Source organism: Thiohalorhabdus denitrificans (assembly GCF_001399755.1).
Classification (GTDB): Bacteria; Pseudomonadota; Gammaproteobacteria; order Thiohalorhabdales; family Thiohalorhabdaceae; genus Thiohalorhabdus; species Thiohalorhabdus denitrificans.
On record NZ_LJCP01000005.1, the window covers coordinates 1 to 56,224 of the forward strand.

The window sequence follows — 56,224 nt, forward strand, 5'->3', positions numbered from 1 at the left end:
TTTCCCCTGTCCCCAAGGGAACAGGACGTATGCGGTATTAGCCCGGGTTTCCCCGGGTTATCCCCCGCCAAAGGGCAGGTCATCCACGCGTTACTCACCCGTCCGCCACGCTAGTCACACCCGAAGGCGCTTTCACGTACGACTTGCATGTGTTAAGCCTGCCGCCAGCGTTCAATCTGAGCCAGGATCAAACTCTCCAGTTCAAAACTCACCATCGGCTACCCAAAAGGCAGCCAACAGCGCGAACCTTCGAAGCTCCCGACTCCATAGACCCCACAAACCACAGAGCCTACAACGCTTCCTCATCCCAGATTGTTAAAGAGCAAAAAACGAAATTGGTAGCGGGGACAGGATTTGAACCTGTGACCTTCGGGTTATGAGCCCGACGAGCTACCAGACTGCTCCACCCCGCAATCGATTCGGTTTTCGGTCCTCACCGCGCGGCGTTCCGCGTCGTGAGAAGAACAACTTTAGACAACCTGAAAGGCCCCGTCAACCGTCTTTTGGAACTTCTTTTTCGGGGCTGCCGGCTGTCCGGGCTGTCGCCGAAAGGGAGGCGTAATTTAACGATCTCGACCGGGACCGTCAACACCTTTTCGGGCGGCTTCCGTCTCTTCAGGCGGCGCTCGGAGCACGCCGGGTTGTGGACGCCGGTAGGCCTCAACCGTTTGGCGGCCACAAAGGAGTTATACTGCCTTGGGAGGGGCGGCTTTTCAACCCCTGTTGGCCTTGGCAAAGAACCGATAGGACCACCCCTTATGGGGCTTGGTTCCCCAACGGTACGGCTGGACTCTCCGCCCCTACCCCCTTGCCCTTCCGGGGCTGCGCCCCAAGGTTTTTTCGGGTGGGCTCGGATAGGTGCAGCGGACCCCGCAGAATCCAGGGCTTCGGCCCCAGGCGGGCGGTGATAAATGGCTGATGGGTCTCGTGGTGCCCCGGTACCTAGCCTTCTGCACGGCCTCCCCCTGGCCTTGCGCCTTTCCCCAGTATCGCGGTCAGGTTATCCTTGACCCATGCATTCGATCCAGGAGCACCGCCGAATGGAGCCGTTCGATAAAGCGCATGCCAAGGACTGGGGTTACCTCCTGAACCTGGTTGGCCGTCACGCGGAATACGGCGGTGAGCCCTACACCGTCCTCGATGTGCTACCGGAGGGTCCCCAGCTTGTCCTCCAGCACGCCCGGGAACAGAGCATCCAGTCGGACCTGCAGGGTCGCCCCTACCGCCGGGTGCCGCGGACGGTGTGCATCCACACCCGGGATACCGACGGCAACCCCAGCGACCTGCTCGATCTCCTCTATCTCGAGGACCCCTCCCAATAAAAGAGCCCTCCCCGAGGGGGAGGGCTCCGCTTCCCGAAGCATGGCGGGCTCAGGAGGCGCGGTTGATATCCGCCTCGATAATGCTCCGCGCCTCGGAGGCCCCCTTCCAGTCCTTGACCTTGACCCACTTGCCGGGCTCGAGGTCCTTGTAATGCTCGAAGAAGTGCTTGATGGAGTTGCGTAGGGACTCCGGGATATCGTTCACGTCCTGGATATCCACGTAGCCGTTGTCCACCTTCTCGTGCGGGACCGCAAGGATCTTGGCGTCCACCCCCGACTCGTCCTCCATCTCCAGGATGCCCACGGGCCGAGCGCGCAGGATGGAGCCGGGATAGACGGCCTCCCGGGAGACCACCAGCACGTCGGTGGGATCGTCGTCCTCGGAGAGGGTATTGGGGACGAAACCGTAGTTCAGCGGGTAGTACATGGGGGTGAAAAGGAACCGGTCCACCTCCACCATGCCGGAATCCTTGTCGATCTCGTACTTGACCGCGGACCCCTGCGGGATCTCGATCACCACGTTGATGTCCGCCGGCGGCTCCTTGCCCGCCTTCACCTTGCTCAGGTCCATCGAGCCTTCTCCTCGTTGACGTTCGTTTATTGATGCGAGCCGGATTCGGTTCGGGCCAGACGGCGCTCCGCCTCGGCCAGGTCCTCGGGGGTGTCCACCCCCAGGCCGGGGGGATGGACGCACTCGATCACCCGCAGGGGCACGCCGTTTTCCAGGAGGCGCAGCTGTTCGAGGGCCTCGTGCTGCTCGAGGGCGGTGGGGGGCCAGCCCGCAAAGGTGCGAAGGAACCCGGCGCGGTAGGCATAGATACCGATATGCAGTCGGAAGCCCTCGGGCGGGCCCGCCCCGTCCGGCCCCTCGCTCCCCGGCCATTCCCCGCCCAGCACCTCCCGTGGCCAGGGCACCGGCGCCCGGGAAAAGTACAGGGCATCGCCCCGGGCATCGGTCACCACCTTGACGCAGTTGGGGTCCAGCACCCGCCGCCAGTCCCGCAGGGGATGCGCGGCGGTGGCCATGTCCCGCACGGGCTCGGCCTCCAGGGCAGCCGCCGTTTCCCGGATCAGGTCCGGCGGCATGAAGGGCTCGTCCCCCTGCACGTTTACCACCGGCTCCCCGTCCGCCAGCTCCAGGGCCCGGGCGGCCTCCGCCAACCGGTCCGTCCCGCTGGCGCAATGCGGCGAGGTCAGCACAGCCTCCCCACCCGACTCCCGCACGGTTTTCGCCACACGCTCATCGTCCGTGGCCACCGCCACGCGGCGGGCTCCGCTCTCCCAGGCCCGCTCCAGCACCCGGCACACCAGCGGCACCCCGCCCACTTTCCGGAGGGGCTTCCCGGGGAGTCGGCTGGCCTGGTAGCGGGCCGGGATCAGGACCGTGAAGTCGGTCAATCCTTCTCCTCGGCACCGGCCTCCAGAGAGCGGGCCTCATCGGGAAGCATGACGGGGATATCGTCCTGGATGGGGTATTCGAGCTTGCACTTGTGGCAGACCAGGCCGCTCTTCTCCCTGTTCAGCTCCACCTCCGCCTTGCAGACGGGGCAGACCAGAATGTCCAGCAACTTACGGTCCAGCATGGGCTCCTCCTCCGGGGGTTGCCGGTGCGTTATGGGCGTGGTTCAGGATACACCGCTCGCTCCCTACCACGGCAAATCCGCCAGCCAGGGACCGGGCTCTGGTTCCAGGCGCGCACTAACCCGTAGCGCCCAGCCGCCGATCCCCAGCTCGGCGAGCTTCACGGCGTCCTTCTCGGTGGTGACCAGCGTTTCCCCGGCCCCCATGGCCACCTCCCCGGGGCGGTAGCCATGGTGGTCCGGGAAGGGGTGCGGGACCACCTCGGCGCCCAAGGTGCGCAGGGTAGCGAAGAAACGCTCCGGATCGCCGATGCCGGCCATGGCGTGTATCCGCCGCCCCCGCAGCCACTCCAGGGATTCCCGGGCTCCGGGCTCCCGCACGCCACGCAGTCCCTCGGGGGACAAGGTCATGCGCAGATCCCCCCGCAGACCGGCCCCGCCACCCTCGCCATGGAGGACCACAGCGTCAGCGTCGGCCAGGGCCGAAATCGGCTCCCGCAGCGGGCCGGCGGGGAGACAGCGCCCGTTGCCCAGGCCGCAATGGGCGTCCACCACCACGAAGGATCGATGCCGGGGCAGGGAGAGTCGCTGGAAGCCGTCATCGGCCACCACGCAGTCGCCCCCCAGGCGGGCGGCGGCGCGCACCGCCTCGGAACGGTCCGCTCCCACCACCACCGGCACCGGAAGCCGGTCGGCCATCAGGGCCGGCTCGTCCCCGCAGCGGTCCACGGGGAGGCGGCGTCCCTGCCCGTCGGACACAACGCGGACCGTGGCCTCCCGGCGTCCGTAGCCCCGGCTTACCACCGCCGGGCGGCGGCCTTGGGCCAGGAGGTGCTCCACCAGGGCGATCGCCAAAGGCGTCTTGCCCGTGCCGCCCACGGTGAGGTTGCCGACTACCACCACCGGCACCGGCAAGGGATCCGGCCGACGCCAGCCGCGGCGGTACAGGCCCCGGCGGAGCCGCATGGTGGTCCCATACAGGGCGCCCAGGGGACGCAGCAGGTCGCTGAGGAGGCCTCCCTCGTACCACTGCCGGGTCAGGGCCCTCACCAGCGGTCCACCCAGCCGTCGAGGATGGCCATGGCCTGCTCCGCGCGCCGCCGGGCCTCCCAGAAGGTGCGCCGCGTGCGCGCCTGCTGGTCCCGCCAGGCGAAGGCCTCCTCGGCCCAGTGGGCCCACTGGCGCTCGGCGGCCGCCCAATCCCCGGCGACCACCGCGCCAGCGTCCGGGTCCACGCCCAGATCCCGCAGGGTAGCGGCGGCCTCCGGCCCCACCACCAGGGGCAGCCCACTGGCCAGGGCCTGCCAGAGATCCGTGCGGCGGCCCTGCCACAGGCAGCCTGCGAAGGCCGAGGCGCTCACCGCGGGGAGCCAGCGATCCTCGTCCATCCACACCACCGTGCCCGGTTCCACCGGATCGCGCTCCCGGTCCCACTCGGAGAGGCGGACCGCCGCCCTTCCGGGGACCTCCTCCCCACCGGATCCGGTAACCACCAGGGTCCGGCCACCCGATCCCCACGCATCCAGCAGCGCCTCCCGCTGCCCCGGATCCGCGGGAAGGGCGTCCGTCCACAGCAGGCGTCGCCCTTCCCCGGGGACCAGCAGGGAGCGGAAGGTGGGCTCCACGTCCGTGCGCGCCAGCAGCACCTCCAGGTCCACCGGCGCCTCGGGCTCTACCCCCGTCGCCCGCCAGCGCTCCGCCTGGGCCTGGCCCACCGGCAGGACATGCTCGACCACAAGACCGCGTGGTAGCCGCCGGGGCGGCTCGCAGCCCACCGCCGTGACCGGTATCCCGGCGGAAGCCAAACCCTTCAGGACGTGGCGCGGGGGCAGCCGGCGCACGGCCAGCAGGCCGTTGGGCTGGAGACGGGAGGCTGCTCGCCGCGCGGCACGCTGGTGGTCCGCCACCATCGGGGCCGCGGCCGTCCCCGGGTACTCGCGGAACAGGGGCCGCAGGGTCTCCGCGCAGCCGTCGGCGGCCATCACCACGGCCCGCACGTCCACCCGCACCGAGCGGATCCCCCGCACCATCTCCGCCCCCACTCGGGCCCCGTCGCAATCCGGGGCGTAGACCCAAAGGAGCGGCCCCGTGCCGCCCGGGGCCCGGAACCAGCCCCAGCGCCCCAGGGGCCCCTCGGGGCGCCGGCGGAGCCGGTCGCGGAGGTCCCGGGCCCAGTACAGCGGCGTGCGGGGGTTGGGTGCCTGGAACCTCAAGCGCGGCGCCCCACCCGCAGATCGGCGTGGCGGGTCAGCTCCTGCATGGACCGCTCGAGGCCGGCGCGGGCCGCCTCCATATCCGCCTCCTCTGCCACCCAATGCGGCTCCCCCCAGCAGAACACCCCGCTGGTAAAAGGCCGGGGCAGCAGAAACCGGTCCCAGCTGGAAAACTCCTTGCCGCGCCGGGCGCTGAAGGTAACCGGCAGGATGGGGTAGCCGGTCCGCCGGGCGAGATCGATCACCCCCGACTGGACCTCCCCGACCGGACCCCGGGGACCGTCGGGGGTGAAGGCGAAGTCCGTGCCCTCGCGGACCTTGCGCAGCAGGTCGCGCATGGCCTTGAGGGCCCCGCGGCGGCTGGAGCCGCGCACGGAGCCGAAGCCAAAGTGGGCGATGGTGCGGCTGATGAGCTCTCCGTCGCCGTGCTCGCTGATCAGCACGTGCACGTTCCGCCGCCCGGCGCGCAGATAGGCGATGGGGATCATCAGCAGGCGGCCGTGCCAGAAAGCCAGGATCACCGGGCGGTCGGAGCGCAGGACGCGTTCCGTCGCCTCGGGGACCTCGGTGCGCCAGCGCACGGTCCGGCCCAGGAAGCGCACCAGCCAGGAGGCCAACCGAGCGGCCCACCGCTGTTGCCGGGGGCCGAGCTTCACCGGGTGCAGGCGGGGCGTGCCGCCCCTCCTCCCTGGTGGGCCGCCCGGCGGACCCATCCCCTGCTCATGTCCGGATCAACTCCGGGCATCAGCGGTGGCCCGGAAGGCCCGGGCGAAGGAAAGGGGGGTTGGGCCCTGCCGAGGGCTGTGTCCAGCGCATCTTCGATCCAGTCCATTGGGTAAGGAGCTTCCTCGGCCGCCGGCGGGGAAGCGATTGTAAACACGGGGACCCCCATTGGCCAGGCCGCCCCGCACCGGGAACGGACGCTCCCTCAGCCGGTCTCCGCGGACTGCTCGGCGGGGGTGGCGAACTGGGTCTCCCAGAGGTAGGCGTAGATCCCCCCCCTGGCCAGCAGCTCGGCGTGGCTCCCCTGCTCCACCACACGCCCCGAGTCCATCACGGCGATGGCGTCGGCGCGCTGGATGGTGGCGAGGCGATGGGCGATCACCAGGGTGGTGCGGTCCTGCATGAGCTGCTCGAGGCCCCGCTGCACCAGCTTCTCCGACTGGGGATCCAGGCTGGAGGTGGCCTCGTCCAGGATCAGGATGGGGGCATCGCCGAGCAGGGCCCGGGCGATGGCCAGGCGCTGGCGCTGGCCGCCGGACAGGCGCGCGCCGCCCTCGCCCACCACGTGGTCGAGGCCGCCCTCGAGCCGGTCCACATACTCCATGACCCCCGCAGCGCGGGCCGCCTCCTCCACCTCCTCGCGGGTGGCATCGGGCCGACCGTAGGCGATGTTGGCGGCCAGGGTGTCGTTGAACAGGACCACCTCCTGGCTGACGATGGCCACCTGATCCCGCAGGAAGTGCAGGTCCAGGTCCCCCAGGTCCACGCCGTCCAGGTAGATATGCCCCCGGTCCGGGCGGTAGAAGCGCGGCACCAGGTTCACCATGGTGGACTTCCCCGCCCCGGAGAGCCCCACCAGGGCCACCACGTGCCCGGCCGGAACCTCCAGATCGATCCCCTGGAGCACCGGCGCGCCCGGCTCGTACTCGAACCAGACGTCCTCGAAGGCCAGCTCCCCCCGGACCCTGTCCAGGGTCCGGGACCCCTCGTTCCCCTCGGGATGGAAATCGAGCATCTGGAAGATGCGCTCGCCGGCGGCCAGCCCCTGCTGGATGACGGGGTTGATCTTGGTCAAACGCTTCAAGGGGTCGTACATCATCAGCAGGGCCGCCAAAAACGAGAAGAAGGTGCCCGGCGTGGTCTCGTCCCCGCCGAACATCACCCGATAGCCCCCGTAGTAGATGACCAGCGCGATGCAGATGGCCGCCGCGATCTCCATCACCGGCACGGAGAGGGCGGTGGCCTGGGCCTTGCGCATGTTCTGTTTGCGGTGGGTCTCGGATTCCTTGTGGAACCGGGCGTGCTCGTAGTCCTCGCCGTTGAAGGCCTTGATCACCCGGTTGCCCACCACCCCCTCCTCGATCACCCGGGTCATGGAGGCCCGGGCGAGCTGGGAGGAGCGGCTGCTCTTGCGCAGCTTGCGGGTGAGCCTGGCCAGGGGGCCGATGACCAATGGCAGGCCGATGAGGGAAACCAGGGCCAGCTGCCAGTCGTGATAGAAGACCAGCCCCAGGAGGAACACGGCGGTCAGGGTGTCCTTGATGAGAGTGCTCAGGCCCCGGGTGATGGAGCGCTCCACCTGATCCACGTCGTAGGTGAGCCGGGAAATGAGGGTGCCGGCGGCGTGCTCGCTGAAGAACCCGAGGGGCATGTGCAGCAGGCGGGCGAACAGGTCGTCGCGCAGCTGGCGCATGGCCCGCTGCCCGATCCAGCTCAGCAGGTAGGTCTCCAGGTAGTTGGCCACCCCCTTCACCAGATACATACCGATGATTCCCAGCGGCAGGAGCAGGAGGAGGGTCTCGTCCTCCTCGATGAAGATCTGGTCGATCACCGGCTTGAGCAGGTAGGCCACGCCGGTGGTGGCCCCCGCTACCACGATCATGGCCACCAGGGAGACCGCGAGTCGCGGCCAGTGGGGCCAGACGTAGGCGAGCAGCCGGCCGTAGAGGCCCACGCTGGACTGAACGGGCTGATCGCTGCCGGGGGTCATTGCGCCTCCGCGGGGTCCGTCTCCCCCCGGGACAGGGCGGAAACGGCCACCCGACCGAGGCCAGCCTCGGCGCCGGCGTCCATGGCCTCCACCACCGCCCCGTGGCGGGCGTTGCGGTCGGCCCGGATCACCAGCAGGGGGGCCTCCCCGCCCTTCCCGTCCTCCGCATGCCGGCCCAGGGCGGCGGCGAGGTCGGTGCCCTCCTCCAGTTCGTCGCCGTCCACCAGGAAGTCCCCCTCCTCGGTGACCATGACCTCCACCCGCTCGACCTCGGGATTGGCCTGGGCGCTGTCCGCCTCGGGGACCTGCACCTGCAGGCCCGTGCGGGACACGAAGGTGGTGGAGATCATGAGGAAGATCAGCAGCAGGAACACCACGTCGATCAGGGGGGTAAGCTCGATGGTGGGGGAGCCGGCGCTGCGGGGACGGAACCTCACGGGCGATCCCCCTGGAGGATCTCCGCCATGCGCAGGGCGTGCTGCTCCATGTCCACCACCAGGCGGTCCAGCTTGGCGTTGAAGTACCGGTGCATGGCCAGGGCCGGGATGGCGATGCTCATGCCGAAAGCGGTGGTCAGCAGGGCCTGGGAGATGCCCCCGGCAAGGACACTGGGATCCCCCACCCCCTGGCTGGTGATCACCGAGAACACGTTAATCATGCCGAGCACCGTGCCCAGCAGCCCCAGCAAGGGGGAGATGGCGGCGATGGTGCCGAGCAGGGTCAGGTAGCGGGACAAGTCCGCCACCACGTGACGGCCGGTCTCCTCGATGGACTCCTTGATGACCTCCCGCCGGAGGCCGGAATTGCGCAGACCGCTGGCGAGGACGGCGGCGAGCGGGCTGGGATCGCTCTCCGCCCGCTCCCGGGCCTGGCCCAGGTCGCCCCGATCGAGGTCCGCCTCCAGCGCGGTGACCAGATCCGGTGGCAGGATGCGGGCGGTGCGCAGGCTGTACAGGCGCTCCGCGATAATGGCCACGGCCAGCAGCGACAGGATAAGCAGCGGCAGCATGATCCATCCGCCGCGGATCAGGAGATCGAGCAAGGGTGGCTTCCTCCGCCTGGGTACCCCGAATTGCAAAGGCTCACAGTATACAAGGCCGGCAACCGCGCCCAAACCCGGCCCCTCTGGGCAGGGTTTCGCGGCCTGCTAGAAGAGGCCCGCCAGGGATGGCAGAGGCGGGGGCGGCGCCCCGGCGTGCCAGTAGCGATCGGCGCGCTGCCGGTACCCCCGCACCCGGGGCTCGGGGCCGAGCCGGATCTCCACCGCCCCCTCGCTGGCAGTATTCAGGGCACGGGCGCCCACCCGGCGGTACCGGCCCTCCACCTCCGGGGTGGGCAGACCCCAACGGTTGCCGTGACCCGTGGAATACACCACCCAGTCCGGACGGGCGGCGCGCACGAAGGCGGGGGATGAGGAGGTGGTGCTGCCGTGGTGGGGCGCCACCACCACCGTCTGCTCCGGCAGCCCTTCCGAAGAGAGGATCCTCTGCTCCCCGGCGGCCTCCAGGTCGCCGGGGAGCAGCACCCGCTGCCCGCCCGCGGCCACCTCCACCACCCGCGAGGAGGCGTTCCCCGCCCCCGGACCGTCCTCCGGCGGGTGGAGGATCCGGAAGCGCACGCCGTCCCAGGCCCAGCCATCCCCGGCGTAGAGAGCGCGGCCTTTCGCCGCGGGTGATCCCACGACCTCCCGCACGGCGACCTCGTTCTGGAGCCCGGCGCAGCCGCCAAGGTGGTCGTCGTCGCCGTGGCTGACCACCAGCCGGTCCACCGCGTCCCAGCCCCGGGCCTGCAGGAAGGGGGCCACCACCGCCTCCCCGGCGTTGAAGCTGGCGCTGAAGCGGGGGCCGCAGTCCACCACGGCCACGTGGCTGGCTGTCTCCACCACCGCCGCGCTGCCCTGCCCCACTTCAAGCACCCAGACCCGCGCCTGGCCGTGGGAAAGCTCCGGGGGACCAACCCAGGCCAGGGGCAGGACGGCCACCAACCCCCCGAGCCAGCGCCACCGCCCGGGGGCCTTCAACAGCAGGCCCAGGCCGGCCAGCATGGCGGCCACCGCCGGGACATCGGGGCGCGGACCGCTCCACGCCGCCCAGGACCAACCCGCCAGCCCCTCCAGGAGGCCCATGGCCCACTCCAGGAGCCAGCCGGCGGCCACCATGAACGCCTCCGCAAGCTCCGGCAGACCAATCAGGGCCGCCACCGCGCCGACCAGGGCGAGAGGCACGATGACGAGACTGAACAGGGGAATGGCCACCGCGTTGGCCACCGGGGCCACCAGGGAGACCTGCCCGAACCAGTAGGCCAGCCATGGGCTGACCGCGACCACCACCGCCAGCTGCACGGCGGCTGCCCGCCGCCGGCGGCCCCAGGTCCCGGCGGTGCCACCGAGCAGTAGCCCGATGGCCGCCACCGCCGTGAAGCTCAGCCAGAATCCGGGCGCGAGGAGGCTGTCGGGGGACCAGAGGAGAACCACCAGGGCCGCCGCGGCCAGGGCCCGCCCGAAATGGAAGGGCCGGCCCAGCAGCCAGGCCCCGAGCCCCACCGCCACCATGATGAGCGCCCGCTGGGTGGGCAGGCTCAGCCCCGCCAGCAGGGCGTAGCCCCCCGCCGTGGCCAGGGCGGCCACCGCCGCGAAGCGGGGAGCCGCCATCAGCAGCGGGGCCAGCGGCACCCGGCGCCACAGGAAGCGCGCCACCGCGAAGGCCAGGAAGGCCACCCACCCCACATGGAGACCGCTGATGGCCACCAGATGGGCCGTGCCGGTGACCTGCAGGGTCTCCCAGGCCTCCGGGGTCAACTGGTCGCGCTTGCCTACGGTCAGGGCCCGTACCAGGGGCCCGGCCGGGCCGGCCGCGGCCGCCGCCTCCTGCACCCGACGGCGCGCGGCCTCCACCGCGACCCGCCAATCCGCCCCGGACTCCCCCAGGCGCCGGGCGGGCGGTTCCGCGCGGACATAACCGGTGGCGGACAGCCCCCGGGTACGCAGGAAGCGGGCGTAATCGAAGCCACCGGGATTGCGGAAGCCCCTGGGCCGTTTGACCCGCACCGCCAGGCGCCAGCCCTGCCCATAGGCCAGGTCTTCCGGGGCGGTGCGGTACCAGGACAGGCGCAGGGTGCCGCGGTACTCCCGCCAGTCCCCCTCCGGCGACCGCAGGCGCTCCACCCGGAAGCGAAAGCGTCGGCGCTCGCCCTTGTCCTCCACCGCACCGGCGACGGTTCCTTCCACCTGCACCGTTCGCCGCTCCAGGGCGGCGGGAAACGGGTAGGCCTGCTGGCCAATGGCCGCCAGGCCCTGCCAGAAGAAGCCGGCCACAAGGGCCACCGCCAGGACCGGGGCGGGCCCTGGACGGAGGTAGAGGACCCCGAGGGCGATCAGGAGGGGAAGGGTCAGGACCCAGGGGGGGAGCAGAAAGGGAAGGCCATGGAAGGCCAGGATGCCCAGGGCGAAGGCGGCCACGGCCATCCAGAGGAAGGGCGTGCCGACGGCCGCCCGAAGCTGTCCGTTGTCGCTCACGGCCGCCCGTCCCCTCCCGAGTGGCCTCCGCCCGTGGCTGCCCCGCTCAGCCGGCCTCCAAGTGGCCCTCCAACAGCCGGAACTGTTGCCCCATCAGCCCCGCCAGCCCCGCATCGTGGGTGACCACCACCAGGGCCGTGCCCAGCTCCCGGTTGAGGGAGAGCAGGAGGTCGTGGATGCGCTCCGCGGTGCGGTCATCCAGGTTGCCTGTGGGCTCGTCGGCCAGGATCAGGGAGGGCCGGGTGACCAAGGCGCGGGCAATGGCCGTGCGCTGGCGCTCGCCGCCGGACAGCTCACTGGGCTTGTGGCGCAGGCGCTCCGCGAGGCCCACCCGGGCAAGCATCTCTTCGGCTGCCTCCTGCGCCTCCGCCCGGCCCTGCCTGCGGATGAGCAGGGGCATCATGACGTTCTCCAGGGCGTCGAACTCCGGCATCAGGTGATGGAACTGGTAGACGAAGCCCAGCTCCCAGTTGCGCAGGGTCCCCCGCTCCGCCTCGCCCAGGGCAAAGAGGTCCTGACCGCCCACGCGCACCGTCCCCGCGCTGGGGCGGTCGAGGCCGCCGAGCAGGTGGAGCAGCGTGCTCTTGCCCGAGCCGGAGGAGCCGGTCACGGCCAGGGTCTCGCCGATCCCCACCCGGAAGGAGACGTCCTCCAGGACCAGGATCTCCCGGTCCCCGTCCCAGAAGCGCCGGGTCAGGGACTCCGCCTCCAACACCGGGTCACTCATAGCGCAGGGCCTCCACCGGGTCGGTTCGCGCCGCACTGCGGGCGGGGTAGATGGTGGCGAGGAAGCTCATCACCAGCCCCGCCCCGGTGATCCAGGCCACATCGGCCCAGTACAGCTCGGAAGGCAGCCGGCTCACCGAATAGACATCGCCGGGCAGGAACTGGGTCTGGAAGAGTTGCTCCAGGCCGGCCACCAGCCCCTCCACGTTGAGGGCCAGGGCCACCCCGCTGGCGCCGCCCAGCAGTACGCCGAAGAGCCCGATGATGGTGCCCTGGATCATGAAGATGGCGGTCACATTGCCCGGCGAGGCGCCGAGGGTGCGCAGGATGGCGATATCGCCCCGCTTCTCGTTCACCAGCATCACCAGGCTGGAGACGATGTTGAAGGCGGCCACCATGACGATCAGAAACAGGATCACGAACATGACCACCTTCTCCGTGTGCAGGGCCTGGAAGAAGTTGCGGTTGCGCTGGGTCCAGTCGCGCACGAAGTAAGAGCCGCCCAGATCCTCCCGCAGCCGCTCGGCGACCTGCGGGGCGTCCATGGGCTCCGCCAAGCGCAGCCGGATGCCCGAGAAGCGCCCGTCCAGGCGGTAGAGCTTCTGGACATCCTCCACGTGGGCGTAGACCAGCCCGGAGTTGTACTCGTACATCCCCGCGTCGAACACCCCCACCACCGTGAACCGCTTCAGCCGGGGCAGCATGCCGGCCGGGGTGGACTGCCCGGAGGGGGCCACCAGGGTGATGGGATCACCGATGTCCAGCCCCATGTTCCGGGCCACGGTCTTGCCCACGATGACCCCGTAGGCGCCGGGCTGCAGGTCCTCCAGGCTGCCCCGCTGCATGTTGCCGGCCAGGTCGCTAACCCCCTCCTCCCAATCGGGCAGGATGCCGCGCACCAGGACCCCGCTCACCGCGCTGCCCCGGGTGAGCATGCCCTGCTCACGGACGTAGGGGGCGCCGGCCTCCACCCCGGGCACCCGAGCGGCGGTGTCCACCACCTGGCGCCAGGTGTCTCCGCCCTCCAGGTCCTGGTAGCTGCTGACCACGACGTGGCTGGTCACGCCGAGGATGCGGTCCCGCAGCTCGCTCTGGAAGCCGTTCATCACGGAGATCACCGTGATCAGGGCGGCCACCCCTAGGGCGATCCCCAGCGCCGAGATCACCGTGATCAGGCTGAGGAAGCCGTTGCGGCGCTTGGTGCGCAGGTAGCGCAGGCTGATGAAGAGCTCGAAGGGGCGCAAGGGCGGCCTCGGACGGAGGGTTTATTGGTCCCGTTCGGCGGGGCGCATGTGGGGAAACAGGATCACCTCGCGGATGGAGTCCTGGTCGGCAAAGACCATGGCCATGCGGTCGATGCCCAGGCCGGCCCCCGCGGTGGGCGGCAAGCCGTACTCCAGGGCGCGGATGTAGTCGGCGTCGTAGTGCATGGCCTCGGCGTCGCCACCGGCCTTCTTCTCCGCCTGGGCCTTGAAGCGGGCCGCCTGGTCCTCGGGGTCGTTGAGCTCGGAGAAGCCGTTGCCCACCTCCCGGCCGCCGAAGAACAGCTCGAAGCGGTCCACCACCTCCGGGTCGGCGTCATTGCGCCGCGCCAGGGGGCTCACCTCGGTGGGGTAATGGGTGATGAAGGTGGGCTCGATGAGCCGGTCTTCCACGGTCTGCTCGAAGATCTCCACCAGCAGCCCCCCCCAGCCTAGTTCCTCGTCCGGCTCCACGCCGAGCCCCACCAGGAACTGCCGGAGCGCCTCCGGGTCACGCACCTCCCCCGCGGACAGCCCTTCGTTGTGCTCCAGCACCGCCTCCTCGATGGTCAGGCGCCGATAGGGCCGGCCCAGGTCGAAGTGCTGGCCCTGGTAGGTGAGCACCGGCGTCCCCAGCACCTGGACAGCCGCTTCCCGGGTCATCTCCTCGATCAGATCCATGAGGTCCCGGAAGTCGGCGTAGGCCTGGTAGAACTCCAGCATGGTGAATTCGGGGTTGTGGCGGGTGGACACGCCCTCGTTGCGGAAGTTGCGGTTGATCTCGAAGACCCGCTCGAAGCCCCCCACCACCAGGCGCTTCAGGTAGAGCTCCGGGGCCACCCGCAGGTAGAGGTCCATGTCCAGGGCGTTGTGGTGGGTAACGAACGGTCGCGCGGTGGCGCCCCCCGGGATGGGCTGCATCATGGGGGTCTCCACCTCGAGGTAGTCGCGGTCGAGGAGGAATCGGCGGATGGCGCTGATCATGGCGGAGCGGGTGCGGAAGGTCTCGCGGGTCTCCTGGTTCACGATCAGGTCCACGTAGCGCTGCCGCAGCCGCGCCTCGTCGTCGGTGAGGCCGTGCCACTTCTCCGGCAGCGGGCGCAGGGACTTGGTAAGCAGCTGCACCTCGTCCACGGCCACCGTCAGCTCACCGGTCTTGGTGCGGAACAGGGTGCCCCCGGCGCCGACGATGTCGCCCACGTCCCACTTCTTGAAGCCGGCGTTGTACTCGCCCTCGGCCAGCGCGTCGCGGGTGACGAAGAGCTGGATCTGTGCGTCGGAGCCGTCGCCCAGGTGGGCGAAGCTGGCCTTGCCCATGACCCGTTTGGCCACCATGCGCCCGGCCACCCGTACCCGCTGCGGCTCGGCCTCCAGCGTCTCCGCATCCAGCTCGCCGAAGCGCTCATGGATCTCCGCGGCCCAGTGGGTGCGCCGGAAGGTGTTGGGGAAGGCTTCCCCCTGCTCGCGCCAGGCGGCCAGCTTGCTCCGGCGCTGTTGGATCTGCTCGTTCTCCTCGTTGCTCAACGGCCCGACTCCGGTCACGGGTAAGGGTTGGATGGACACAAAACGACCGCGGACGGACACCTGTCCGTCCCCGGCTGCGGGCTCAAGGCCGGGGCATCAGATCTCGGCCCCGGCGCCCACCCCCTGCTTGAGGGCGGCTTCGATGAAGGGGTCCAGGTCGCCGTCCAGCACGGCCTGAGTATTGCCCACCTCCACGCCGGTGCGCAGGTCCTTGATGCGGCTCTGGTCCAGGACGTAGGAGCGGATCTGGTTCCCCCAGCCGATCTCGCCCTTCTCGGCGGACTCGGCGGCCTGCTTCTCGCGCTGCTTCTGCAGCTCCAGCTCGTAGAGCCGGGCGCGCAGGACCCGCCAGGCCTCCGCGCGGTTGGAATGCTGGCTCCGCGAGCTCTGGCACTGTACCACGATGCCCGTGGGCTCATGGGTTAGGCGCACGGCGGAGTCCGTCTTGTTCACGTGCTGCCCGCCGGCGCCGGCGGCCCGGTAGGTGTCCGTGCGCACGTCCTCGGGATTGACCTCCACCTCGATGGACTCGTCCACCTCCGGGTACACGTAGACCGAGGCGAAGGAGGTGTGGCGCCGCCCGCCCGAGTCGAATGGGGACTTGCGCACCAGGCGGTGCACCCCCGACTCCACCCTGAGGTGGCCGTAGGCGTACTCGCCGCCCACCTTGACGATGGCGCTCTTGATGCCCGCCTCGTCGCCGGGGCTGACCTCCATCAGCTCCGTAGCGAACCCTCGGGACTCGCACCAGCGCAGGTACATGCGCAGGAGCATCTCCGCCCAGTCCTGGGCCTCCGTGCCGCCGGCGCCGGCCTGGATCTCCAGGAAGGCGTTGCTTTCGTCCATCTCCCCGGAGAACATGCGCCGGAACTCCAGATGCTGGACCCTGCGCTCCATGTCCGCTAGGTCGGCGCGGACCTCTTCCAGGGTTTCCTGGTCTTCCTCGGCTTCGGCCAGCTCCAGCAGCTCGTCGGTGCTCTCCACCTGCTGGGCCAGCTCCTCCAGGGGCCCCACCTGCTCCTTGAGCCGATGGAACTCCTGACTCAGCTGCTGGGCGTGGTCGGGATCGTTCCAGAGATCGGGGGCGGCGAGCTCATGCTCCAGCTCGTCGAGGCGCTCCTTCAGGCGAGGGACGTCAAAGATACCTCCGTAGGCCGTCCACACGGCCACGCAGATCCTCGATCCACTCCCGGGGCTTGCGCTGTTCTTCGGTCAAAACGGCCTCCTGCATGTGTTCGTCGCCGGCTCCCAAGAAACGCCACATTCTGCCACAACCCCGCCCGCAACTCACACGGCCTCGCCCTCCCCCCGGCCGGGCCGTCCAGGCCGGGGGGACACGGTTTCCCTCGCCCGGCAAGTGCGGTATCCTTTGCCCTTCGGGCGGCGGGGGTAGTTCAACGGCAGAACCTCAGCCTTCCAAGCTGATGATGCGGGTTCGATTCCCGTCCCCCGCTCCAATCCGACCGCCTCGGAGCCTCCGGATATCCGGGGCGGGCCCAGGGCGGGCGTAGCTCAGTTGGTAGAGCACCACCTTGCCAAGGTGGATGTCGCCGGTTCGAGTCCGGTCGCCCGCTCCAGAAGATCGCGGGCGGGGCCCGGGTTTGCCGCCGCGGCCCCTGCGAACCGCCCATGTGGGACGGTGGCGGAACTGGTAGACGCGCTGGATTTAGGATCCAGTACCTACGGTGTGCGGGTTCGAGTCCCGCCCGTCCCACCAGTGTGCCGGTCCGTGCAAAACCGAGCCGGCCCGTGCGGGCCGACGCCTCGCCGGAGGGGTGGCCGAGTGGACGAAGGCGCCTGACTCGAAATCAGGTGACGGTTCTGCCGTCCGGGGGTTCGAATCCCTCCCCCTCCGCCATATTCCTGACCCGAACAAGGCCCTGGTTCCCCCAGGGCCTTGTTTTCTTTTACTTCCCCACAGGTCCCTGCAAGGGCGGCCCGCGCCTGGCCGGAGGGGCCGACCCTGGATAGGGTTAGAGAGGGGAAGGAAGCTGCAAGGAGGGAGCCGCCATGGCCGCGGATCGCCCGGAAATCGACGTGGAAACCCTGGCCCGGCTGCGTGGGGCGGACTCGCCCCCGGTGGTGCTGGATGTTCGTGAGCCTCGCGAACTGGCCGTGTGCGCCCTGGAGGATGCCCTCCACATTCCCATGGGGGAGGTTCCGGCGCGCCTGGGCGAGCTGCCGGCGGACCGCGAGATCGTGGTGATGTGTCACCACGGTGTACGCAGCTGGCAAGTCACCCAATTCCTGCGGCACCAGGGGTTCGACAATGTCCGCAACCTGGCCGGCGGCATTGACGCCTGGGCGGCCCGGGTCGACCCCTCCCTGCCCCGATACTGACCTCCCCGCCGACCGATTCCCCCCTCAGGCCTCCTGCCACTCCCGAAGACGTTCGAGCAGGGCCTCGCAACGGGCCCGGCGATCCGGATCCGGGTCCTCCATGCAGGCCACCGCGGCGATCCCCTCCAGGTACTCCCAGGAGGCGCCCAGGTAGCGCGCGCCGTGCCAGATGATGTCCCGGTACCAGCGGTAGGGCGGGAGGTCCGGATCGATGAAGTCGCCCTCGCCGAGGTAGACGAAGGCGGAATAGGTGCGCCCCGCCACCGTCACCTCCATGCGCTCGTCCCGATAGCCTTCCCCCTCCACCGCGTCCAGGTCGGGCTTCTCCCGGGCGTCGATCTCGAACAGGGCCCCGAGCGCCCGGTCCCCCGGATCCCCCGTGTACACCAGGTTCCCCTTGCCGGAGCCGTCCTGTCCCCGTTTGTGAAAGGCCAGCCGGTAGCCTTCAAGGTCCAATCGGCCTACCAAACGGGCCGAGGGGACGCGTTCGCCGAGACGGAGCGGGTGCAGGTTGGAGCCGAAGGCCAGGTAATGGAGCGTGGACACGTTGCCTCCCTGATTTGGCGGTAACGGCGGGCGAATGGGGAAAGGGCCACCCCTCCCGGGTCGGGGGCAGGCCGTTGGACGATCCGGGCAGAGCCCCCGTTCCGGGCGTAGGGTAACAAAAGCGGTCGGGAATTGCCGGCGGGGCGGGAAGCGGGCAAACTTGCGGCTTTTCCGCATCGGGAGAGCCGTCGTGTCGGAGCTGCTACGGGCATACAAGCGCATCCCCGTCCACGAGCGCACGCAGATGGTGCTCAGCGCCGACCTCGACCCGGTCTGGCGACCCTGCATCCTGGAGGACCAGGACGCCCAGGTGAAGGCCTACTTCGCCCGCCGCCTGGACCTCACCGGAACGGAGGTGGGCTCCCTGCTGGCCGACCCCAACCAGACCGTGCGGCTGAACTGCGCACGCCGCAGCGACCTCTCCGCCGAGCAGGTGGAGCGCTGCGTGCGCGACCGGGACCCCAATCTGCGCTACTTCATCGCCCGGAGCCCCCAGCTGACGGAGGAGCAGCGGGCCCGCCTGCTGGCGGACGAAGACGAGCTGGTGCGGCGGGCCGCGGCCAAGGGGCCCAAGGCCCGCGGCACCCGCCAGCGCCCCGGCCAGGCCCCGCTGATCCGCTAGGCAGCCGAGCAGGCGACATGGGCCCCCCCGGGATCTGGTGCCCTTCGCGGTGTTTCCCCCGGCCCGCTTTCGATACCCGGTTCCTGGGGATGGATCACCCACCGAACCTTCCCCCCCTGTAAGCATGGATTTATGGTAAAGGGGCCACCGGAACAACTCCACATCTTGGGAGGGAGAGGCCATGGACAACCCCGATGTCGAGGCCCACTACAGCCGGGGGAACCTGGCAAGCATCCTTTTCCGTGCCCTGGAAGAAACGGGGCTGGACCCCAACAACCTGCATCCCGATGACCTCGCGCCCGTTGATGAATTCCATATCCGGGGGCAAGAGGCCACCCGGGAGCTGATAGAGCTCGCCGGATTCGGGCCGGAGGACCACGTCCTGGACGCGGGCTGCGGCATAGGCGGACCGGCACGCCATCTCGCCCAACAGTGCGGCTGCCGGGTGACGGGACTCGAGCTGACCCGGGAGTATTGCCACCTGGCCAGCGACCTCACCGCGAAGGTTGGCCTGGACCAGCGGGTGGAATTCCAGGAGGGGGATGCCACCGCCATGCCCTTCGGGGACCAAGCATTCGACGGCATCTGGACCCTGCACATGTCCATGAACGTGGCCAATAAGGACAGGCTATACGCTGAAATGCGGCGGGTCCTGCGCCCGGGTGGGCGACTGGCCATGTACGAGATCGTGGCCGGACCGGGGGGAGCCGTGCACTTTCCCGTTCCCTGGGCCCGGAGCCCGGCCATCAGTCACCTGGCCTCCGCCGAGGACCTGCGCTCCGGACTGGAAGCCCGGGGATTTCGCGAGCGCTATTGGGGCGACGTCACCGAGCCGGCCACGAGCTTCTTCACCGCAATGCTTGAGCGAGCGCGGCAGGAGGAGCCGCCGCCACTAGGCCTGCACCTGGTGCTGGGCCCGGACATGGGGGAGATGGCGAACAACATGCTGCGCAACCTGGAGGAGGACCGCATCCGGGTGGTGCAGCTCGTCATGGAGGGCTGAATCAGGAGGGATGGCCCAGGGTCCGCTTCACGGCATCCCGCCAGCCCCCGTACAGCCGCTCCCGCTCGGTGGCGTCCATCCGGGGCTCGAACAGGCGCTCCGGGCTCCGGGCACCGGCCAGCTCCTCCGTCCCCGACCAGAAGCCCACGCTCAGGCCGGCCAGGAAGGCGCTGCCGGCGGCGGTGGTCTCCACCAGCCGCGGGCGGTCCACCGGGACACCGAGCAGGTCCGCCTGGAACTGCATCAGCAGGTTGTTGGCGCTCGCCCCACCGTCCACCCGCAGCTCCCGCACCGGGGTGCCGGCGTCGGCGTTCATGGCATCCACCACGTCGCGGGTCTGGTAGGCCATGCTCTCCAGGGCGGCCCGGGCCAGATGGGCCCGCCCGGTGCCCCGCGTCATGCCCAGCACCGCCGCCCGGGCCTCCATGTCCCAGTAGGGGGCGCCCAGCCCGGCGAAGGCCGGGACCAGGTAAACCCCCTCGTTATCCGTCAGGGAAGCGGCCAGAGCCTCGGTCTCCGCCGCGTCCTCGATGATGCCCAGGCCGTCGCGCAGCCACTGCACCGCCGCCCCGGTGACGAAGATGGCGCCCTCCAGGGCGTAGGCGGGCCGCCCCTCGGCGTCGCAGCACAGGGTGGTCAGCAGGCCGTGCTCGCTGATGGGGTGGCTGTCGCCCATGTTCATGAGCACGAAGGAGCCGGTGCCGTAGGTGTTCTTGGCCTGCCCGGGCGCCCAGCACTGCTGCGCGTAGAGGGCGGCCTGCTGGTCCCCCGCCATGCCGGCCACGGGGATGCCGCTCGGCAGGCTCTCGTGGGCCACCGTGTGACCGAAGACCCCGGCGCTCGGCCGCACCTCGGGGAGCATGGCCGCGGGAACGCGCAGCTCCTCCAGCAGCTCCGGGTCCCAGCACCGGTCGTGGATGTTGTAGAGCAGGGTGCGGGAGGCGTTGGTGGGCTCGGTGGCGTGCACGGCGCCGCCGGTGAGCTTCCACAGCAGCCAGGTGTCCACGGTGCCGAACAGCACCTCCCCGGACTCCGCCTTGCGGCGGGCCTCCGGATAGCGGTCCAGGATCCACTGGATCTTGGTACCGGAGAAGTAGGCGTCCAGCACCAGACCGGTTCGCTCGCGGAAGAAGGGCTCCCGCCCGGCCTCCCGCAGGGCATTGCAGATCCCCGCGGTCTGGCGGCTCTGCCAGACGATGGCGGGGTACACCGGCGCTCCCGTGGCCCGGTCCCACACCACGGTGGTCTCGCGCTGGTTGGTGATGCCGATGGCCGCCACGTCCCGCCCCGAGGCCCCGGCGTTCGCCAGGGCGCCCGCCATGACCCGCAGGCTGGCGCGCCAGATTTCCTCGGGGTCGTGCTCCACCCACCCCGGGTGGGGATAGGACTGGGATAGCTCCGCGTAGGCGCGCCCCACCGCCTCCCCGCGGCGGTCGAAGACCAGGGCGGTGCTCCCGGTGGTGCCCTGGTCCAGGGCCAGCACGTACTCGCTCATGGCCCCCCTCCCGTGCGCCACGGCCCGTTGCCCGCGCTCCGGGCCGCATGGTCGGACCCCGTGCGGGCTACTCCGCCTGCGCGGGGTAGAGGTACTCCCGGGTCCAGGGCAGCTCGTTGCCCGTGGGCCGGGTGAACACCATCTGGAATAGCTGCAGGCTGCCCGCCCGGAAGGCGGCGATGGAGCCGGACAGGTACAGGCGCCAGGCGCGCACGAAGCTCTCGCCGAAGCGTCGGCGCACCTCCTCCTCGTTGGCGTCGTAGCGGGCCAGCCAGTGCTCCAGGGTGCGGGCGTAGTGGAGCCGCAGGTTCTCCACGTCCTGGATGGAGAAGCTGTACGGCTCGAAGATCTCCGTCATCTCCGACAGCGACGGCGGGTAGGCGCCGGGAAAGATGCGCCGCTCGATCCAGGGATTCATGGGCCCGATCGGGCGGTTGCGGCCGATGGAGTGCACCAGGGCCCGCCCGTGGTCGGCGAGCACGCGGTCGATCACCGCCCCCAGATCACGGTAGTTGTCGGTGCCTACGTGCTCCAGCATGCCCACGGAGACGAAGGCGTCGTAGGAGCCGGTGACGTTGCGGTAGTCGTCCTGGACGAACTCCACCCGGTCCTCCAGCCCCTCCGCCCGGGCGCGCTCCCGGGCGTAGGCGATCTGCTCGGTGGAGATATTGAAGGCGCGCACCTTGACGCCGTACTCCCGGGCCATATGGCGGGCCAGGGATCCCCAGCCACAGCCGGCCTCCACCACCGTCTGGCCGGGCTCCAGGCGCAGCTTGCGGGCCACATGGTCCATCTTCGCCCGCTGCGCCGCCTCCAGGCTCATCTCCGGGTCGGCGAAGTAGGCGCAGGTGTAGACCATGTCCTCGTCGAGCCAGAGGGCGTAGAAGTCGTTGCCCAGGTCGTAGTGGTGGTGGATGTTCTCCCGCGAGCCGGAGAGGGTGTTGCGCCGAGCCCGATGCAGCCGGGAGGTCAGGCCGGGACGTCCGCCCCCGTGCCCGTGGCGCTGCTGGCGGGTGAGGTCCACCACGGTCAGGAGCTCGGCCAGGTCCCCCTCCACCTCGATCCGCCCCGCGGCGTAGTCGTCGCCGAAGTGGAGGTCGGGGTGGCGGAGCAGGCGGTAGAAGGCCCCTCGGTCGCGGATGTGCACCCGGGCCACCGGATTCTCTGGGGCCGGCTCCAGGGTCCGCCCGTCCCAGAGCGTCAAAGCGAAGGGCGGGTTCCCCATGGTCTCCAGCAGCTTGCCCGCCAGCTTGCGCTCAAGGCCCAGCACCGCCGTCCCCTCCCCCGGGGCCTGCGCGGAATCCACCTCACCGCCGCCCGGCAGGCTGAGCGGCGAATCCTCGTCCCGTCTCATCTACCCCCTCCTGTAGCCAACAGCCCGTGGCTCCATCCCCTGGAGCCTACAATGTCCCCGCAAAAACCGTGGGCATGCAACCCTTTACCCGTCCCGCCCCCCCCCTGCCGGGCGGAACGCGGGGGAATCTCGATTGGCCCTCGCATGATAGTGAATCGGGCCGGGACTAGCCACTCTTTGTCCGCGATTTCCCGACAGGAATGTCCACGGACGCGGCGCGGCATCTTACCCCCGTTACGCCCCCGGACAGCACGGGCGGACATCCCCCCGCCGCCTGGGGTATAGTCGGAGGTCCGCACTGGCATCGTCGAGGAGCGCACCATGGGCTACACCGCCCGCTACTTCCTGGCCGTCCTGCTGCCCCCCGCCGCCGTGATCAAGCTCGGGCGGCGCACCGCCACCGTGGCCCCCATCGGGGTGTTCTTCCTCGCTGCCCTCGTCACCTATGCGCTGGCCCCCTGGACGCCCTGGATGGTGCTGGGCGACCTGTTCTGGGCGGCATCGGCCATCTGGGCGGTGCTGACCGTACGCGGGGCCGAGGAGGACGAGCGCCACGAGCCTTCCAGCACCGCGGAGCACCATGTGGACCCGGAACGCCATTACCCCGCCGAGGACGAGGCGCCCCGGGAATAGCACGCACCCCTACGGAGGACCCATGCAGACCTTTCAGCACCTGAGCCACCGCACCCTGCGTCTGGTGGAGCGGCTCGTCCTGGTGGTCATCACCATCGCCACGGTGGCGGCCATCGTCGAGGAGATCGGCATCATGCTCGAGGGCGGATCGGTGCACCTCGCCGACCTGCTCCTGCTCTTTCTGTACATGGAGGTGCTGGCCATGGTGGGGGCCTACGTGGATTCCGGCCAGCTGCCGGTGCGCATGCCCATCTACATCGCCATCGTTGCCCTGGCCCGCTACCTGGTGCTGGACATGAAGGATCTGGACAACCTGCGGATCCTGGCGGCCGCCGGGGGCGCCCTGGTCCTGGCCCTGGCGGTCCTGGTGATCCGCTACGGCCATGTCCGCTTCCCCTACGAGAAGGAGCCTTACGAGTGAGGCCCCCTACGGGACCGCCGGCTCAAAGGCCGGAACCGGCCGGCCGGCACTCCTCCACCACCAGCTGGACATTCCGGCGCCCGCGGAAGGTGTTCACCTCCAGCCGGTAGGCGAGCTCCACCTCCTCCAGCTCCGGGGCCCGCCCCTCCGGGGCCCCGCGGAAGTGGATGGCCTCCACCGTATAGTCCCCGCCCTCGGGGAACAGCCACATCTTGAGGTGGTTGTGCCCCACCACCCGGACCTCCCCCACCCGGAAACGGCCCTGGAACAGGGGCGCCGGGAACCCCGTGCCCCAGGGCCCGCCGCTCTCCAGCAGCTCGGCCTTGCGCAGGTTGAGCTCCTCGGGGCCCAGCTCGCCGTCGGTCTCCAGTCGCGGGGTCAGGGCCTCCGGGTCGGCCAGCTCCCGCACCGCCCGGTCGAAGGCGTCCCCGAAGGCATCCAGGTGGACCGGATCCAGCGACAGCCCGGCGGCCATGGCGTGGCCGCCGAAGCGGGACAGCAGCCCCTCGTGGGTGGTGGCCACCCGTTCGAGCACATCCCGGATGTGCACCCCCGCCACGGAGCGGCCGGAGCCCTTGAGCAGCCCGCCGTCGCCGGGAGCGAAGGCGATCACCGGCCGGTGCAGGCGCTCCTTGATGCGCGAGGCCACCAGCCCCACCACCCCCTGGTGCCAGTCCTCCCGGAACAGGCACACCCCGTGGCGCTCGGCCAGGGCCGGATCGTCCGCCAGGGCCTCCACGGCATCGTCGTGCATGTCCGCCTCCAGGGAGCGCCGCTGCTGGTTGAGCGCGTCCAGCTCGGCGGCCAGCTCGCGGGCCTCGCGGTAGTCCTCGGCGAGCAGGCAGCGGATGCCGAGGCTCATGTCCTCCAGGCGACCGGCGGCGTTGAGCCGCGGCCCCACCACGAAACCGAGGTCGGTGGCCCGGAGGTGCCCCGGCTCCCGGCCCGCCACCTCGATCAGGGCCCGGATGCCGGGGCGCGCCTTGCCGGCTCGGATGCGCTCCAGGCCCTGGTGGACCAGGATGCGGTTGTTGCGCTCCAGCGGCACCACGTCGGCCACCGTGCCTACCGCCACCAGGTCGAGCACCTCGTTGAGGTTGGGCTCCTCGAGCCCCCGGGCGGCGAACCAGGCGTCCTCGCGCAGCCGTGCGCGCAGGGCCGCCATGACGTAGAAGACCACCCCCACCCCGGCGCTGGACTTGGCCGGGAAGGGGCAGCCGGGCTGGTTGGGATTGACGATGGCGTCGGCGGGCGGGAGGGCGGCCGGGGGCAGGTGGTGGTCGGTGACCACCACCCGCATGCCCCGCTGGTGGGCGGCCGCCACGCCGTCGCGGCTGGAGATGCCGTTGTCCACGGTCACCAGGACGTCCGGGGCGAGCAGTTCGGCGGCCTCGGCCACGATGCCTGGGGTCAGGCCGTAACCGAACCGGAAGCGGTCGGGAATCACGTAGGTGGCGCGGGCCCCCATGGCGCGGAGGGCGGCAACGGACAGGGCGGTGCTGGTGGCCCCGTCGCAGTCGAAGTCGCCGACGATGCAGACCGTTTCGCCGCGCTCGATGGCTCCCGCCAGCACCGCCACCGCCCCCTCCATGCCGAGCAGGGAGTCCGGACGTTCCAGGGCGGACGCCCGGCGTTCCAGCTGGCCGGGATCCTCGATGCCGCGGGCGGCGTACAGCCGGGCCAGGAGGGGATCGGTGCCCGCCTCGATGAGCCGCTGCTCGGCTTCGGGGGCGCGGGGACGGACCTTCCATTGGCGGGCGCGGTGTCCGGTCAAGCAAACCTCCGGCGAAGGGCGGACGATCGGCGGCACCGGCCGTCTCCCCGGGGGGGATCCGGACCCGGCACGGCCCCTGTATTTGTCCGGAAACGGTTGCCTCGTGGGCGGGGAAGCGGGGGACAGGCTAGCCGATGACGGCCTCCCAGCCAACCGGGGCCCCGGACAGCCGGTTCTCGCTGACCGTACGCGCCCGGCTCCAGGGCCAGACCTTCCCCGCGTGGCAGGACAGCGCCGGAGCGGACGGCGGGGGCTCGGCCGCACGGGCCCCGGTGGGCGCCTCCGGGCCCAGGACCACCCAGGCCGAACCCAGGTCGCGCCGGGCCAGGGCCTCCTCGAGCGGCCCCAGCCATCGCCGGTCCAGCTCCTCCAGCGCCTCCAGCTTGGCGCCCAGATCGCCCCGGGCCCCCGCCGCACGGGCCTGGTCCGCCACGGCCAGGACCGGACCGCCCCCCTGGGCTTCGGACAGGGCCGGTCCCAGGTCGGGCAGCGGGCCCTGGTGGGCCACGCCGCTCAGCCGGGCCAGGCCGGGCAGGAGCGGCGCCTCGCCCCAGACCCCTTTCCAGGGACCGGGCGATCCAGGCTCGGGAAGGGCCCCCGAGCCCCAGAACCACAGGGTGTTCGCCTCGGGCCGCCCCGCCCGGCGCCGGCGCTCGTTGACGGGATGGGCGGCGAGCACCATCTGGACCTCGTTGGCCAGGCGGTGCCAAGCCACTTCCTCCTCGCCCCCGGGCAGGCCGCCCCGGGCGTCGGCCCCGATCCAGGCCTCCAGGGGCACGGTACGGATTCCGGGGGCCTCGGGCAGGTGCAGCACCCAGCGGCCCGGCTCCAGCACGGACAGGTGCCCGCCTTGCTCCGCGAACAGCTCGCGGTTGAGGGCGTTGGCCAGCTCCTCGGCCTCCTCCCGGTCCAGGGCCAGCTCGTCGGGGTCCAGAACCACGGCCGCCTCCGGGGTAACGGCCAGGCGGGCGGGATCGGCGTGCAGGTAGACGCCCCCCTCCGGATCGCGGCCCGCCCCCAGCCAGTCCACGACCCCGGCGGGCGGATCCTCCTCGGGCGCCGGGATCCGGCCGAAGGCGGCGAGCAGGTCGCCCCCCGCGTGCACGGAATGGCCCGAGGGGGCCGCGTCGAAGGCCCGCGGCCGGCCTCGCCGGGCCAGCCGCCTCAGGTTGGGGAGATCGCCGTATTCCAGGGGCGTGCGGCCGCCGAGCAGGTCCTGGGGGTGGTCGGCGGCGCCGCGGATCAGTAGTACCAGCGCGGGCTTGGGGAAGCGGTTCAAGGCAGGCCCTTTAGCGCAGAGTTGCAGAGGCCGCGGAGCAAAAGCGCGGATGTCCCTTCATGCCGGAGCTCCCACCGAAAGCCTGTGGGAAAGACCCGTGGCGCCTCTCTGCGTGCTCAGCGCCTCTGCGGTGTAGACCAACGGCCAAGGGCAGCCACAGGACCTAGATGAACTCCTTGATCACCCCTTCCACGGCCGCCTCGGTGGCGTCCACCGTGTAGGGCTGGTCGCTCTGGGCGATGGCCGTGTCCGGATCCTTGAGGCCGTGGCCGGTGAGGGTGCAGACCACCGTGGAGCCCTGCGGGATGCGACCCTCCTGGATCTCGGCCACCACGCCGGCCACCGAGGCCGCGGAGGCGGGCTCGCAGAAGACGCCGTCGCTGGAGGCCAGCAGCTTTTGCGCCTCCAGGATGTCGGCGTCGCTGACGGCGTCGAACCAGCCGCCCGACTCCTCTTGGACGCGCAGGGCGCTCTCCCAGGAGGCGGGATTGCCGATGCGGATGGCCGTGGCCACGGTGTCCGGGTCGTCCACGCGGTGGCCTTCGATGATGGGCGCCGAGCCAGCGGCCTGGAAGCCGAGCATCTTGGGTCGGGAATCCACCTTGGCGGTGCCCAGGTAGGGGCAGTCGCCGCCGCAGAAGGTGCAGGCCTCGGTGGGTCGTTCACCCTTGTTGCAGGCGTACTCGCTGTAACCGAGCCAGTAGGCGGTGATGTTGCCGGCGTTGCCCACGGGCAGGGCGTGGTAATCGGGGGCGCGCCCCAGCTCCTCCACCACCTCGAAGGCCGCCGTCTTCTGCCCCTGCAACCGGTAGGGGTTGATGGAGTTCACCAAGGTGATCGGGTAGTCCTCGGCGAGCTCGCGGACGATCTCCATGGCGTCGTCGAAGTTGCCGCGGATCTGGATCACCTTGGCGCCGTGCATCATGGCCTGGGACAGCTTGCCGAGGGCGATCTTGCCCTCGGGGATGATGACGAAGGCGGTCATGCCGGCGCGCGCGGCGTAGGCGGCGGCGGAGGCGGAGGTGTTGCCGGTGGAGGCGCACACCACCGCCCGCGAGCCCTCCTCGAAGGCCTTGGTGACCGCCACCGTCATACCGCGGTCCTTGAAGGAGCCGGTGGGGTTCAGGCCCTCGAACTTGAGGTAGATCTCGCCCTCGAAGCCCAGCCGCCGCGGCAGGTTGTAGGTTCGGATGCAGGGCGTGCGCCCCTCGCCGAGACTGATGGCGTCGGCGGGGTCGTCGATGGGCAGACGGTCCGCGTAGTGCTGGATGAGGCCCGTGTACCGGGTGGCTTTGGTCACTCGTCGCTCCGTGGCGTGATCCGGGCTGGCCGGGGTTCCAAACCTTGAATGCTGTCGGGGAAGCGGTCCCGTTCAGACCGCGTCCACCTCCTCGAGGCGGATCAGCTGGCTGGGGCCGTTGATCACGTCGAGGCCGTCGATGGCCGCCACCGCCTTGCGCATGGCCCGCTCCTTGGTGGTGTGGGTCACCAGCACCACGGGAACGTCGGTGTCGCCGGGCCGGGGCTCCTTCTGGCGGATGGCCTCGATGGAGATGCCCTCCTCGGAGAGGATGCGGGTCACCTGGGCCAGCACCCCGGGCTGGTCCTGGGCCTGCATGCGCAGGTAGTACTCGGTCTCCACCTCCTCCACCGGGGCCCAGCGCGGCTCCTGCATGCCATCGGCGCGAAAACCCAGGTACGGCACCCGATACTCGGGCGGGGCGCCCAGGGTGCGCGCCACGTCCACCAGGTCGCCCACCACCGCGGAGGCCGTGGGGTCGGCCCCGGCACCGGGGCCGTAGTAGAGGGTCGGCCCCACCGCATCGCCCACCACCTGAACGGCGTTGAACACGCCCTCCACGCTGGCAAGCATGGTGTCCTGCGGCACCAGGGTGGGATGGACGCGCAGCTCGATGCCGCCGGGGCCGTTCTTGGTGATGGCCAGCAGCTTGATGCGATAGCCCAGCTCGTCGGCGTAGAGGATGTCCTCGCGGGTGATGCTGCGGATGCCCTCGATGTGCAGGGCCTCGTAGTTGATGGGCGCGCCGAAGGCCACCGCGGCCACCAGGGCCAGCTTGTGGGCGGCGTCGATGCCGTCCACGTCGAAGGTGGGGTCGAGCTCGGCGTAGCCCAGGTCCTGGGCCTCCTGAAGGGCCCCGGCGAACTCCATGCCCTCGGTGCGCATGCGTGACAGCATGTAGTTGGCGGTCCCGTTGGCGATGGCGTGCACGCTCTCGATGCGGTTGCCCGCCAGGCCCTCGCGGAGGGCCTTGATGATGGGGATGCCGCCGGCCACCGCCGCCTCGAAGGCCAGGTCCACGCCCTGCTCCCCGGCGAAGCGGAACAGCTCGTTGCCGCGCTCGGCGAGCAGGGCCTTGTTGGCGGTAACCACGGGCTTGCCGTGCTCCAGGGCCTTGCGCACCAGGGGCTCGGCGTTGTCCACGCCGCCCACCAGCTCGATGACGATATCGATGTTCGGGTCGGTGCAGATGGACTCGGCATCGGTACCCACCTCGATGCCCTCCAGGTCCACCGGACGGGGCTTGCTCGGGTCCTTCACCGCCACCCGGGTCACCTCCAGGGCGCGCCCCAGGCGCCGCTTGAGGGGCTCGGCGTTGCGGCGCAGCAGGCTGACGGTACCGCCGCCCACCGTGCCCAGTCCCAGAATTCCGACGCGTACTGGATCCACCTTCGGGTCTCCTTCCCCTGTGTGCGTTTCCACCACCGGCCGATCCGGCCGCGGCTAGTCCCGGCCGTCGCCCACCGCCGCCGGGGCGTGATTGCGCATGAGACGGCGGATGTTGCGGATGGCCTGCCGGGTACGGTGCTCGTTCTCCACCAGCCCGAAGCGCACGAAGCCGTCGCCGTACTCGCCGAAGCCGATCCCCGGGGAGACGGCCACCGCGGCCTCGTCGAGCAGGAACTTGGTGAACTCCAGCGAGCCCATGTGGCGGAAGGGCTCGGGAATGGGCGCCCACACGAACATGGACGCCTGTGGCTTTTCTACGGGCCAGCCGGCGTCGTTGAGCCCTTCCACCAGTGTGTTGCGGCGGGACTCGTAGACGCGGCGGTTCTCCTCCACGCAGTCCTGCGGCCCTTCCAGGGCGATGATGGAGGCCACCTGGATGGGCGTGAAGATGCCGTAGTCCAGGTAGCTCTTCATGCGCTTGAGCGCGCCGATGAGCTCGGGATTGCCGGCGGCGAAGCCCACCCGCCAGCCGGGCATGTTGAAGCTCTTGGACAGCGAGTAGAACTCCACCCCCACGTCCTTGGCCCCCGGCACCTCCAGGAAGCTGTGCGCCTTGTAGCCGTCGAAGGTGATGTCGGCGTAGGCGAAGTCGTGGACCACCCAGATGCCGTGCTCCTTGGCGAAGGCCACCACCTTCTCGAAGAACTCCGGCTCCGCCACGGCGGTGGTCGGGTTGTGCGGGAAGTTCAGGATCAGCATCTTGGGCTTGGGCCACCCCTCCCGCACCGCCCGCTCCAGCTCGGCGAAGAAGTCCACGTCCGGCCCCATCTCCACCGAGCGCAGGTCGCCGCCGGCGATCACTACCCCGTAGGTGTGGATGGGATAGGTGGGGTTGGGGGCCAGCACCACGTCCCCGGGGCCGATGGTGGCCAACAGGAGGTGGGAAAGGCCCTCCTTGGAGCCGATGGTGACGATGGCCTCGTTGTCGGCGTCCAGCTCCACGTTGTACTTGTCGGCGTAGCGCTGGCACAGGGCCTTGCGCAGCCGCGGGATCCCCTGGGAGGCGGAGTAGCGATGGGTGTCGGGCCGCTGGGCCGCCTCGCAGAGCTTATCCACGATGTGCTGCGGGGTGGGCCGGTCCGGGTTGCCCATGCCGAAGTCGACCACGTCCACGCCCCGCTTGCGGGCCGCCATCTTGCGCTCGTTGACGATGGCGAAGACGTACGGCGGCAACCGCTTCATGCGCTGAAAGTCAGAATCCATGGGGATTACGCGGCCTCGGCGATATTCGGTTGAACGATGGCAGGACGGATAAACTGGGAAACTTTACTGACGGGGCGCTCAGGGTGTCAAATTATCCCCCGCGGCCCGGGCCCCGCACGCCGGGCGCGGAGCCGGACGGGTACCCGAACCCGTTCCGCCTCCGGCGGTCAGACAGGTAACCACTCGTCCCGGCACGGGCCGTACAACGGGCACCCGCCGTCCATCATTCCTGGGGAGGGGCACCATGGACTTCCGTGAAATGCAGACCGACGGCGCCAACCTGGTAAAGGGCTACAGCCCCGGGGAGCTGCGCATCAACGAGGAGCGCTACCGGGAGAGCCTGGTCCTGTTCCGGGAATCCTTGTGGCGAGGCTGGCTGCCCGAACGCTCCGCGGACCTGGAGGCCCGACACCTGGAGCCCCTGGCGGAGGCGGGCGTGGAGGTGCTCCTGATCGGTACCGGGGACCGGCTGCGGTTCCCCGATCCCGCCGTCACCGCCCCCTTGGTGAACAGCCGCATCGGGGTGGAGGCCATGGACACGCCGGCGGCCTGTCGGACCTACAACCTGCTCATGGGGGAGGACCGGCTGGTGGCGGCGGCGCTGTTCCCCACCGAGCACAGCGGCTAGCCCCTCCCCCTTACCGGTCCGGAAGCACCGACAGCGGGTCCACGGGGTCCGCGCGCCGCCGGACCTCGAAGTGCAACGCATCCTCCTCGGTGGACCCCGTCCGCCCGATGCGGGCCACCGCCTGCCCCGCCTCCACCCATTCGTCCTCGGCCACCAGGTTCTCCCGGTTGTAGGCGTAGGTGGTCAGGAAGCCGCTGCTGTGGCGCAGGATCACCAGGTTGCCGTAGCCCCGCAGGCCGTCCCCCGCGTAGACCACCCGCCCGGGAGCGGCGGCCAGCACCTCGGTGCCGGCGGGGGCGGCGATGTCGATCCCGGTGTTGCGTGTCCGACCTTGAGGCGAGAACTCCCGGACGATGGGGCCCTGCACGGGCCAGAGCCATTGCATGGGGATCTCCTCGCCATGTACGGCCACCTTCGTCGCCTTGGGGATGCCCTTGACGCGGATCGGGTCCCTAGCCTCCCCTTCCGAGCCCCGGGGCGGCACCAGCCGCAAGCGCTGGCTTACTTCCAGATCGTCCGGATCTTCGATGTCGTTCCAGCGGATGATGTCCTGGTAGTTCACCCCGAACCGCGCCCCGATGGTGGCGAGGGTGTCCCCGCGCCGCACGAAATAATACGGAGGCGTGGAGCTCTGGTAGCGCGTTGGAGACGGGGCCTGCGCGGCCGGGCCGCAGCCCGCGGCAAGCGGGACCAGCGCCAGGAGCAGGGACAGGCTTATGGGGAACGCGCGAATGGCCACGGCATCTTCCCGAAGGGTCTATACAGCCACCCTATCCCATTGCCGTTAGGCCATCATCCGTCCCAGTCAAGGCTGAAGAGGATCAGTCCGGCCAGGGCGGCCAGACCTGTCCAGAACAGGACCGGCGACCATTCCTCCACTTTCCGGTAGAGCCGCTCCCCCCCCAGGCGGATGACTCCCGCCAGGACGAAGAAGCGCAGCCCCCGCCCCGCCAGGGAGCCGACCACGAAGGGGAGCAGGGGCATCTGCAGGCTCCCGGCCCCCAGGGTGAACACCTTGTAGGGGATGGGGGTAAGGCCCGCCAGAAACACGGCCCATCCCCCATAGGCCTCGAACCACTCCGCCACTCGGGCATATTCCGACTCCGCCCCGTAGAAGGCCAGCAAGGGCTCGGCCACCGCCTGGTACAGGAAGGCACCGATCAGGTAGCCCAGCAGCCCACCCACCACCGAGGTGATCGTGGTCAGGGCCGCGAAGTGCCAGGCCCGGCGGGGACGGGCCAGGGCCATGGGCGCCATGAGGACGTCGGGAGGCACCGGGAAGAAGGAGGACTCGGCGAAGGAGAGCGCACCCAGCCACAGGGGCGCGCGCGGATGGCCGGCCTTCACCAGCGCCCAGCGCACCAGCTGTCGGATCATCGAGGCCCCTTTTCCGGGTGGTGCACAGGCCCCCGCGCGGGGACGGAGGCCAGGAGGTCGGGAGCACGGGGGGGGGGACCGGCGGCCCGGGAGCGGGGACCCAGCTAGGAGGAGGAGGCCCCCTCCGGCTGGCGCAGGGGCACGAAGTGGCAGGGCCCCAGGTCCTCGGCCCGGACCCCGTCGGGCTCGCGCACCCAGCGCAGCAGGCGCTGTTCCTCCCCCACCTCGACCGGCCCCACCAGGCAGCCTCCCACACGGATCTGCCCGAAGAGCTCCTGGGGCGGGGAGTCGGCGCTCGCCGCCGCCAGACCGGCATCGAAGGGCGCCCGGTCCCGCCAGGCGGTCCGACCATCCCCGACGCGGAAGTGGACGTTGGCGTAGCCAAGGCCCCGCAGGTTCTGGCGGCCCCGGCGGGCGAGCCGGGGGAGCAGCTCAACCGCCCAGACGCTCTCCACCAGCTCGGCCAGGACCGCGCTCTGGTACCCCGACCCGGCACCCACATCCAGGACCCGCCGCGGCTCGAACTCCAGCACCGCCTCGGTCATGCGCGCCACCTCCCAGGGCTGGGAAAGCGTCTGTCCCCAGCCGATGGGCAGGGCCGTCTCCTCGTAGGCGCGGGTGGCCAGGGCCTCGTCCACGAACAGGTGGCGCGGCACCCGGCCCATGGCGGCCAGGACCTCCTCGTTCCCGATCCCCCGGTCGCGCAGGCCGGCAACCATGCGCTCCCGGGTCCGGGCCGAGGTCATCCCTGTTCCGGGCTCATGGGGGCGCCTTGGAGCCACCCCTCGATCTCCTGCATGGCCGTGTGGTCGGTCATGTCGAGGCCCAGCGGAGTGACGGACACGTACCCCGAGCGCACGGCGTGGAAATCGGTGCCGGGGCCCGAGTCCGCCTCTGGCCCCGCCGAGCCGATCCAGAAGATGGTCTCCCCCCGAGGGTCCTTGTCCACCACCACCCGCTCGCTGGCATGCCGGTTGCCAAGCCGGGTGACCCGGACCCCCCGGAGCTCCTCCCAGGGCAGATCCGGGACGTTGACGTTGAGGATCAGCTGGGGGGCAAGCTGATGGGCGCACAGGAGCTGGCGGGTGAGATGGGCGGCGACCCGGGCGGCGGTCTCGAAGTGGTTGGCGTTCCGACCCACCAGGGAGACGGCCATGGAAGGCGTATCCAGGTGGCGGGCCTCTACGGCCGCCGCCACCGTGCCCGAGTAGATGACGTCGTCGCCCATGTTGCTGCCGTGGTTGATGCCGGACACCACCACGGTGGGCTCCACCTCGAACACCCCGCCCAGGGCGATGTGCACGCAGTCGCTGGGGGTGCCGTCGATGGCGTACACCCCCTCCGCCACATGGCGGGCGCGCAGGGGGTGGAGGATGGTCAGGGCATTGCTGGCGCCGCTGCGGTCGGCCTCCGGGGCCACCATCAGGACTTGGTCCACGGTGCGCAAGTGCTCGGCGAGCACCTGGATGCCGCGGGCCCTGTAACCGTCATCGTTGCTGATCAGGATCACCGGACCAAGCCCTCGGCCGACGTTTTGCGGCGGGCCACAGCGGCCCGGGTGATTGCAGGCGGGAAAGAATCAGGAAGATGGTCGGGGCGAGAGGATTTGAACCTCCGACCACTTGCGCCCCATGCAAGTGCGCTACCAGACTGCGCTACGCCCCGAATTGAGATGGGTATTCTATGCGCCACCGCCGCCGCGGTCAACGGCCTCCCCCCGCCTCGTTGGCATCCAGTTCGTCCAGAATGGCCGCCAGCTCGGTGCGTACTTCCCGCAGGGCCTGCATGGCGGCGGGAGGGGTCGCCGCATCCTCCCCCTCCGCGAGCCGGTCACGGGCCCCCTCGATGGTGTACTTGCGCTCCCAGAGCAGATAACGGATGCGCCGTACCAGCCGTACGTCCTCCGGCCGGTAGGTACGACGGTTGCCGCCCCGCCGCTGGGGTCGAAGCTGGGGGAACTCCTCTTCCCAATACCGCAGGACGTGCGGCTCCACGCCGCAGAGATCCGCCGCCTCCCGGATGCTGAAGAACCGCTTGTCGGGAAGCGGCGGATCCCCGTTCATTCGGTGCGTTCGCCGTTCACGCGGGCCTTGAGCACCTGGCTGGGGCGGAAATTGACCACCCGTCGGGCGGTAATGGTCACTTCCTCGCCGGTCTTGGGATTCCGTCCCGGGCGGGGCGGCTTGTCCCTGAGCTCGAACTTCCCGAACCCGGAGAGCTTCACCTCTTCGCCGTTGGCCAGGGCCAGGCGGATCTCGTTCAGGCTCGTCTCCACCAGCTCGCGGGCTTCCTTCTTGCTGAACCCGATACGATCGTGAAGCATCTCTACCAGGTCCGCCTTGGTTATCGCCAATCTGGACCCCTCAATATTCGTGTTCGGAACGGGGAGACCCCCGGGGGCCCGAACCGGGTCGGGTGCGGGGGCCGGGTCGTCTGCCGGGGGAGAGGCCGCGCCGTCAGGTGCGCAAGGTCGCGCCCACCCGGGCGGCGAGGCGATCCACCAGCTCCGATACGGCCGCCTCGATCTGCGCGTCGGTGGGGGTCTCCTCCCGAGGCTGCAGCGTCAGGGACAAGCCCATGCTTTTGCAGCCTTCCTCGACGCCTTTGCCAGTGTATACATCGAAAATTCGCCAGTCCACGAGGGCCAGCGGGCCTTCCTCCAGCCCCTCGGCGAGCGGCTCCTGCAAGGCCGCGGCGGTCACCTCCTCGGGCACCACTACCGCCAGATCGCGGTGGGTCACCGGCAGGCGCGGAACCGCTTGATACCGGGGCACATCTCCAGCGTGCGCACGAAGCGTCTCCAGATCAAGCTGGTAAAGCACCGTACCGGCGTCCACCTCCAGGCTCTCGGCCACCGAGGGATGGAGGGTCCCCACCCATCCGGCGGCCTCCCCGTTCACCCGGATGCGGGCCGCCTGGCCGGGGTGCAGGGCGGGATGGGACTCCGCCCGGAGCTCCACGCGCTCCGCGCCAACCCCGGCGCGCCGCAGCAGGGCCTCCACGTCGCCCTTGGCGTCGAAGAAATCCGCCGCACGGCGCCGCCCGTCCCAGTGCGGCGGATCCACCGGGCCGGCCAGGAGGCCGCCGATGGCGTCCCGCTGCTGGATCTCCCCACCAATCCGGGGGAACACCCGACCCAGCTCGAAGAGCCGGAGCCGGTGGTTCTGCCGGGCCTGGTTGGCGGCGGCCGTCTCCAGGAGCCCAGCGAACAGGTCGGGCCGCATGACCGATTGCTCACGGGACAGAGGGTTGGCGAGGGCCAGGGGCTCGGCCCCGGGGTCGAGCCTGCCCACGGTATCGGGATCAACGAAACTGTAGGTGATCACCTCCCGGTACCCCCGGTCCACCAGGGCCTGGCGCAGGGGCCGGTCCTGGACGTCGGTCTCGAGGCCGGCATGGGGCTCCATGGACCCGGCCAGAGGGGCGGTGGGGAGCCGGTCGTAGCCGTGCAGGCGGGCCACCTCCTCGATCAGGTCCGCTTCCAGGGCCAGATCGAAGCGGTACGAGGGCGGCACCACCTCCCACTCCTCGCCCTCTTCCTCGGTTTCGAAGCTCAATCGGCGGAAGGCATCCCCCATGGCGTCGGCGCCGAGCGCGGTACCCAGCCGGGCATCGGCCCGGGCCGGGCGGAAGGGAATCACGGGACGCTCCGGAAGGTCCGCCTCGTTGAGCGCCTCCGTCACGGGGCCGGGGATCCCCCCAGCGATCTCCATCAACAGGCCGGTGGCCCGCTCCATGGCGATCACCGGCAGGTGCGGGTCCACCCCTCGCTCGAAGCGGTGGCTGGCGTCGGTGTGCAGGCCCAGCTTGCGTGCCCGGCCGGCCAGGGCCCCGGGGCGGAAATGGGCGGCCTCCAGGAAGACCTCCTCGGTCTCCTCGTCCACGGCGGAGCCCTGGGCGCCCATCACGCCCGCCACCGCCTGGACCCCCGCCTCGTCGGCGATCACCAGGGCGCCGGCCTCCAGCTCCACCTCGCTGCCGTCGAGCAGGGTCACCGGCTCGGCGGCGGCCGCGTGGCGCACGTGGATGTTGCCGTGCAAGCGGCGATTGTCGAAGGCGTGCAGGGGCTGGCCCAGCTCAAGCATGACGTAGTTGGTGATGTCCACGAGCAAGGAGACGGGCCGTACGCCGCAGCGGCGCAGGCGCTCCCGCATCCAGAAGGGGGTCTCCCGACCGGCCGCCACCCCCTGGACCACCCGGCCCAGGTAGCGCGGGCAGTCCTGGCCGGCCTCCAGGTGCACCCCCCGGTTGGCCCCGGTGGACGGCGCCACCGGGCCCAGGGGCGGGCCCACCAGGGGCTGGTCGGCCAGGGCCGCCACCTCCCGGGCGATCCCGGCCACGGACAGGCAGTCGCCGCGGTTGGGGGTGAGATCCAGCTCCACCACCGTATCGTCTAGGTCCAGGTAGTCCAGGACGGGCGTCCCCACCGGCGCGTCCTCGGGGAGGATCATGAGGCCGGCGCTCTCCTCCGCCAGGCCCAACTCCGTCTCCGAGCACAGCATCCCCTCGGAGGTCTCGCCGCGCAGCTTGCTCTTCTTGATCTTCAGGCCGTTAGGCAGGGTAGCCCCGGGGATTGCCACGGGCACCCTGTCCCCCGGCCCCATGTTGGTGGCGCCGCAGACGATGCTGCGCGTCTGCCCTTCCCCGGCGTCCACCCGACACAGGGACAAGCGGTCCGCGTTGGGATGCTGCTCGCAGGCCTCGATCACCCCCACCAGGACCTTGTCGAGACCCTGGCCCAGATACTCGGTGCCCTCCACCTCCAGCCCGGCCATGGTCAGCCGGTGGACCAGGGTCTCCCGGTCCCAGCCATGCTCCACCCACTCGGCGAGCCAGCGCTCACTGAACCGCATCGGTGTTCCTTCCTGAGAGAACTAGACTGAGAACTGAATGAACCGCAGAGACGCGGAGGACGCAGAGAACAGAAAACAGATAAGACCCGGAAATCGGGATCGAGACCCTGATCGCCCTGCTCGTACTAGGGGAACAGCAATCATCTTCGGAGCCCTTCTTCAGCCCTCTTGCCTTGGCCGTTCTCCGCGCTCTCCGCGCCCTCTGCGGTTACCTTGTTGCCGTAGAAAATGGATTAACCGGCCTGGAACTGCGCCAGGAAGCGCACGTCGTTCTCGAAGAACAGGCGCAGGTCGTCCACCCCGTAGCGCAGCATGGTCAGGCGCTCTACCCCCATGCCGAAGGCCAAGCCGCTGTAGCGGTCGGCGTCGACTCCCACATGGCCAAAGACATTGGGATGGATCAGCCCGGCCCCGAGCACCTCCAGCCACCCGGTGTGCTTGCAGACCCGGCAGCCGGCCCCCTCGCAGATCACGCAGCCGATATCCACTTCCGCAGAGGGCTCGGTGAAGGGGAAGTAGCTGGGCCGGAAGCGAACAGGCAGATCATCGCGCTCGAACAGGCGCTGCAGGAAGTCCTGCAGGAGCCCCTTAAGGTGGGCGAAGCTCACATGCTCGTCCACCACGAGCCCCTCCACCTGATGGAACATGGGGGTATGGGTGACGTCGCTGTCGCAGCGGAACACCCGGCCGGGGGCGATGGTACGCAGCGGCGGCTCGCGGTCCTTCATGACCCGGATCTGCACCGGGCTGGTGTGCGTCCGCAGCAGCCAGTCGCCGTCGAAGTAGAAGGTGTCGTGCATCATCCGGGCGGGGTGGTCGGCCGGGATGTTGAGGGCCTCGAAATTGTGGAAGGTGTCCTCGACTTCGGGGCCCTTGTCCACCTCGAAGCCCATGGAGACGAACAGGTCCTCGATGCGCTCCAGCATGCGGGTCACTGGATGCAGCCCCCCCACTTCCGCATTGCGGCCCGGCAGGGTCACGTCGATCCGCTCGGCTTCGAGCCGGTGCTCCAGCTCGGCCCGGGCCACCTCCGCCCGGCGCGCGTCAAGAAGGCCGGCCACGGCCTCCTTGGCGGCATTGACGGCCTGCCCGAACTCTTTGCGCTGTTCGGGATCGAGCTGCCCCACCTGTTTGAGCAGGCCCGTAAGCTCCCCTTTCTTACCCAGGTAGCCCACCCGCAAACGCTCCAGCTCGTCCAGGGACTCGGCGGCGCGGATCTCCTCCTCCGCCCGGCCCCGAATGGCCTCCAGCTGTTCCTGCATGCTCGCTCCACGGATTCCGAGTGCGGACGCGGGACGGAACCCCCGCCCCAAACACAAAGGGAGAAAGGGCCAGGCCCTTTCTCCCCGTGACATGCCGTTTCCGGTTCGGGAGACGGCGCCTAGGCCGCCTGGGCTTCCTTGGCCACCTCGACCATGCGGGCGAAGGCCTCCTTGTCCCGCACCGCCAGATCGGCGAGGACCTTCCGGTCCACCTCCACCCCGGCGTTGCGCAGGCCGCTGATGAACCGGCTGTAGCTCAGGCCATGCTCCCGGGCGCCCGCGTTAATCCGGGTTACCCACAGGCGGCGGAAATCGCGCTTGCGCTGCTTGCGGTCGCGGTACTGGTACTGGGCCGCGCGCTCGACAAACTCGTTGGCGACTCGGAAACAGTTCTTCTTGCGGCCCTGGAAGCCCTTAGCCTGCTTCAGGATCTTCTTGTGCCGGCGGCGGGATTCGACGCCGCGCTTGACTCGTGCCATTTCTACTCAGCTCCTTGGAACTTTGGGCCCCACGCAGATCCCGCAAGCGGGTCCCCGCAGGAGTCCAACGGATTTCGGCGACCCACCAGGAAGCAGGCCACCACGGCCCCTTACACGAAATCAGGTATAGGGGAGCATCCGGCGCACGTTACGCACTTCCACCTTGGAAACCAGATCCGGCTTCCGCAGGCCGCGCTTGCGGTCCCGATCCTTCTTGGTACGGATGTGGCTGTAGTGCGAGCTGTGGCGTTTGATCTTGCCGCGGGCGGTCACCTTGAAGCGCTTGGCGGCCCCGCGGTTGGTCTTCATCTTGGGCATGACGGCGGCCCTCTCTCGGCCTTAAGTAGAGGATGAACGAGATCTATGCTGCGAGCTGTGCCCGGCTCACTGCGTCTTGTGCGGGGTCACGACCATGATCATCTGCCGCCCTTCCAGCTTGGGCTGCTGCTCCACCTTGCCGTACTCCGAGAGATCCTCCTCGATGCGCTGGAGAATCCCACGCCCGATGTCCTGATGGAGCATCTCCCGGCCGCGGAAGCGCATGGTCACCTTGACGCGATCGCCCTGCTTGAGGAACCGGATGGCGTTCTTGAGCTTGACCTGGTAGTCGTGCTGATCCGTCTTGGGACGGAACTTGACTTCCTTGAGCTGGACCTGCTTCGTCTTCGCCTTGGCACGGTGGGCCTGCTTGCTGGCCTCGTACTTGTACTTGCCGTAGTCCATGATCTTGCACACAGGCGGCTCCGCCTGCGGCGAGACCTCGACCAAGTCGAGACCGGCCTCGTCCGCTCTATCGAACGCTTCCTGGAGGGAAACAACGCCTACCTGCTCGCCCTCGGCGTCAACCAGGCGCACCTCTTCGGCTTCGATGTCCTCATTGACGCGCGGCTGTTTCTCCTGTTTAGCGATCTCTAGCCCTCCGATTCAATCTGTTTGTTATCGACCTCGGTCCGCAGACGGTCGATAAACGTGCCGACATCCATGGCCCCCAGATCCTCCCCGGACCGGTGGCGCACGGATACCTGGCCGGATTCCATTTCCTGGTCCCCCACCACCAGCATGTAGGGGACCTTGTCCATGGTATGCTGACGTATTTTAAAGCCGACCTTTTCGTTCCTCAAGTCGGCCTCCGCCCAAAATCCGGCGTTTTTCAGCTTATTCGCCACCTCGGCGGCGTAGTCGGCCTGGTGGTCGGTGATGGGGAGCACCTGCGCCTGAACCGGGGCCAGCCAAGCCGGGAACTTGCCGGCATAGTGCTCGATCAGGACGCCGAAGAAGCGTTCCAGGGAGCCGAAGATGGCCCGGTGGATCATGATCGGCCGGGAGCGCCCGCTCGATTCGTCCACATACTCCAGATCGAACCGCTCCGGCAGGTTGAAGTCAAGCTGCACGGTGGAGCACTGCCACTGCCGGCCGATGGCGTCGCGGATCTTGAAGTCGATCTTGGGGCCGTAGAAGGCGCCGCCGCCCTCGTCCAGGTGGTAATCCAGGCCGCGCGACTCGATGGCGCCGCGCAGGGCGTTCGTGGCCTTGTCCCAGATCTCGTCCGAGCCCACCGACTTCTCCTCCGGCCGAGTGGAGAGAAACAGGTCCACGTCCTCGAAGCCGAAGGTATTGAGCACGCGCAGGGTCAGCTCCAGGACCCCACCGATCTCCGCCTCGAGCTGATCCTCGCGGCAGAAGATGTGGGCGTCGTCCTGGGTGAAGCCGCGCACCCGCATCAGACCGTGCAGGGCCCCGCTCATCTCGTAGCGGTACACCGTGCCCAGCTCGGCCCAGCGGATGGGCAGTTCGCGGTAGGAGCGCAACTGGTCCTTGTACACCAGGACGTGGAAGGGGCAGTTCATGGGCTTGATCTCGAACGGATGCCCTTCCACCTCCATGGCCGGATACATGGAGTCGTTGTAGAAGTCCGCGTGGCCGGAGGTCTGCCAAAGGTCGTAATCGGCCACGTGCGGGGTGTACAGAAACTCGTAGCCGGCGCGCTCGTGCTCGGTGCGCCAGTACTCCTCGATGCGGCGCCGGATCCGCGCCCCCTTGGGGTGCCAGAACACCAGGCCCCCACCGGCATCCTCCTGGATCGAGAACAGGTCGAGCTGCTGACCGAGCCGGCGGTGGTCGCGTTTTTCCGCCTCTTCCAGCTGCTTGAGGTAGCGCTTCAGGGCCTTTCTGTCGGACCACGCGGTGCCATAGACCCGCTGCAGCATCTCGTTGCGGGCGTCACCGCGCCAGTAGGCCCCGGAGACCTTGGTGAGCTTGAAGGCCTTGAGCTTGCCCGTGCTCGGCACGTGCGGCCCCCGGCACAGGTCGACGAAATCGCCCTGCCAGTAGACGGACACGTCCTCGTTATCGGGGATCTCGCCGATGATCTCCGCCTTGTAGACCTCCCCCTCGTCCCGGAAGAAGCGGATGGCTTCGTCCCGGTCCCAGACCTCGCGCCGAACCGGCTCATCCCGCTCGGCGATCTCGGCCATCTTCTCCTCGATGGCCTCCAGATCTTCCGGGGTGAAGGGCCGGTCGTAGGCGAAATCGTAATAGAAGCCGTTCTCCACCACGGGGCCGATGGTTACCTGGGCCTCCGGAAACAGTTCCTTCACCGCCTCCGCCAGGAGGTGGGCCGTGGAGTGCCGAATAACCTCCAGGCCTTCCTCGTCGTCGGCGGTGATGATGGCCACCTCGGCGTTATCCGGGATCGGAGCGGAAAGGTCCACAAGGCGCCCGTTCACCTTGCCGGCGACGGCGGCCTTGGCCAAGCCAGGTCCGATGTCGGCGGCGACGTCGCCAACGGTGACCGGCTTCTCGAATTCCTTCTTGGACCCGTCGGGTAGGGAAACGGATGGCACCGCGGACTCCCGTGCTTGCTTGAACCGGAGCTCGGATTCGGACAGGAACCGGAAGTTTGGCCCTCCCCTGCCGCACCGAGTTCCCTGGAAACAAAAAAAGGCATCCGCCCGGATGCCTCGAGTCAGGATATGGTAGGCGCGGGCGGTTTCGAACCGCCGACCTCTACCGTGTCAAGGTAGCGCTCTCCCGCTGAGCTACGCGCCTTTAGGGAATTCAGAAAAATACCACTCTGCAGCTCCGAGGGTCAACCCTGTCCGGCCCGGGCCCGCCTTCCGGCCGGGCGGGCCCGGGCCGTCCTTACAGGGACCGAACGGCGAACAGGGACAACTCCACCAGAGGGGCCGGGACGATGCCCAACAGGAGCACCGCCAAGGCGTTCAGGGACAGGGCCCCGGTGGCGAGACCATCCCGATCCGGGGTCAGCTCAGCGCCGGGGGCGTCGAAATACATCACCTTCACCACCCGCAGGTAGTAGAAGGCGCCGATCACAGCCATGAGGACACCGAACACCGCCAGTCCCACCATGTCCGCCTGCACGGCGGCCTGGAAGACGTACAGCTTGGCCATGAAGCCGCCCGTGGGGGGGACTCCGGCCATGGCGAACATCAGGATCATCATCAGGAAGGCCTTCCAGGGATGGCTCTGGGAAAAGCCGGCGTAGTCCTCGATGCGCTCCCCGGCCACGCCCTGGCGGTGCATCATGGTCACCAGGCCGAAGGCGGCGCCGCCCATGAGGGTGTACATGACCATGTACATCATGGTCGGCATGTAGCCGGTTGCGGCGGTGGGGGCCGCGGCCAAGCCGATGAGCAGGTAGCCCACGTGGGCGATGGCCGAATAGGCCAGCATCCGCTTCAGGCTGCTCTGGGCAATGGCAACTACGTTACCGACCACCAGCGACAGCACCGCCAGGATGGCCGCGATCTCCTGCCACTGGGCCGCCATGGGGCCGAGCCCGTCCACCATGACCCGCAGAAGCAGGGCGAAGGCCGCAAGCTTGGGCGTGGAGGCGAGCAGGGCGGTGATCGGGGAAGGCGCGCCCTGGTAGACGTCGGGCACCCACATGTGGAACGGAACGGCGCCCAGCTTGAAGGCCAGGCCGATGGCGACGAACACCACGCCCATCACCATGAGGGGATCGTCCACCCCCACCTCGCCCGCGTGACTGGCCACGTCGGCGATCAGCAGGCTGCCGCTGGCGCCGTAGAGCAGCGAGAGGCCGTAGAGGAATACCCCCGAGGCCAGCGAGCCGAGGATGAAGTACTTGAGCGCCCCCTCGGTGGCCGGCACGGAGTCCCGGTCCATGGCGATCATGGTGTACAGGGACAGGGACATGAGCTCCAGGCCCAGGTAGGCCATCAGCAGCGTCCCCGCGGAGGCCATGAGCATCATGCCCGTGGTGGCGAGCAGCACCAGAATGAACAGCTCGCCCTTGTACATCTCCAGACGCTGCAGCGGGCGCCGGGCGTAGATCACCACCAGGGCCGTCATCACCAGCAGGACGAGCTTCAGGACTCCGCTCAGGGAGTCGTGCACGAAATGGCCGTGGAAGGCGGTCTCTCTCGCCTCGGGCAGCCCGTTAACGGCCAGCAGGGCCCCCACCAGCAGGGTCAGGACGGTGGCGCCATAGGTGATGCCCCGCTGCCCCGGCTTCAGGTACAGGTCCAGGACCAGGATCACGCAGGCCATCGCCACCACGAAAAGCTCGGGGAGGATGGCCCCCAGGTCGCTCGCTGAAAACTCCATGCGTTCCTACCCTCTTACCCGGGATCGCTTGCCGCGATCAGAGCTTGGTGGTGTTGACCTGCTCGACCAACTGGGTGACCGAGCTGTCCATGATCTCCAGGAAAGGCGCCGGCCACAGCCCCATCAGGAGCACGAGGACCGCCAGGGGAGCGAAAACCCACTTCTCCCGCACCGACATGGGCGGCATCTCCCGTTCGACCTTCTCGGAGGTAATGGCGCCGAAGATGACCCGCTTGTACAGCCAAAGCGTATAGGCCGCGCCGAGGATCAGGGTGGTCGCGGCCAGGACGGCGAACCAGGGCTGCACCTCGAAAGCGCCCAGGATCACCATGAACTCGCCCACGAACCCGGAGGTGCCGGGCAGCCCGGCGTTGGCCATGGCGAACAGCATGAAGAAGGCGGCGAACACCGGCATGACGTTGGCGACCCCGCCGTACTCGCTGATCCGCCGGGTGTGCAGCCGGTCGTACATGACGCCGATGCACAGGAACAGGGCGGCGGAGACGAAGCCGTGGGAGATCATCTGCACGAGCCCCCCGGCCACGCCCTGGTTGTTGAACATGAAGTAGCCCAGGGTCACGAAGCCCATGTGGGCAATGGAGGAGTAGGCCACCAGCTTCTTCATGTCCTCCTGCACCAGGGCCACTAGGCCGATGTAGACCACTGCCACCAGCGACACGGCGATCACCAGCCAGGCCAGCTCGTGGCTGGCGTCCGGGGTGATGGGCAGGGAGAAGCGCAGGAAACCGTAGCCGCCCATCTTCAGCATGATGGCCGCCAGGATCACCGACCCGGCGGTCGGAGCCTCCACGTGGGCATCGGGCAGCCAGGTGTGCACCGGCCACATGGGCACCTTCACGGCGAAGGCGATCAGGAAGGCCAGGAAGATCCACACCTGCTCCGCCAGGGACAGTTGGACATCATGCAGGGCGAGGATGTCGAAGGTGCCGGCCTGGGCGTAGAGGTAGACCAGCGCCACCAGCATCAGCACGGAGCCGAAGAAGGTGTAGAGGAAGAACTTGATGGTGGCGTAGATGCGGTTGGGCCCGCCCCAGATCCCGATGATCAGGAACATGGGGATCAGCATGGCCTCCCAGAACACGTAGAACAGCACCGCGTCCAGCGCCGAGAAGACGCCAATCATCAGGCCGTTCATGATCAGGAAGGCGGCCATGTACAGGGGCACCTGCCGGGTGATGGACTCCCAGGAGGCGGCCACGGCGATCATCGTGGACAGGGAGGTGAGCAGCACCAGCAGCACCGACAGGCCGTCCACGCCGAGCTTGTAATGGATATCGAAGGCCGGGATCCACACCCGGTCCTCGACGAACTGCATGCCCGCCGTTCCGGTGTCGAAGCCCACCAGCAGCAGCGTGGTGATCAGGAACACCACGCCGGATACCACCAGGGCCAGCCACCGGGCCATCTCATCGCGGTTACGGCCCAGGGCCAGGACCAGCAGCCCGCCCAGGATGGGCAGCCAGACGGATAGACTCAGGATGGGAAGCTGTTCCACGGGGTCCTCTCCAGAAGCGTTTTCCCGGACCGACGGTTACCGGATCAGGTACCAGCTGACGAGGACGAACACCCCGATCAGCATGGAGAAGGCGTAGTGATAGACGTAGCCGCTCTGCAGGGCTCGAAGCCGGCCGGACAGGGCGGCGATGCGGCGGGCGGTGCCGTTAACCAGGCCGTCGTCGATGATGTCCTGGTCGCCCCGCCGCCACAGGAAGCGGCCCAGCCCGATGCCCCCCTCGGCAAACACCCGGTCAAAGAGCGCATCGAAGCCGTACTTCTTGTCCAGGATCCCGTAGACGGGGCCGCTGGCCTCGGCGATCTTCGCCGGCAGCCCCGGCCGCACCATGTACAGGTAGTAGGCGGCGCCAATGCCCAGTAGGGCCAGGGCCAATGGGATGTAGACCTGCCAACCACCATGGTGATGGTGCAGCTCCTCCAGGACCCGGTGGCCCTCGGCCACGTACAGCGCGTCGCCGAAGAAGCCGCCGAAGGCGACGGGCTCGATCCAGACGAAGCCGGCGAAGACCGAAGGGAGGGCGAGCAGGACCAGCGGCACGGTGATCACCCGGGGGGATTCATGGACGTGCGCCCTGGTGTGCTCGTCCATGCGCTCCTCGCCGTGGAAGGTCATGAAGTACATGCGGAAGGTGTACAGGGCGGTGACCACCACACCGGCCAGCACCGCCAAGTGGGCGAACCCGGCCCCCGGGATGTGCGAGAGCGCGGTGGCCTCGATGATGGTGTCCTTGGAATAGTAGCCCGCGAAGGGCCAGATCCCGGCCAGCGCCAGGGCGCCGACCAGGAAGGTCCAGTGGGTAATCGGCATGTACTTCTTCAGGCCGCCCATCTTGCGCATGTCCTGCTCGTCCAGCACGGCGTGGATGGCCGAGCCGGCGCCCAGGAACAGCAGCGCCTTGAAGAAGGCGTGGGTCATGAGGTGGAAGATACCGGCGGCGTAGGCGGACACGCCCATGGCCACCACCATGTAGCCCAGCTGGCTGAGGGTGGAGTAGGCAATCACCCGCTTGATGTCGTTCTGCACCAGCCCGATGAGCGCCATGAACAGGGCGGTCACCGCGCCGACGATCAGCACCACCGCCAGGGCGGTCTCGCTATGCTCGAAGATGGGGGACAGCCGCGCCAGCATGAAGACACCCGCGGTCACCATGGTGGCGGCGTGGATCAACGCCGAGATGGGCGTGGGGCCCTCCATGGAGTCCGGCAGCCACACATGCAGCGGCACCTGGGCCGACTTGCCCATGGCGCCCACGAACAGGGCAATGGCGATGAAGGTCACCACCGACCATTCCCATCCGGGGATGAGGGCGAAGGTGGTGCCCGCAAGGTTTCCCACCTGCGCGAACACGGCGTCGTACTGCAGGGTCCCGAACCAGGCGTAGACGGCGGCGATGCCCAGCAGGAAGCCGAAGTCGCCCACCCGGTTGACCAGGAAGGCCTTGAGGTTGGCGGCGATGGCCGTGGGCCGCTTGTACCAGAAGCCGATCAGGAGGTAGGAGACAAGCCCCACGCCTTCCCAGCCGAAAAACAGCACAAGGAAGTTGTTGCCCATGACGAGCATGAGCATGAAGAAGGTAAACAGGGAGATGTAGCTGAAGAACCGGTTGTACCCGGGATCCCCGTGCATGTAGCCGATGGTGTAGACGTGCACCAACAGGCTGACGAAGGTGACCACCGTCATCATCAGGGCGGTCAGCGGATCGATGAGGAAGCCCACCTCCAGGCTCAGGTCCCCGCTCACCAGCCAGGTGTAGACCGTGCCGTTGAAGGTGTTGCCCTGCAGGACGTCGGCCAGGACGTAAAGGGAAAGCAAGAAGGAGATGGCCACACCGGGAATCGCCCAGCGATGCCCCACCTCCCGGTCGCTCAGGGCCTTGGTCCCGGCCATGATGGCCCCCGCCAGCGAAGCCAGCGGGATCAGCAGGTAAAGCGCTTCCATGGTTGCCGCTTCCCCTTCCGAGTGGTTGGTCGCACCCCGCCAGCCGCGTGCGGGGCCCCTTTTGGATTCCGGTCCCGGGGCGGGCCGTCAGCCTTGCAGGCTGTTGATATCGTCCACGTCGATGCTGCGCTTGTTGCGGAAGAACAGCACCAGGATGGCCAGGCCGATGGCCGCCTCCGCGGCCGCCACCGTGAGGATGAAGAACACGAACACCTGGCCGTCGAGGTTGTTGAGGTGCTGGCTGAAGGCGATGAAGTTGATGTTCACCGCCAGGAGGATCAGCTCGATGGCCATCAGGATGGTGATGACGTTCTTCCGGTTGAGGAAGATCCCCATCACGCCGATGGCGAAGACGATCGCTCCCAGCACCAGATAGTTCGAAAGCGGAATCATGCGTTCTCCCAGGTCCTGTACGGGACGTCCGCCCGTGGTCCTATTGCTCGGTGCCCTGGCCGCCTTCGGAGGGCATGTCCACCATGCGCACGCGGTCGCCGCGCCGCACCTGCACCTGCTCCCCAGGCTCCTGGTACTTGGAATCGGGCCGGCGCCGCAGGGTCAGGGCAATGGCCGCCACCAGGGCCACCAGGAGCACCAGGGCCGCCACCTCGAAGGGCAGGAAATAGTCGGTGTACAGCACCCGGCCGAGCAGGGTGGTGTTCCCGGTCTCCTCGCCGCCGATAGCGCTCCCCCCGCCGATCATCGGGGCCTCGCCCCCGGCCGTGAGCGCCATGGCCATCTCCACCACCAGGATGAAGGCGATCACCGCCCCCAGGGGCAGATAGTTGAGGATCCCCTCGCGCATCCGGGACAGGTTGATGTCGAGCATCATGATGACGAACAGGAACAGCACCATGACCGCACCCACGTACACCAGGATCAAGGTGAAGCCGAGGAACTCGGCGCCGGCCAGGATGAACAGGGCGGCGCCGTTGAAGAAGGCCAGCACCAGGAACAGCACCGAATGGACCGGGTTGCGGGCCGAGATCACCATGAAGGCGGAGGCCACCAGGATGGTGGCGAACAAGTAGAAAATGGCCTCTAGGGCAGACATGGTCGCTGTCTTTCCTCGCTTGCGCGGTCGCTAGTAGGTGACTCGCCGGTAATGGCACGCACGCGCCCGTCCTCGGCCCCGGCGGCGGGGGCCGGCCCCATGCCCGGGGCGGGGGCTCAGCGGTATGGCGCGTCCAGGCGCCGGTTCTCGGCGATCTCCGCTTCGTACTTGTCGCCGATGGCCAGCAGGGTTTCCTTGCCGTAGATCAGGTCGCCCCGCTCCTCCCCGTGGAACTCGAAGATGTGGGTTTCCACGATGGAGTCCACCGGGCAGGACTCCTCACACAGCCCGCAGTAGATGCACTTGGTGAGATCGATGTCGTAGCGGGTGGTCCGGCGCGTGCCGTCGTCCCGCTCCTCGCTCTCGATGGTGATGGCCAGAGCCGGGCAGACGGCCTCGCACAGCTTGCAGGCGATGCACCGCTCCTCGCCGTTCGGGTACCGCCGGAGGGCATGGAGGCCGCGGAAGCGCGGCGACATGGGCGTGTACTCGTCCGGATACTGGACGGTGATCTTCCGCTTGAACATGTGGCGGCCCGTGAGCATAAGGCCGCGCCACAGCTCCGTCAAAAAGAAGGTCTGGAAGAACCTCGGGCCGGACATGGTTCGTGCTCCCATCTATCAGTGGAAGATCGGGGCCAGGGGCGTCAGGTTGGCCACGGCGATCACCAGGATCCACACCAGCGTCACCGGGATGAAGACCTTCCAGCCGAGCCGCATGATCTGGTCATAGCGGTAGCGCGGGAAGGTAGCCCGGAACCAGAGGAAGAAGAACAGGAACAGCGCTGTCTTCAGCAGCAGCCAGACGGGGCCCGGGATCCAGGTAAAGGGGGCCACCGGCAGCGGGGCATCCCATCCGCCCAGGAACAGGAGGGCGGTCAGGATGGAAATCAGGATCATGTTGGCGTATTCCGCCAGGAAGAACAGGGCGAAGGTCATGCCGGCGTATTCCACGTGGAAGCCCGCCACGATCTCCGATTCGCCCTCGGCCACGTCGAAGGGCGCCCGGTTGGTCTCCGCCACGCCCGAGATGAAGTAGACCACGAACAGCGGCAGCAGGGGCAGGAAGTACCAATTCCAGATGCCCCCCGTCTGCGCCTCCACGATCTGGCCGATGTTCAGGCTGTTGGCCGCCATGATCACCCCGATCAGGGCGAAGCCCATGGCGATCTCGTAGGCGATCATCTGCGCGCCGGCCCGCATGGAGCCGAGGATCGCGTACTTCGAGTTGGCGGCCCAGCCGGCCATGATGATGCCGTAGATGCCCAGGGCCGTTACCGCCAGCAGGAACAGCAGGCTGACGTCGATATCCGCCAGCACGGGGTTAATCTCCCCGATGGGGGTGTCGTAGGTGGGCCCGAAGGGGATCACCGCCCAAGCCAGCAGCGCGGGACCGAGCGAGAGGAGCGGGGCGATGATGTAAACGGCCTTGCTCGACTGCGTGGGGAAGATGGATTCCTTGAACAGCAGCTTTAGGGCATCGGCGATGGGCTGCAGCCAGCCCCGCGGACCGACCCGGTTGGGTCCCACCCGTAGCTGGATGTAGCCGATCACCTTGCGCTCGGCGAAGGTCAGGTAGGCCACCGCGAGCATCAGCGGTACGAGGACGGCCACGATCTGGGCCAGAATCCAGGCCACCGGCAGGACGTACTCGAATGTCCATGAGGCCAAGGTCATCCATCACCCCTTAAGTTTGGTACCCGGAAACCGGGCCGGCGCATCGCCGGCCCCCGCGGCTACTTGTTCGTTTCCACCCGCACGCGCCCGTAGGCGGGACCCAGCGGGGCGGAGTCCTCGCCAGCCGGAATCCACGCGGCCCCGCGGGGAACCCCCTCGTCCAGATGCACGGGCAGCCAGACCGCCCCGCCCTCCCCGGCGAAGCGCGCCTCGGCGTACTCGCGGAGGCCGAGCTCGGCGGCGGTGTCGGGGTGGAGGAAGGCCCGCAGGCCGCCGAACTGCTCCTGGAGGGACGGGGCGTGCCGCACGAACAGATCGTCGTGGTAGATGTGCCGGCTGGGGATCCGCCACAGACCCTCCCCGCCCACGGCCTGGGGCTCCGGCTCGTAGGCGACCTCCGCCGGGGACCCGCCCAGGGTGACGCCGGCCCGAGCCACCGCGGCCTCCGCGTGGGTCCGGACCTCATCCACCTCGACGAACTCACTGCCCGGCACACCCAGGCTATGGGCGAGGACCCGCAGGATCTTCCAGGCCGGCCGGGCCTCCCCGGCGGGGTTGGCCGCCGGCCGCATGGCCTGCAGCCGGCCTTCCCCGGACAGATAGGTGCCCTCGTTTTCAGGGTGAGCCGCCGCGGGCAGCACCACATCGGCGTGCTCCGCGGTGGCCGACCAGTGGCTGGTGATCACAAGACGGAATTCCGCCTCGCCGAGGGCCCGCCGGGCGGCCACCGGATCCCCGGCCTCCACCAGCGGATCGGCGCCGACGACCACATACCCCTTGCGGGCCTCCTCGCCGAGGAAGGCCGTGGCCGGGCGGCCCTGGCGGACGCCGTCGCCGCCCGGACCCCGATGCGGGACGCAGCCCATGGCCCAGGCCCCCACGCTGTTGGCGTAGGGCGCCAGGTACCCGAAGCGGGCTCCGGCCAACCCGGCGAGGCGCCGGGCCTGGGCGACGATCTCCGCGGCCTGCGGGTGCTCCTGGGCCTGGGTGCCCACCAGCACCGCCACCCGTTCCCCCTGATGGAGGGAGTGGGCCACTCGGTCCAGGGCCTCCTGCTCCAGCCCGGCCTCCTCCGGGTCCACGTCGGCCGGGGCGGACTCCCCGGTCGTACGGGCCAAGGCCGCAGCCAACGCGGCCACCGCCGGGGATTCGGCGCCGGGGGCATGGACCAGGTGAGCCAGGTACCGGAAGTTCTCCGGGTAGGCCACGGGGTTCAGGGTGGAGATCTCGGCGCCCTTCTTGGCCGCCTTGTGCAGCCGATGGTTGGCCAGCGGTTGGTCCTTGCGGGGGTTGCCGCCGATGACCAGCGCCGCGTCCACCGCCTCCAGATCCTCCAGGGTCTGCCCGAGCAGGGGGGTGGCGTCGGCGATGTGGCTATCGAAGTCGGCGTCGGCCCAGTGCTGGCGATGGTCCACCTCCGTGGCGCCAACCCCCCGCACCAGATGCTGGGTGAGCCACTGCTCCTCCAGGGTTGCGGTGGGCGCCACCACGGCGGCAAGGTCCTTGCCCACCGAGCGCAGGCCCCGCAGCGCCGCATCGAAGGCCGCCTCCCAGGAGGCCTCCTGCCACTCCCCGTTCCGCCGGATCATGGGGGTGGTAACCCGGCCGTGCTCCACGGCCTCGTAGGAGAAGCGGCCCTTGTCGCAGATCCACTCCTCGTTGACCGCCTCGTTCACCACCGGCAGGGCCCGCTTCACCTGGCCCTGCACCTCCTCGATCTCCATGTTGCAGCCCACCGAGCAGTGGGGGCACACGGTCTCGTGGCGCTTCATCTCCCACACCCGGGCGGTGAAGCGGTACGGCTTGGAGGTGAGCGCCCCCACCGGGCAGAGGTCGATCATGTTGCCGGAGAGCTCCGACTCCACCGTGCTGCCCACGTAGGTGCCGATCTCCATGTGCTCGCCGCGGAAGGCGGCCCCGAGCTCCATCTGCCCGGCCACCTCCTGGCCGAAGCGCACGCAGCGGGTGCAGTGGATGCACCGGGTCATCTCGGTCTCGATGAGGGGGCCGAGGTCCTCGTCCTCCACCGCGCGCTTCTCTTCCTGGTAGCGCGAATGGCCGGAGCCGTGGGCCATGGCGAGGTCCTGCAGGTCGCACTCGCCGCCCTGGTCGCAGATGGGACAGTCCAGCGGGTGGTTGATGAGCAGGAACTCCATCACCCCGCGCCGGGCGTCCACGGCCGTCTCCGAGTGGGTGTGGATGTGCATGCCGTCGGAAATGGGGGTCGCGCAGGCCGGCACCGGCTTGCGCATCTTCTCCACCTCCACCAGGCACATCCGGCAATTGGCCGCGACCGACAGCTTCCGGTGGTAGCAGAACCGGGGCACGTCGATGCCTAGCTGGTCGGTGACCTCGATGATCATCTGCCCGTCGTCGACGGTGTGCGGCTCGCCGTTTATATAGATCTCGGCCATTGAACCCTACCCTTCTCGGTGAGGCCGTGCCTTTGCCGATACCCCCCGCCGACCGCTGCCCGGCGGGGCAACAAGCCCGCTGGGACGCTCAGCCCGCCTCGGCCACCTTGCCGGCGGGGGCCGCGGCGCCCACCATGCAGCGCTTGTTGGCGATGTGGTACTCGTATTCGTCACGGAAATGCTTGAGGGAACTGACCACCGGCGCCACCTCGGCGTCGCCGAAGGCGCAGATGGTGCGCCCCTCGATCCGGGAGCCGATGTCCTCCAGCAGTTCCAGGTCCTCCGGACGGCCCTGCCCGTGCTCGATGCGGTGCACCACCCGGTAGAGCCAGCCGGCCCCCTCCCGGCACGGAGTGCACTGGCCGCAGGACTCGTGGAAGAAGAACTTGGCCACCCGCTCCACCGCCTTCACGATGCAGGTGGTCTCGTCCATGACGATCACCGAGCCCGCGCCGAGCATGGTCCCCGCCTGCCCCAGGGACTCGTAGTCCATGTTGGCGTCCATGATCACCTCGCCGGGCACCATGGGCACGGACGGGCCGCCCGGGATCACCGCCTTGAGCTTGTTGCCGTTGCGCACCCCGCCGGCCAGCTCCAGGAGCTCCGAGAACGGGGTGCCCATGGGCACCTCGTAGTTGCCCGGCCGGTTCACGTGGCCGGATACGGCGAAGATCTTGGTGCCGCCGGAATCGGGGGTACCCAGGGACTGGAACCAGTCGCCACCGTTGTTGATGATGGCGGGCACGGAGGCCAGGGTCTCCACGTTGTTCACCGTGGTGGGCCGGCCGTAGATGCCATGGTTGGCGGGGAACGGCGGCTTGAACCGGGGCATGGCCTTCTTGCCCTCGATGGACTCCAGCATCGCCGTCTCCTCCCCGGCGATGTAAGCGCCGCCGCCGCGGTGGACGTAGAGGTCAAAGTCCACCCCGGAGCCCAGGATGTCCTTGCCCAGGTAGCCCGCCTCATAGGCCTCGTCGATCGCCTCCTGGACCCGCACGTAAGGCTCCCAGAACTCGCCGCGGATGTAGACGTAGCCCACCGTGGCGTCGATGGCGAACCCGCCGATGATCATGCCCTCGATGAGCATGTGCGGGTTGTAGCGCATGATGTCCCGGTCCTTGAAGGTGCCGGGCTCCGCCTCGTCGGCGTTGCAGGCGAGGTACTTCGGCTGCGGCGTGTCGGCCGGCATGAACGACCACTTCAGGCCCGTGGGGAAGCCGGCGCCGCCGCGCCCGCGCAGTCCGGAGCGCTTGACCTCGGCGACCACGTCGTCCCGGGTCATGCCGCCCCGCAGCACCTTCTGGACGGCGGTGTACCCGCCGTTGTCCAGGTAGGCCTGCAGGGTATTGGAGTCGGCCCGGTCCGTTCCGGCCAGGGTGACGAGCGTGTAGTCCTTCGGATATTCGGGCATAGCGCGTTCCCGTTTAGTCGAGGCCGGCGAGGATCTCGTCCATCCGCTCGGGGGTGACGTCCTCGTAGTATTCCTTGCCGATCCAGATCACCGGGGCGCCGCCGCAGGCCCCCAGGCATTCCACCTCGGTGAGGGTGAAGCGCCCGTCCCCGGTGGTCTCCCCGAAGTCGATCCCCAGCTTGCCGCGCAGGTGGTCGACGATGCCGTCGGACCCGCAGAGCATGCAGGACAGGTTGGTGCACACCTTGATCTGGTGCCGGCCCACCGGGGAGCGGTTGAACATGTCGTAGAAGGTGGCCGCCTCGTAGACCTTGATGGGCTCCAGCTCCAGGTACTCGGCGATGGACTCCAGGGTCGGCTCATCCAGCCACCCGTATTCGTCCTGCGCGGCGTGCAGGGCCCAGATCAGTGCCGAGCGGTTCTGCTCCGCGGGGTACTGGGCCCGCGCCTCGTCGATCTTCTTGCGAACGGACTCGGAGAGTTGCATGGCTTACCTGTCGATCTCACCGAACACGATGTCCTGGCTCCCGAGGATGGTCACCACGTCCGCGAGCATGTGGCCGCGGGCCATCTCGTCCATGGAGGCCAAGTGCGGGAAGCCGGCCGCCCGGATCTTCACCCGGTAGGGCTTGTTGGCGCCGTCGGAAACCAGGTAGACCCCGAACTCGCCCTTGGGGTGCTCCACCGCCTGGTAGGTCTCCCCCGGCGGAATGTGGAAGCCCTCGGTGAACAGCTTGAAGTGGTGGATGAGGGCCTCCATGGACTGCTTCATCTCCGCGCGTGGTGGCGGGGACACCTTGTAGTCGTCGCTCTTCACCGGGCCGGGGTTCTCGCGCAGCCAGTCCACGCACTGCTTGATGATCTTCACCGACTCGCGCATCTCCTCCACGCGGACGAGGTAGCGGTCGTAGGTATCCCCGGTCCGCCCCACCGGAACCCGGAAATCCAGCCGGTCGTACACGGCGTAGGGCTGCTTCTTGCGAAGGTCCCACTCGATGCCGGAACCGCGCAGCATGGGGCCGCTGAAGCCGAGCTGCCGGGCCCGCTCGGGGGAGACCACGCCCACCCCCACCGTCCGCTGCTTCCAGATGCGGTTGTCGGTGAGGAGGGTCTCGAAGTCGTCGATGCTGTGCGGGAAGAACTCGGTGAAGGCGTCGATGAAGTCCAGGAGGGAGCCCTCCCGGTACTGGTTCATCTCCTTGACGTCCTTCTCGGAGTGCCACTTGGAGGGCTGGTATTTGGGCATGGAGTCCGGGAGGTCCCGGTTCACGCCGCCCGGGCGGTAGTAGTTGGCGTGCAGGCGGGCGCCACTGGCCGCCTCGTAGGCGTCCATGAGGTATTCCCGGTCCCGGAAGCAGTACAGGAACATGGTCATGGCGCCGATATCCATGGCGTGGGCGCCGAGCCACATGAGGTGGTTCAGGATCCGGGTGATCTCGTCGAACATGACCCGGATGTACTGCGCCCGCTCCGGCACCTCGATGCCCCGCAGCTTCTCGATCGCCAGGCAGAAGGCATGCTCATTGGAGAGCATGGAGACGTAGTCCAGGCGGTCGAAATACGGCAGGGCCTGCATGTAGGTCTTGTGCTCGGCGAGCTTCTCGGTGCCGCGGTGCAGCAGGCCGATGTGGGGATCCGCCCGCTGCACCACCTCCCCGTCGAGCTCCAGGACCAGCCGCAGCACCCCGTGGGCGGCCGGATGCTGGGGGCCGAAGTTGAGGGTGTAGTTGCGGATCTCAGCCATCTTCCTCGGCCTCCTGCCAATGGGTGCGCGGCACCAGGTTGCGCTCCTCGATGGTCACCGGCTGGTACACCACCCGCTGGCGATCGGGGTCGTAGCGCATCTCCACGTGGCCCTCCAGGGGGAAGTCCTTGCGGAAAGGGTGGCCGGCGAAGCCGTAATCGGTGAGGATCCGCCGCAGGTCAGGATGGCCCTCGAAGATGATCCCGTACATGTCGAAGGCCTCCCGCTCGAACCAGTTGGCGCTGGCCCAGACATCCACCACCGAGGGCACCACGGGGCGCTCCTCGGGCACCCGCGCCCGCAGGCGCAGCCGGTGGTTGTGGCTCAGGGACAGGAGGTGGTAGACGGCGGCGAAGCGGGGGGCGTCCTCGGGGTAGTCGTAGTAGTCCAGGTAGTCCACCCCGCAGACATCGACGAGCTGCTCGAAGGCGAAGGTCGCGTCGTCGCGCAGGTGCTGGCACACCTCGCGGACGGATTGCGGAGCCACCTCCACCGTCCACTGCCCGAGGCACTCCTCAACGCCCAGGATGGCGTCGCCGAAGCGGGCGCGCAGGGGCTCCTCAATGGTTTGCTGGGTAAGCGCCATGGCGAACCTCTACTGGCGGGCGATGGTGTTGGTCCGCTTGATCTTCTTCTGCAGCTGGATGATCCCGTACAGCAGGGATTCCGCGGTGGGCGGGCAGCCCGCCACGTAGATATCCACGGGGACGATGCGGTCGCTACCGCGGACCACGGAATAGCTGTAGTGGTAGTAGCCGCCCCCGTTGGAGCAGCTTCCCATGGAGATCACCCAGCGCGGCTCGGTCATCTGGTCGTAGACCTTGCGCAAGGCTGGCGCCATCTTGTTGACCAGGGTTCCGGCGATGATCATGACGTCGGACTGGCGCGGGCTGGGCCGGAAGACCACGCCCAGGCGGTCCATGTCGTAGCGGGCGGCCCCGGTGTGCATCATCTCCACCGCGCAGCAGGCGAGGCCGAAGGTCATGGGCCAGAGCGAGCCGGTGCGGGTCCA

The 56,224-nt window shown here is 69.0% G+C and carries 54 protein-coding genes, 7 tRNA genes and 1 rRNA gene (1 of these 62 cut by a window edge); 11 read left to right on the forward strand and 51 right to left on the reverse strand.

The window, feature by feature from the left end; all coding sequences use genetic code 11:
- Positions 1-203, reverse strand: a 16S ribosomal RNA gene (locus AN478_RS00415); the annotation flags it as partial.
- A gap of 133 nt (positions 204-336) precedes the next feature.
- A tRNA-Met gene (locus AN478_RS00420) sits at positions 337-413 on the reverse strand.
- Between the two features lie 627 nt (positions 414-1,040).
- Between AN478_RS00420 and AN478_RS00425 the strand changes: the two genes are divergently transcribed.
- The gene (locus AN478_RS00425) at positions 1,041-1,322 is read left to right on the forward strand and encodes a hypothetical protein (protein ID WP_054964658.1); all 282 of its coding nucleotides are present in this window, start codon (positions 1,041-1,043) and stop codon (positions 1,320-1,322) included.
- Positions 1,323-1,371: 49 nt separating this feature from the next.
- On the opposite strand, the gene ppa is transcribed toward AN478_RS00425, so the two are convergent.
- From ppa to prfB, 14 genes are all read right to left on the reverse strand, one after another.
- On the reverse strand, positions 1,372-1,893 hold the full coding sequence (ppa, locus tag AN478_RS00430; protein WP_054964659.1) for an inorganic diphosphatase: 522 nt from the start codon (positions 1,891-1,893) through the stop codon (positions 1,372-1,374).
- A gap of 26 nt (positions 1,894-1,919) precedes the next feature.
- The gene (gene kdsB, locus AN478_RS00435) at positions 1,920-2,720 is read right to left on the reverse strand and encodes a 3-deoxy-manno-octulosonate cytidylyltransferase (RefSeq protein ID WP_054964660.1); all 801 of its coding nucleotides are present in this window, start codon (positions 2,718-2,720) and stop codon (positions 1,920-1,922) included.
- Complete coding sequence (locus AN478_RS00440; protein ID WP_054964661.1) at positions 2,717-2,905, reverse strand: Trm112 family protein; 189 nt, start codon at positions 2,903-2,905, stop codon at positions 2,717-2,719. The genes kdsB and AN478_RS00440 overlap by 4 nt, the downstream gene beginning before the upstream one ends.
- A 63-nt stretch (positions 2,906-2,968) precedes the next feature.
- Complete coding sequence (gene lpxK / locus AN478_RS14050; RefSeq protein ID WP_176758776.1) at positions 2,969-3,952, reverse strand: tetraacyldisaccharide 4'-kinase; 984 nt, start codon at positions 3,950-3,952, stop codon at positions 2,969-2,971.
- On the reverse strand, positions 3,949-5,115 hold the full coding sequence (locus AN478_RS14055; RefSeq protein ID WP_054964662.1) for a hypothetical protein: 1,167 nt from the start codon (positions 5,113-5,115) through the stop codon (positions 3,949-3,951). The genes lpxK and AN478_RS14055 overlap by 4 nt, the downstream gene beginning before the upstream one ends.
- Entirely contained in the window at positions 5,112-5,732 is a 621-nt protein-coding gene (locus AN478_RS00455) for a lysophospholipid acyltransferase family protein (protein ID WP_231627295.1), read from the reverse strand. Before AN478_RS00455 ends, AN478_RS14055 begins: the two co-directional genes overlap by 4 nt.
- A gap of 311 nt (positions 5,733-6,043) precedes the next feature.
- Positions 6,044-7,828 carry a lipid A export permease/ATP-binding protein MsbA gene (gene msbA, locus AN478_RS00460; protein ID WP_054964663.1) on the reverse strand — a complete coding sequence of 595 codons (1,785 nt, stop codon included), beginning with the start codon at positions 7,826-7,828 and terminating at the stop codon, positions 6,044-6,046.
- Positions 7,825-8,265 carry an ExbD/TolR family protein gene (locus tag AN478_RS00465; RefSeq protein ID WP_054964664.1) on the reverse strand — a complete coding sequence of 147 codons (441 nt, stop codon included), beginning with the start codon at positions 8,263-8,265 and terminating at the stop codon, positions 7,825-7,827. The genes msbA and AN478_RS00465 overlap by 4 nt, the downstream gene beginning before the upstream one ends.
- The gene (locus AN478_RS00470) at positions 8,262-8,870 is read right to left on the reverse strand and encodes a MotA/TolQ/ExbB proton channel family protein (RefSeq protein ID WP_176758775.1); all 609 of its coding nucleotides are present in this window, start codon (positions 8,868-8,870) and stop codon (positions 8,262-8,264) included. Before AN478_RS00470 ends, AN478_RS00465 begins: the two co-directional genes overlap by 4 nt.
- Before the next feature lie 105 nt (positions 8,871-8,975).
- A complete protein-coding gene (locus AN478_RS00475; RefSeq protein WP_054964665.1) occupies positions 8,976-11,342 on the reverse strand; it encodes a DNA internalization-related competence protein ComEC/Rec2 in 2,367 nt (788 codons plus the stop codon).
- Positions 11,343-11,388: 46 nt separating this feature from the next.
- Entirely contained in the window at positions 11,389-12,069 is a 681-nt protein-coding gene (lolD, locus tag AN478_RS00480; RefSeq protein ID WP_054964666.1) for a lipoprotein-releasing ABC transporter ATP-binding protein LolD, read from the reverse strand.
- Complete coding sequence (locus AN478_RS00485) at positions 12,062-13,312, reverse strand: lipoprotein-releasing ABC transporter permease subunit (protein ID WP_054964667.1); 1,251 nt, start codon at positions 13,310-13,312, stop codon at positions 12,062-12,064. Before AN478_RS00485 ends, lolD begins: the two co-directional genes overlap by 8 nt.
- Positions 13,313-13,333: 21 nt before the next feature.
- Entirely contained in the window at positions 13,334-14,833 is a 1,500-nt protein-coding gene (gene lysS, locus AN478_RS00490; protein ID WP_054964668.1) for a lysine--tRNA ligase, read from the reverse strand.
- A gap of 96 nt (positions 14,834-14,929) precedes the next feature.
- A protein-coding gene (prfB, locus tag AN478_RS00495; protein WP_143004165.1) for a peptide chain release factor 2 occupies positions 14,930-16,064 on the reverse strand; the annotation gives its coding sequence in 2 pieces (ribosomal slippage) (positions 14,930-15,970 and positions 15,972-16,064; 1,134 coding nt in all).
- 152 nt (positions 16,065-16,216) lie between these two features.
- Between prfB and AN478_RS00500 the strand changes: the two genes are divergently transcribed.
- The 5 genes from AN478_RS00500 to AN478_RS00520 all read left to right on the forward strand — a co-directional run bounded on the left by AN478_RS00500 (position 16,217) and on the right by AN478_RS00520 (position 17,173).
- Positions 16,217-16,290, forward strand: a tRNA-Gly gene (locus AN478_RS00500).
- A gap of 44 nt (positions 16,291-16,334) precedes the next feature.
- Positions 16,335-16,410: transfer RNA gene (locus AN478_RS00505), tRNA-Gly, on the forward strand.
- 56 nt (positions 16,411-16,466) lie between these two features.
- A tRNA-Leu gene (locus AN478_RS00510) sits at positions 16,467-16,550 on the forward strand.
- A 52-nt stretch (positions 16,551-16,602) separates the two neighbouring features.
- Positions 16,603-16,691 (forward strand) — tRNA-Ser (locus tag AN478_RS00515).
- Positions 16,692-16,843: 152 nt separating this feature from the next.
- The gene (locus AN478_RS00520; protein ID WP_054964669.1) at positions 16,844-17,173 is read left to right on the forward strand and encodes a rhodanese-like domain-containing protein; all 330 of its coding nucleotides are present in this window, start codon (positions 16,844-16,846) and stop codon (positions 17,171-17,173) included.
- Between the two features lie 24 nt (positions 17,174-17,197).
- Here the strand turns inward: AN478_RS00520 and AN478_RS00525 are convergent, their stop codons facing one another.
- On the reverse strand, positions 17,198-17,719 hold the full coding sequence (locus tag AN478_RS00525; RefSeq protein ID WP_054964670.1) for a gamma-glutamylcyclotransferase family protein: 522 nt from the start codon (positions 17,717-17,719) through the stop codon (positions 17,198-17,200).
- Between the two features lie 244 nt (positions 17,720-17,963).
- Here AN478_RS00525 and AN478_RS00530 point away from each other — a divergent pair, with 244 nt between their 5' ends.
- Both AN478_RS00530 and AN478_RS00535 read left to right on the forward strand, forming a co-directional pair.
- Positions 17,964-18,341 carry a hypothetical protein gene (locus AN478_RS00530; protein WP_399353200.1) on the forward strand — a complete coding sequence of 126 codons (378 nt, stop codon included), beginning with the start codon at positions 17,964-17,966 and terminating at the stop codon, positions 18,339-18,341.
- A gap of 181 nt (positions 18,342-18,522) precedes the next feature.
- Entirely contained in the window at positions 18,523-19,344 is an 822-nt protein-coding gene (locus tag AN478_RS00535) for a class I SAM-dependent methyltransferase (protein WP_054964672.1), read from the forward strand.
- Between the two features lies 1 nt (position 19,345).
- On the opposite strand, the gene glpK is transcribed toward AN478_RS00535, so the two are convergent.
- Entirely contained in the window at positions 19,346-20,839 is a 1,494-nt protein-coding gene (gene glpK / locus AN478_RS00540) for a glycerol kinase GlpK (RefSeq protein ID WP_054964673.1), read from the reverse strand.
- A 67-nt stretch (positions 20,840-20,906) separates the two neighbouring features.
- Positions 20,907-22,193: an SAM-dependent methyltransferase gene (locus AN478_RS00545; protein ID WP_054964674.1), complete on the reverse strand. Its 1,287-nt coding sequence runs from the start codon at positions 22,191-22,193 to the stop codon at positions 20,907-20,909.
- A 321-nt stretch (positions 22,194-22,514) separates the two neighbouring features.
- Here AN478_RS00545 and AN478_RS00550 point away from each other — a divergent pair, with 321 nt between their 5' ends.
- Both AN478_RS00550 and AN478_RS00555 read left to right on the forward strand, forming a co-directional pair.
- The gene (locus AN478_RS00550; RefSeq protein ID WP_054964675.1) at positions 22,515-22,826 is read left to right on the forward strand and encodes a hypothetical protein; all 312 of its coding nucleotides are present in this window, start codon (positions 22,515-22,517) and stop codon (positions 22,824-22,826) included.
- Positions 22,827-22,848: 22 nt separating this feature from the next.
- The gene (locus AN478_RS00555) at positions 22,849-23,247 is read left to right on the forward strand and encodes a phosphate-starvation-inducible PsiE family protein (protein ID WP_054964676.1); all 399 of its coding nucleotides are present in this window, start codon (positions 22,849-22,851) and stop codon (positions 23,245-23,247) included.
- 22 nt (positions 23,248-23,269) lie between these two features.
- Here AN478_RS00555 and recJ read toward each other — a convergent pair whose 3' ends face one another.
- The 5 genes from recJ to alaC form a co-directional block, all read right to left on the reverse strand.
- Positions 23,270-25,021: a single-stranded-DNA-specific exonuclease RecJ gene (gene recJ / locus AN478_RS00560; RefSeq protein ID WP_054964677.1), complete on the reverse strand. Its 1,752-nt coding sequence runs from the start codon at positions 25,019-25,021 to the stop codon at positions 23,270-23,272.
- Positions 25,022-25,148: 127 nt separating this feature from the next.
- Positions 25,149-26,300 (reverse strand): hypothetical protein, encoded by a 1,152-nt coding sequence (locus AN478_RS00565; protein WP_054964678.1) that lies wholly within the window; start codon positions 26,298-26,300, stop codon positions 25,149-25,151.
- 163 nt (positions 26,301-26,463) lie between these two features.
- Positions 26,464-27,600, reverse strand: coding sequence for a threonine synthase (gene thrC, locus AN478_RS00570; protein ID WP_054964679.1), 1,137 nt, complete (start codon positions 27,598-27,600; stop codon positions 26,464-26,466).
- 72 nt (positions 27,601-27,672) lie between these two features.
- The gene (locus tag AN478_RS00575; protein ID WP_054964680.1) at positions 27,673-28,989 is read right to left on the reverse strand and encodes a homoserine dehydrogenase; all 1,317 of its coding nucleotides are present in this window, start codon (positions 28,987-28,989) and stop codon (positions 27,673-27,675) included.
- 54 nt (positions 28,990-29,043) lie between these two features.
- Positions 29,044-30,252, reverse strand: a complete 1,209-nt coding sequence (gene alaC, locus AN478_RS00580) for an alanine transaminase (RefSeq protein ID WP_054964681.1) — start codon at positions 30,250-30,252, stop codon at positions 29,044-29,046.
- Between the two features lie 244 nt (positions 30,253-30,496).
- Here alaC and AN478_RS00585 point away from each other — a divergent pair, with 244 nt between their 5' ends.
- Positions 30,497-30,880: an Mth938-like domain-containing protein gene (locus AN478_RS00585; protein ID WP_054964682.1), complete on the forward strand. Its 384-nt coding sequence runs from the start codon at positions 30,497-30,499 to the stop codon at positions 30,878-30,880.
- A 10-nt stretch (positions 30,881-30,890) separates the two neighbouring features.
- Here the strand turns inward: AN478_RS00585 and AN478_RS00590 are convergent, their stop codons facing one another.
- The 27 genes from AN478_RS00590 to AN478_RS00720 form a co-directional block, all read right to left on the reverse strand.
- Positions 30,891-31,619, reverse strand: a complete 729-nt coding sequence (locus AN478_RS00590; protein WP_054964683.1) for a M23 family metallopeptidase — start codon at positions 31,617-31,619, stop codon at positions 30,891-30,893.
- Between the two features lie 53 nt (positions 31,620-31,672).
- Entirely contained in the window at positions 31,673-32,257 is a 585-nt protein-coding gene (locus tag AN478_RS00595; RefSeq protein ID WP_054964684.1) for a YqaA family protein, read from the reverse strand.
- A 104-nt stretch (positions 32,258-32,361) separates the two neighbouring features.
- Positions 32,362-33,039 (reverse strand): protein-L-isoaspartate(D-aspartate) O-methyltransferase, encoded by a 678-nt coding sequence (locus AN478_RS00600; protein ID WP_054964685.1) that lies wholly within the window; start codon positions 33,037-33,039, stop codon positions 32,362-32,364.
- On the reverse strand, positions 33,000-33,767 hold the full coding sequence (surE, locus tag AN478_RS00605) for a 5'/3'-nucleotidase SurE (protein WP_054964686.1): 768 nt from the start codon (positions 33,765-33,767) through the stop codon (positions 33,000-33,002). Before surE ends, AN478_RS00600 begins: the two co-directional genes overlap by 40 nt.
- A gap of 78 nt (positions 33,768-33,845) precedes the next feature.
- Positions 33,846-33,922 (reverse strand) — tRNA-Pro (locus AN478_RS00610).
- Between the two features lie 38 nt (positions 33,923-33,960).
- Positions 33,961-34,320: a MerR family transcriptional regulator gene (locus AN478_RS00615; protein ID WP_054964687.1), complete on the reverse strand. Its 360-nt coding sequence runs from the start codon at positions 34,318-34,320 to the stop codon at positions 33,961-33,963.
- Positions 34,317-34,610, reverse strand: coding sequence for an integration host factor subunit alpha (locus AN478_RS00620; RefSeq protein ID WP_054964688.1), 294 nt, complete (start codon positions 34,608-34,610; stop codon positions 34,317-34,319). The genes AN478_RS00615 and AN478_RS00620 overlap by 4 nt, the downstream gene beginning before the upstream one ends.
- 103 nt (positions 34,611-34,713) lie before the next feature.
- Positions 34,714-37,110, reverse strand: a complete 2,397-nt coding sequence (gene pheT / locus AN478_RS00625; protein ID WP_054964689.1) for a phenylalanine--tRNA ligase subunit beta — start codon at positions 37,108-37,110, stop codon at positions 34,714-34,716.
- Between the two features lie 233 nt (positions 37,111-37,343).
- On the reverse strand, positions 37,344-38,372 hold the full coding sequence (pheS, locus tag AN478_RS00630; protein WP_054964690.1) for a phenylalanine--tRNA ligase subunit alpha: 1,029 nt from the start codon (positions 38,370-38,372) through the stop codon (positions 37,344-37,346).
- Positions 38,373-38,491: 119 nt separating this feature from the next.
- Positions 38,492-38,851, reverse strand: a complete 360-nt coding sequence (gene rplT / locus AN478_RS00635; protein ID WP_054964691.1) for a 50S ribosomal protein L20 — start codon at positions 38,849-38,851, stop codon at positions 38,492-38,494.
- A gap of 120 nt (positions 38,852-38,971) precedes the next feature.
- Positions 38,972-39,169 (reverse strand): 50S ribosomal protein L35, encoded by a 198-nt coding sequence (rpmI, locus tag AN478_RS00640; protein ID WP_054964692.1) that lies wholly within the window; start codon positions 39,167-39,169, stop codon positions 38,972-38,974.
- Positions 39,170-39,235: 66 nt separating this feature from the next.
- The gene (gene infC / locus AN478_RS00645) at positions 39,236-39,760 is read right to left on the reverse strand and encodes a translation initiation factor IF-3 (RefSeq protein WP_218137472.1); all 525 of its coding nucleotides are present in this window, start codon (positions 39,758-39,760) and stop codon (positions 39,236-39,238) included.
- 2 nt (positions 39,761-39,762) lie between these two features.
- Positions 39,763-41,694 carry a threonine--tRNA ligase gene (gene thrS / locus AN478_RS00650; protein WP_054964693.1) on the reverse strand — a complete coding sequence of 644 codons (1,932 nt, stop codon included), beginning with the start codon at positions 41,692-41,694 and terminating at the stop codon, positions 39,763-39,765.
- 130 nt (positions 41,695-41,824) lie between these two features.
- A tRNA-Val gene (locus AN478_RS00655) sits at positions 41,825-41,899 on the reverse strand.
- Positions 41,900-41,992: 93 nt separating this feature from the next.
- Positions 41,993-43,441 carry an NADH-quinone oxidoreductase subunit NuoN gene (gene nuoN / locus AN478_RS00660; RefSeq protein ID WP_054964694.1) on the reverse strand — a complete coding sequence of 483 codons (1,449 nt, stop codon included), beginning with the start codon at positions 43,439-43,441 and terminating at the stop codon, positions 41,993-41,995.
- A gap of 37 nt (positions 43,442-43,478) precedes the next feature.
- A complete protein-coding gene (locus AN478_RS00665; RefSeq protein ID WP_054964695.1) occupies positions 43,479-44,957 on the reverse strand; it encodes an NADH-quinone oxidoreductase subunit M in 1,479 nt (492 codons plus the stop codon).
- A gap of 36 nt (positions 44,958-44,993) precedes the next feature.
- Positions 44,994-46,916: an NADH-quinone oxidoreductase subunit L gene (gene nuoL, locus AN478_RS00670; protein WP_054964696.1), complete on the reverse strand. Its 1,923-nt coding sequence runs from the start codon at positions 46,914-46,916 to the stop codon at positions 44,994-44,996.
- Between the two features lie 87 nt (positions 46,917-47,003).
- Positions 47,004-47,309 carry an NADH-quinone oxidoreductase subunit NuoK gene (nuoK, locus tag AN478_RS00675; RefSeq protein WP_054964697.1) on the reverse strand — a complete coding sequence of 102 codons (306 nt, stop codon included), beginning with the start codon at positions 47,307-47,309 and terminating at the stop codon, positions 47,004-47,006.
- A gap of 40 nt (positions 47,310-47,349) precedes the next feature.
- A complete protein-coding gene (locus tag AN478_RS00680; RefSeq protein ID WP_054964698.1) occupies positions 47,350-47,967 on the reverse strand; it encodes an NADH-quinone oxidoreductase subunit J in 618 nt (205 codons plus the stop codon).
- 116 nt (positions 47,968-48,083) lie between these two features.
- A complete protein-coding gene (nuoI, locus tag AN478_RS00685) occupies positions 48,084-48,569 on the reverse strand; it encodes an NADH-quinone oxidoreductase subunit NuoI (RefSeq protein ID WP_054964699.1) in 486 nt (161 codons plus the stop codon).
- 18 nt (positions 48,570-48,587) lie between these two features.
- A complete protein-coding gene (gene nuoH, locus AN478_RS00690) occupies positions 48,588-49,643 on the reverse strand; it encodes an NADH-quinone oxidoreductase subunit NuoH (RefSeq protein WP_054964700.1) in 1,056 nt (351 codons plus the stop codon).
- Between the two features lie 59 nt (positions 49,644-49,702).
- A complete protein-coding gene (gene nuoG, locus AN478_RS00695; protein ID WP_054964701.1) occupies positions 49,703-52,057 on the reverse strand; it encodes an NADH-quinone oxidoreductase subunit NuoG in 2,355 nt (784 codons plus the stop codon).
- An 88-nt stretch (positions 52,058-52,145) separates the two neighbouring features.
- Positions 52,146-53,468, reverse strand: coding sequence for an NADH-quinone oxidoreductase subunit NuoF (gene nuoF, locus AN478_RS00700; RefSeq protein ID WP_054964702.1), 1,323 nt, complete (start codon positions 53,466-53,468; stop codon positions 52,146-52,148).
- Between the two features lie 13 nt (positions 53,469-53,481).
- Positions 53,482-53,955: an NADH-quinone oxidoreductase subunit NuoE gene (nuoE, locus tag AN478_RS00705; protein ID WP_054964703.1), complete on the reverse strand. Its 474-nt coding sequence runs from the start codon at positions 53,953-53,955 to the stop codon at positions 53,482-53,484.
- A gap of 3 nt (positions 53,956-53,958) precedes the next feature.
- Positions 53,959-55,212, reverse strand: a complete 1,254-nt coding sequence (locus AN478_RS00710; RefSeq protein ID WP_054964704.1) for an NADH-quinone oxidoreductase subunit D — start codon at positions 55,210-55,212, stop codon at positions 53,959-53,961.
- The gene (locus tag AN478_RS00715) at positions 55,205-55,798 is read right to left on the reverse strand and encodes an NADH-quinone oxidoreductase subunit C (RefSeq protein ID WP_054964705.1); all 594 of its coding nucleotides are present in this window, start codon (positions 55,796-55,798) and stop codon (positions 55,205-55,207) included. Before AN478_RS00715 ends, AN478_RS00710 begins: the two co-directional genes overlap by 8 nt.
- Before the next feature lie 9 nt (positions 55,799-55,807).
- Positions 55,808-56,224: the 3' portion of a NuoB/complex I 20 kDa subunit family protein gene (locus AN478_RS00720; RefSeq protein ID WP_054964706.1), read on the reverse strand. Its footprint extends 63 nt past the window's final position; 417 of the gene's 480 nt are visible here — the last part of the coding sequence; its start codon lies off the right edge, out of view; it ends in the stop codon at positions 55,808-55,810.

Excerpts from the sequence above, each read along its gene's own strand:
- nuoH (WP_054964700.1), bottom strand. The coding sequence starts at position 49,643 with ATGACCTTGGCCTCATGGACATTCGAGTACGTCCTGCCGGTGGCCTGG.
- alaC (WP_054964681.1), bottom strand. The coding sequence starts at position 30,252 with ATGGATTCTGACTTTCAGCGCATGAAGCGGTTGCCGCCGTACGTCTTC.
- nuoK (WP_054964697.1), bottom strand. The coding sequence starts at position 47,309 with ATGATTCCGCTTTCGAACTATCTGGTGCTGGGAGCGATCGTCTTCGCC.
- nuoG (WP_054964701.1), bottom strand. The coding sequence starts at position 52,057 with ATGGCCGAGATCTATATAAACGGCGAGCCGCACACCGTCGACGACGGG.
- AN478_RS00520 (WP_054964669.1), top strand. The coding sequence starts at position 16,844 with ATGGCCGCGGATCGCCCGGAAATCGACGTGGAAACCCTGGCCCGGCTG.
- AN478_RS00530 (WP_399353200.1), top strand. The coding sequence starts at position 17,964 with ATGGTGCTCAGCGCCGACCTCGACCCGGTCTGGCGACCCTGCATCCTG.
- AN478_RS00425 (WP_054964658.1), top strand. The coding sequence starts at position 1,041 with ATGGAGCCGTTCGATAAAGCGCATGCCAAGGACTGGGGTTACCTCCTG.
- nuoE (WP_054964703.1), bottom strand. The coding sequence starts at position 53,955 with ATGCAACTCTCCGAGTCCGTTCGCAAGAAGATCGACGAGGCGCGGGCC.
- AN478_RS00585 (WP_054964682.1), top strand. The coding sequence starts at position 30,497 with ATGGACTTCCGTGAAATGCAGACCGACGGCGCCAACCTGGTAAAGGGC.
- AN478_RS00535 (WP_054964672.1), top strand. The coding sequence starts at position 18,523 with ATGGACAACCCCGATGTCGAGGCCCACTACAGCCGGGGGAACCTGGCA.
- ppa (WP_054964659.1), bottom strand. The coding sequence starts at position 1,893 with ATGGACCTGAGCAAGGTGAAGGCGGGCAAGGAGCCGCCGGCGGACATC.
- AN478_RS00680 (WP_054964698.1), bottom strand. The coding sequence starts at position 47,967 with ATGTCTGCCCTAGAGGCCATTTTCTACTTGTTCGCCACCATCCTGGTG.
- nuoN (WP_054964694.1), bottom strand. The coding sequence starts at position 43,441 with ATGGAGTTTTCAGCGAGCGACCTGGGGGCCATCCTCCCCGAGCTTTTC.
- AN478_RS00615 (WP_054964687.1), bottom strand. The coding sequence starts at position 34,320 with ATGAACGGGGATCCGCCGCTTCCCGACAAGCGGTTCTTCAGCATCCGG.
- nuoF (WP_054964702.1), bottom strand. The coding sequence starts at position 53,468 with ATGCCCGAATATCCGAAGGACTACACGCTCGTCACCCTGGCCGGAACG.
- AN478_RS00440 (WP_054964661.1), bottom strand. The coding sequence starts at position 2,905 with ATGCTGGACCGTAAGTTGCTGGACATTCTGGTCTGCCCCGTCTGCAAG.
- glpK (WP_054964673.1), bottom strand. The coding sequence starts at position 20,839 with ATGAGCGAGTACGTGCTGGCCCTGGACCAGGGCACCACCGGGAGCACC.
- nuoL (WP_054964696.1), bottom strand. The coding sequence starts at position 46,916 with ATGGAAGCGCTTTACCTGCTGATCCCGCTGGCTTCGCTGGCGGGGGCC.
- AN478_RS00715 (WP_054964705.1), bottom strand. The coding sequence starts at position 55,798 with ATGGCGCTTACCCAGCAAACCATTGAGGAGCCCCTGCGCGCCCGCTTC.
- AN478_RS00710 (WP_054964704.1), bottom strand. The coding sequence starts at position 55,212 with ATGGCTGAGATCCGCAACTACACCCTCAACTTCGGCCCCCAGCATCCG.
- lolD (WP_054964666.1), bottom strand. The coding sequence starts at position 12,069 with ATGAGTGACCCGGTGTTGGAGGCGGAGTCCCTGACCCGGCGCTTCTGG.
- rpmI (WP_054964692.1), bottom strand. The coding sequence starts at position 39,169 with ATGCCCAAGATGAAGACCAACCGCGGGGCCGCCAAGCGCTTCAAGGTG.
- AN478_RS00555 (WP_054964676.1), top strand. The coding sequence starts at position 22,849 with ATGCAGACCTTTCAGCACCTGAGCCACCGCACCCTGCGTCTGGTGGAG.
- AN478_RS00550 (WP_054964675.1), top strand. The coding sequence starts at position 22,515 with ATGGGCTACACCGCCCGCTACTTCCTGGCCGTCCTGCTGCCCCCCGCC.
- AN478_RS00595 (WP_054964684.1), bottom strand. The coding sequence starts at position 32,257 with ATGATCCGACAGCTGGTGCGCTGGGCGCTGGTGAAGGCCGGCCATCCG.
- pheS (WP_054964690.1), bottom strand. The coding sequence starts at position 38,372 with ATGCAGGAACAGCTGGAGGCCATTCGGGGCCGGGCGGAGGAGGAGATC.
- nuoI (WP_054964699.1), bottom strand. The coding sequence starts at position 48,569 with ATGTCCGGCCCGAGGTTCTTCCAGACCTTCTTTTTGACGGAGCTGTGG.
- AN478_RS00545 (WP_054964674.1), bottom strand. The coding sequence starts at position 22,193 with ATGAGACGGGACGAGGATTCGCCGCTCAGCCTGCCGGGCGGCGGTGAG.
- rplT (WP_054964691.1), bottom strand. The coding sequence starts at position 38,851 with ATGGCACGAGTCAAGCGCGGCGTCGAATCCCGCCGCCGGCACAAGAAG.
- msbA (WP_054964663.1), bottom strand. The coding sequence starts at position 7,828 with ATGACCCCCGGCAGCGATCAGCCCGTTCAGTCCAGCGTGGGCCTCTAC.
- pheT (WP_054964689.1), bottom strand. The coding sequence starts at position 37,110 with ATGCGGTTCAGTGAGCGCTGGCTCGCCGAGTGGGTGGAGCATGGCTGG.